Origin of the sequence: Arthrobacter liuii (genome assembly GCF_014639275.1) — a bacterium.
Taxonomy (GTDB): domain Bacteria; phylum Actinomycetota; class Actinomycetes; order Actinomycetales; family Micrococcaceae; genus Arthrobacter; species Arthrobacter liuii.
The window spans coordinates 1-54,738 of the sequence record NZ_BMFW01000025.1 but is presented as its reverse complement, the minus strand read 5'-3'; the positions used below and the strand labels follow the sequence as shown (position 1 = coordinate 54,738).

Sequence of the window (54,738 nt, the reverse complement as noted above, 5' to 3'; positions counted from 1 at the left end):
GCCGACGCCCTCCCCCAGGTCATCGACCGCATCACGGCAGCGGGGTACGGTTTCACCACCCTCGATGCCCTGCTGGGCCAGTGACCTGGAGCCGGGGCCCCACGGCGAAGAACAGGCCTTCCCCGCGCAGGCGGGGAAAGACCACTCAGCCCGAATCCTCCGTCGGGCGCCCCCAGCCTGTAAAGGGTAGTGATCCGGCCCATCATGGGCTGCCGGTCCACGAGGTGGTGCTGCTGCTGGAAACGGATGCTGCCAGGGGCCTGGGCCAGGAAGAGGTAGCGCGCCGGCGCAGGCAATTCGGCGCGAACGAGCTCCCGCGCTCACAGGGCGGGAGCATTGCCCGCAAACTCGGACGCCAATTCAACAACCCGCTGGTCCATGTCCTGCTGGCCGCCGCGGCGGTGACCCTGTTCCTTGGCGAATTCCTGGACGCAGGCGTGATCCTTGCGGTGGTCCTGGTCAACACGCTGATCGGATTCATCCAGCAGCTACGGGCAGAAGCAGCCCTTGACGCCCTCCACTCGCTCATCCGCACGCACGCCGCGGTGATGCGCGGCGGCTAACGGAAGCAGGTGCCCTCCGAGGACCTGGTCCCCGGTGACCTGGTGCTGCTGGAGGCGGGTGACAAAGTACCGGCGGACCTCCGCCTGGTGCGCCTGTCCACTTTGCGGGTGGACGAATCCGCGCTGACCGGAGAATCCGACCCCGTGTCCAAGGACGAGGTGGTGCTGCCCCAGGTCACGCCCGTGGCCGACCGGAGGAACATGCTGTACAGCGGAACCCTGGTGACCGCCGGCAGCGGAGCAGGAATCGTCGTCGCCATCGGCGGCGAAACCGAACTCGGCGAAATCCACCGCCTCATGGGCGATGTCCAGCCAGTGGCCACGCCCCTGACCCTGAAACTGGCGCGGTTCAGCACCACGCTCACCATCGCCATCCTTGCCCTCGCCGCCGTGGCCTTCCTTGCCGGCCTGGCACATGGCGAACGCCCGGGCAGATGTTAACGGCCGCCGTCGCCCTTGCAGTGAGAGCCATCCCCGAAGGACTCCCCGCCGCCGTCACGGTGACGCTTGCCATCGGCGTCCGCCGCATGGCCCGCCGCCGGACCGTCCCCTCCTGACGTGGGCGCTCACCGTACGGATCCTGCTCGTTTCGGCACTCCTGGTTGCCGGGGCCTGGTGGCTCTTCGAACACGAGGTCGCCATCGGCGCATCCGTTGCCCAGGCCCGCACTTCGGCCGTTAACCTGTTCGTGGCCGTGGAAGTGTTCTACCTTTTCAGTTGCCGGTCCCTGACCCGGCCGGCCTGGCGGATGGGGCCCTTCGGCAACCGCTGGCTCCTCCTCGGCGTCGTGGTCCAGGCGGCCGGCCAGCTGGCCCTCACCTACTCGCCGCTGATGAACGAGCTCTTCCACACCGCCCCCATCAGCGCCGAAGCGTGGCTGCGGATCTTTGGCCTCGCCCTGCTGGCGTCCCTTGCTATCGCCGTGGACAAACGGCTTCGGCGCCGGGGCTTCTGATGCGTGTCACCGCCAGAGGCGGCGCCGAAACAGGACCAATGGCTCTCCCACCGGCTCCCCCGGCGCCCAATACTGAAAGGGAAAGCGGACGGTTGGCGTCGGCCTTCAGTGGACCGGAGGTCGTGGAAGTGTACCGCTGGATCGACGTTGCGGAATACCAAACAGGTTGGCCGTCCGCTGCGGCAACCCTGGTACCTGAGTTCGTGGCTCCCGCAGGCAACGGACGGTGGGGTGAAACGATGCCACTCTCTGAATTTGAAAAACGCGAACTCGAAGTGATCAGCCACGGCCTGGAAGAGGAAGACCCCAGGCTGGCGGTCCTGCTTGGCCGGGATGCCTTCGCGGTTTCACTCCGCACCCGGTTCCGGCGTGGACTCATGCTGGTCGCGGCGGGTGCCTGCGTCCTGCTCCTTGGCCTGGTGGCCAGGGCTACATTCCTGGGCATAGCGGGTTTTGCTGCCATGATCGGCGCGGCCTACTGGGCAATCAAGGACCTCCGCTGGTCCCTGCGGAACAGGAAACGGCACGTCACCCAAGTGGAAGGCAACATTGAATGAACGCGGAAACAAGGACGGGCAAGGACGCCTCCACCGAGATGCAGGCGATGCATGCGGTGGAAGCGCACCATGCGGACATGCTGAGGCAACTGAACGGGCTGGTGGGGCTCCTGACGGAGGCCGCGGAGGCGCGGGATGCTGACGCTGTGCAAACAACCCAGGCGGCCCTTCTGGACTGGTGCGATAAAGAACTGGTGCCGCACGCCCTGGCAGAAGAAGGACCCCTTTACAGCGGACCCCACGGCATGCCGGAGGCCAAGCTGCTGGTGGACGGCATGTTGGCCGAGCACCAGGTGATCGTGGGGCTCGTTGACGAACTCAGGACGGCCGACGGGGTTGCTGCCGCGGTGGCTGCCGGTTCCATCCAGCGCATCTTCGCCCTGCACCTGGACAAGGAGAACCGGCTCCTGATGCCGTTCGTCGTCGAATCCCCCGGCCTGTCACTCGCGCAGGCAGTTGAAGGACTCCACGAACTGGTGGGAGAAGGCGCCGCGCACCATCACGGGCAGGGGCACCACGGGCACTAGGACCACGACGGCGGGGGGCAGGTACCAGAGCGGCATGGGTACGACGGCGGCGGGCCGGGTCAATGGGCCAGGGTCAATGGGTCAGGGGACCACCGCTGAACGGGGCGCGGCAACATCACCCGCTGCCGCCTCCTCCGGGGCATGGACTACCAGCACCGGGCAGTGTGCATGGCTGACGCATGCTGTACTGACTGAACCGGGGACGAAGTTACCGTGCCCCCGCCTGCCGACGATCAACATAGATGCGTTGCGGCTCGCGTCAATCAGCACCGGGCTGGGCTTGCCGCGCACCAGCCGGGGGTGCACAAAGGCCGGCAGTTCCTCGAAGGCGTCCGACAGCGCCCGCTGGAGCACTTGATCGGCAGCATATTTAAAACCCTCGATCCCTACGGCCAGATACACCCCGTAGCCCGATGGTACGTCCCAGCATGCCCACGCCTCGACGGGCGCTGAAAGGGGCTCCGCCAATGCCCGGGCCACCCGCAGCGCCGCGATTGATGCCTCCGATCCGTCCACCCCCACGATGATCCTGGGACGCCGTTCGGAGGCAGGCACCGCTGCTCCGTTTCCTGCTGCTGCCACGTGCCCTCCTGTTGCTGTCGACCCCAGAGTGGACCAGAACCGCTGCGGGGAACAGGGCCAAAGGTCATTCCGGGAGAAACAGTGCCATGGTTCAGGCCGCCCCGCCAGGGGCGGCGTGCCGTGCACCGCGGACTTTGGTCCCTTCCGGGACATCCCCCGGCAGGTAACAATAGGACCAGGCCCTTCCCGGGGGCCGGCCGCACACACGCGGGATTGGTCGTGAAGAATTTTGGAGCGTTCGGTGCACATGCATGAAGCTGGGTCTGATGAAGCGACAGGATCTTCCGGGCAGGTCCGCGTGTTCATCCTTGATGACCACGAGCTCGTCCGGCAGGGGCTCAAGGACCTGCTGGAAGGCGAAGGGTTCCTTGTGGTGGGCGAAAGCGGGTCCGCGGCGGAGGCCACGCGCCGCATCCCGGCCCTGCACCCCGATATCGCCATTCTCGACGGGCGGCTTCCCGATGGAACGGGTATTGAGGTGTGCCGGGATGTGCGCTCCCTCGATCCCCGGCTGCGGTGCCTGATCCTCACCAGCTACGACGACGAACAGGCCCTCCGCGGGGCAGTCCTGGCAGGTGCATCCGGGTACATCCTGAAACAGATCAGGAGCGATGACCTCCTGGCCGGGATCCGACGGGCTGCGGCAGGTGAGTCGCTGTTCGAACCGGGAGTCGAGCAGCGGATCATCGCCGGACTTTCCACCACACCCACGGACCCCCGGTTGGACGGCCTGAGCGCCCAGGAGAAAAAAGTACTGGCGCTGATTGGCCAGGGGCTGACCAACCGGCAGATCGGCGATGACCTCTTCCTGGCAGAGAAGACTGTCAAGAATTACGTTTCGTCCATCCTGGCCAAACTGGGCTTCGAGCGCCGGACGCAGGCTGCCGTGTATGTCACCAAGGGCTCAACGGACCCCGCCTGACCTCAACCACACCCGGCCGTGACGCAGGCCGTGCCTGGCGGACAGGCTAGGCCAGCTTGGCGGACCATTCCACGGACGTGCCCTCGCCGGGCGCGCTCTCGATGATGCAGCTGCCCTTCAGCAGCTCGGCGCGGTGGCGCATGTTCGCCAGGCCGCTTACCTGGGCGGGCTCCGTGAAGCCCCGGCCGTTATCGCTGATAAGAAGCTTGACCTGGTCCCGGGCTACGGCAACAGTGACCTGGATTTCGTCCGCGCCGGAATGTCTCAGCGCGTTGCTCAGCCCCTCCGAAAGCACCGACAACAGGTGGACAGCCACGTCTTCCCTTACCGAATCCACCGCTCCGTCCATGGACACGTTGGGGGTCACGGCGTAGCTGCGCGAGTTCTCCCGGACCACGCGCAGGATCCGGCCCGTCAGGGGTTCCTGCTCCTCTTCGCCGGTGCGAAGCGAGTAGATGGTGTCCCGCAGCTTACGGATGGTGTCATCAAGTTCCGTGGTCACGGCCGCGATACGCTCATGGGCCACCGGATCCAATGTGAAGCGGCGCAGGCTCTGGACACTCAGGCCGGCAGCGAACAACCGCTGGATGACGAGGTCATGCAGGTCCCGGGCAATCCGTTCCCGATCGGTGAAAAGCAGGTTTTGTTCGCGCAGTGCGTTCACGCGCGCCAAGTCCAGCGCCAGCCCGATCCGGCTCCCAAAGATGGCACTGGACTCCGCCTCTGCCTGGTTGAAGACGGGGGCTCCGTGTGCACGGGCCAGCAGGAGAACCCCGTTGTCGCTGGAGCTGTGCCCCAGCGAACACACCAGTACGGAACCGAGCTTGTCCGCCACCTCGTCCTCGAAGACCTGCCGCGGGTCCTTGGCTACGAAAGACCCTCCGCCCTCGATCACGCCCGAGACCGCACTCGAGACCATCAGCTCCTGGCCGGCCTGGAGACCCTGCACACCAAGGCATGACCGGCATCGAAGCGAGCGGTCACCGGCTGGCACGGCTATGACGGCAAGCGCCGAGCCGGAAACGTTCAGGGCGGTGTCGGCAACAATGTCCAGGTTGTCCACATCTTCCGAAGGGGACGTCATGATCAACCGGCTGCTCAGCTCCATGCCTGCCTCCAGCCATTTCTGGCGGCGGTTGCTGTCTTCAAAGAGGCGGGCGTTCTGGATTGCCACTCCGGCCGCGGCGGCCAGTGCAACCGCAAGATCTTCATCTTCCGCGGTGAAATCCTCCCCGCCCTGCTTCTCGGTCAGGTAGAGATTCCCGAATACTACGTCCCGGACCCGGACAGGTACGCCCAGGAAGGTCCTCATGGGCGGGTGGTTCGGGGGGAAACCGGAAGTGATGGGGTGCTGGCCCAGGTCATGGAGGCGCAAAGGCTTCGGCTCCCGGATAAGCAGTCCCAGGACGCCGTGGCCCGTGGGCAGGTCGCCAATGGAACGGATGCCTTGTTCGTCGATACCCACAGTGATGAAGTGGCTCAATGTGCGGTCTTCTCCGATGACCCCCAAGGCACCGTACCTGGCGCCGAGCAGGGCGCAGGCCGACCGCACAAGACGGTCCAGGACGGCTTCGAGGCTCAGGTCCTCGGCGAGGGCCACCACTGCGGCCAACAGGCCATTGATCCGTTCCTGGGTATCCAGCAGTTCGTCTCCCCGGGAGGTGAAGTCCCTTAGCAACTCTTCCACCCTGCCCCGCATCGGAGAGCGCCAATGATGCTCAGTGCTCACGTCCCACCTCCTGCGGCAAAAACCTGCGGCGCTGCGGGTCCCTGCGCGATCCAAGCGTTCGAAACGGAAGTGCCGGCTTCCGCCCCCAATTCCGCCTTCACCTGAGCATGAAGACGCCTCTGGTGCAATTCTAGGAGAGCATCGTGGAAAATACCCCCTGTGGTCCCGGATTGGGGGGCGGTACGGGGGGCGCAGGACCTTCTTCCCTATCGGCGGCGGGTTGCCGGCCCTAGGCTACGGCCATGAATACCGCAGCCACAGAACCGGAAATCAAGGAACTCGGCGTCCACGATTGCTGGCGATACCTCCGTTCAACTTCCGTCTGCAGGGTCGCCTTCACCGACGGCGAGGCCGTAAAAAACTACCCGGTGAATTTTGTCCCCACCAACGGCACATTACTCATCCGCACCGGTGAAGGAACGAAGCTTTCATCCCTGGCGGACCGGAAGGTGGTAGCCGTGGAGGCGGACGGCATGAACCAGTACGGCACCATCGCCTGGAGCGTCATCCTCAAGGGCCGTGCCATGGTGGTGTCCGATGCAGAGGAAACCCGGGACGCCATGGAAGCCGGGCTGTCCCCTTGGCAGCCCGGCCAGAAAAACATCCTGATCCGGATCACGCCGCAGGACATCAGCGGCCGGCGGTTCGTCATCGCGGCACCAACCCACTGGTGGCCGCCCCGGGAACCGACAGCCGGGTAATCCCCGCCTGAGGCACCGCTCCACGCCGCACCATACCCCTTCGCCAGAACCAACAAAGGATGGTCCCCCATGGCACCTGCCAAACCAATCGCCGTCGGCGTCACCGACACTTCGGCGTCCAACGCCGCCCTCTTGTGGGCAGCAGCCCGGGCCAACAGGCTCAAGTGCCCGCTCGCCGTCGTGAACGTCGTGGACGACCGGTGGATGGCAGCCGAAGTCCTCCCCTACCTTGAAGTCATACGTGAATCTGGCCTGGGCCTGTTGAAGGAAGCGGGCGAAAAGGCCACAGCCGCCGAGCCCGGCCTGGAAGTTTCGCTGCAGCTGCTCGAGGGGGGCGTTGGCGCAGCGCTGGGCGCCTATTCCAAGAATGCCGCCATGCTCGTCCTGGGCACCAGCGGCCGCAACCGCGGCGCACTGACAGACCGGGCGCTGCAGGCCGCTGCCACGGCCGAGTGCCCCGTTGCCGTCATCGGCGACGGCCAGGCAGACGGGCGCGGCATCCTGGTGGGCGTGGATGGATCACGGGAATCAACGCAGGCAGTGGCCTTTGCGGCCGCCGAAGCTGACGCACTCGGAGAGGAACTGACGGTCCTCTACGCGTTCACCGGCCCCAACCGCTGGATCGCCGCCGGGCTCCCCCAGAGCAGCTTCGCCACGCATGTGGTCGAGGAGGAGCAGATCGTGCTGTCCGAAACCGAAGCAGGCCTTCGGCAGGACTACCCGGACCTTGTGGTGCACACGGTGATGGAAACCGTCCTGGAGCCGGCGGACGCCCTGCTCCGGGCCGCCTCAGGCGCCCGGCTGCTGGTCTTGGGCAGCCGGGGAAAGGGTGGCTTCGAAAGACTCTTCCTGGGGTCCACGGCACACGCGGTACTGACCCAGCCGCCGTGCCCCACGGTCATCACCCGCATGCACAAGCAGCAGCACAGCGGCTGACCGGGGCTGCTGCCTGGCCATGCCATGCCGATAGCTGGGGAAAACGGGGCACCGCTTCCGGGCCTGGACCTACGCCATGCCCGGGACGGGCTTTCGACTGCGGAAGTTCGGGAGCGGACCGATGCCGGCCGCATCAACAGCGCGCCCACGGCAACCAGCCGGAGCGTCGCGGAGATTGTCCGGACCAACGTGTTCACCCTTTTCAACGGTGTTGTGGGAGGGTGCTTCGTCCTGCTGTTGGTCCTTGGCGAATGGCGTGATGCGCTGTTTGGCCTGTCCGCCGTCAGCAATTCTCTGATCGGCATCATCCAGGAGTACCGGGCCAAGCGCTCGCTCGACCGGCTCGCCATTTTGCAGGCCGCCACGAACACTGTGATCAGGAACGGTGCCAGGGAAACCATCCCTGCGGGAGAACTGGTTCCCGGCGACCTGGTGGTGCTCACCGCCGGAGACCAGGTCACGGCAGACCTGGTGCTTCTCGGCGAAGGCCCGCTGGAGGTGGACGAATCCCTGCTGACCGGTGAATCCGAGCCGGTTCCCAAACCGGGCGGCTCCGTGCTGCTGTCCGGTTCACTGATCCTGGCCGACAGCGGCCGGGCCACCGTGCTCCGGGTGGGGCCTGACACGTTCGCTTACCGGCTAGCAGCGGATGCGCGGCGGTTCTCCCTGGTCACGTCGGAGATCCGCAGGGGGCTGGAAAAAGTCTTCGCCGTCATCACCTGGCTGCTGCTTCCCACCGCATTGCTGCTCACGAATGCGCAGATGCAGAACCAGGGCGGGTGGGCTGGAGCCCTGGAATCGGGGCGGTGGATACCGGCCACGGTGGGGGCGATTGCGGGCATCATGGCCATGATCCCGCTGGGCCTGCTCCTGATGACCAGCGTTGCATTTGCCGTGGGCGGGCTCCGGCTTGCCGGCCAAAAAGTCCTGATCCAGGAGCTTGCCGCCGTGGAGGTCCTGGCCCGGGTGGATGTGCTCTGCCTTGATAAAACCGGCACGTTGTCGGACGGTTCGGTCGTGTTCGACGCCGTCCACGACGTGGGGAGCGTTCCTGCCAGCGGGTGGCGGCCGGCGCTGGAATGGTTTGGAGCCAACGCGGACGCAAGCAGCACCGCCGCGGCCATCGGGGCCGCCTTCCCCGTGGCAGTTCCGCTTCAGGAGCAGGGAGCAGTTCCATTTTCGTCCGCGCGAAAGTGGAGTTCGGTGACCTTCGGCCCGGAGTCCGGCGCGTCCGGTACCTGGATCCTGGGAGCACCGGATACTGTGCTGGGCTTCCCTGGATGCGCCAATGCGCAGGGTATGGCCGCCGCCCTTGCCTCTACGGGCCTCCGGACGCTGGCACTGGCACACCTGGCGGCCCGGTTGCCGTCGGACGCCGCAAGGACGGGCCTGCCCCCGGAGCTGGTGCCCGTCATGCTGCTGACCTTCCGGGAGAGCATCCGCCCGGACGCGGCCCGGACGCTCGACTATTTCCGGCAGCAAGGGGTAACCGTCAAGATCATTTCCGGTGATGATCCCCGGACCGTGGCAGCGCTGGCCCGCAGGGTGGGTTTTGGAGCCGGTGTTGCCTATGACGCACGCCACCTGCCCGGCCAACCGCACCAACTGGAGGAAACGGTGGAGGCCCAGAGCCTCTTCGGAAGTGTGACCCCGTCCCAGAAACGGGATCTGGTCCGGGCCCTGAGACGGCGGGGGCACACGGTGGCCATGACCGGGGACGGGGTCAACGATGTCCTTGCACTCAAGGAGGCGGACCTGGGCATCGCGATGGACACCGCTTCGCCGGCAACCAAGGCCGTGGCCCGCCTGGTGCTCCTGGACGGGCGCTTCGAAAGGCTGCCGGCAGTTGTGGGTGAAGGACGCCGGGCCATTAGCAATATCGAGCGCGTCTCCCTGGTCTTCCTGAGTAAGACCGTGTACGCTACGGTCCTCTCCGTGGTCACCGGCATCCTGTTGCTGGCTTTTCCGTTCCTGCCCCGGCAACTGTCCGCCCTGGACGGACTGACCATTGGGCTGCCGTCGTTCTTCCTGGCGCTGCAGCCCGGTGGCCAACGCTACGCGCCCGGATTCCTCCGGCGTTCCCTCGCGTTCGCAGTGCCGGCAGGCTTCTGCGCCGCAGTCTGCGTCCTGGCGGTCAGCGCCTACGCGCAGTCGTCGGGTGACCACAGCCTGGACGCGTCGCAGTCCGCCGCCACGCTCACCCTGGGCCTCGTGGCGGCCTGGATCCTGGTGATGGCATCACGACCCCTGACCGGACCCAAGTTCGCGATCCTGGCGGGAATGTACACCGGCCTGGTGCTCTTGTTCAGCCTTCCGCTGACACAGGACTTCTTCCGGGTTGGGTGGCCGCCAGCGGACCTGCTGGCCTTCACAGTCGGCGTCGCCATCGCAGGATGCGCGGCAATCGAGGTTATCGGCCGTTTCACGGGCCGCCCGCCGCATGGGGCTGGTCGCGGGGAAACCGGGCTGGGACCTTTGACTCTGGAACCAGCGTCGAGGGAAGCGGATGGTGGAAATGCCGGGCACCGCGATGGTCCGGCTTCCACATGAGCAGGAGGCAAGAATGACTGACCTGATGAAATGGTTCGATACCCGCCGCTCCCCCATGGATGTCATCGAAAGGCTTTTCGAGGGCGACCTGGGGACCTCGGCCATCCGCGTTGAAGAGATGGTCGAGGGAAACACGCTCGTGGTGCGGGCTGAACTGCCCGGCATAGATCCGGAGAGGGACGTTGACGTGACCGTGGCCGACGGCGTGCTGTCGATCAGGGCGGAGCGGCAGGAGAAGACGGAGCAGAAGGACAAGGACGGCTACCGGTCCGAATTCCGGTATGGGTCTTTTGTCCGGCGCATTCCCCTCCCCAGCGGCGTCCAGGAGGGCGATGTCACCGCCTCCTACAAGGACGGCCTCCTCGAAGTCCGTGCTCCGATACCGGCCGAGGAACAAGGATCCGGCGGCTCGAAGATCCCCGTCACCAGGGGCTGAAGACAGCCGGGGCACGACGACGGTGCCTGGCTCCCCGGGGGACCAACCCTTGGGTGCCGGGCACTTTCAGGTGGCCGCCCGGCGCACATGGCCAGCTGCGTGCGCGTCGGCGGCAGCCTCTGCCGCCGAGATCACCGGGAGCGTCCGCACGTAGGTGTCCGGGTTCAGCGACACCGAATCGATTCCCTGGTTCACAAGGAACTCCGCGAGGTCGGGATGGTTGCTTGGCCCCTGCCCGCAGATGCCGATTTTGATGCCGGCTGCATGGGCCTTGCTGATGGCCTGGGCAATCATGGACATCACAGCCGGGTCCCGTTCATCGAACAACCCCGCAAGCTCCTCCGAGTCGCGGTCCACCCCGAGGACCAGTTGGGTGAGGTCGTTGGACCCGATGGAGAAGCCATCGAAGCGCTTGGCGAATTCCTCTGCCAGGACCACGTTGGACGGGATTTCGCACATCATGTAGACCTGAAGCCCTTCCGCACCGCGGACCAGTCCGTGCTCTTCCATCGCCTTGATGACCTGGTCCGCTTCGCGCACCGTGCGGCAGAAGGGGACCATGACGATGACGTTGCCGAACCCCAGCTGTTCCCTTACGCGCTTGAGGGCCCTGCATTCCAGGGCGAACCCTTCCCGGTATTGGCTGCTGTAGTAGCGGGAGGCGCCGCGGAACCCCAGCATGGGGTTTTCCTCCGGTCGCTCGAAGGCGCTGCCGCCGATCAGGTGGCTGTACTCGTTGCTCTTGAAGTCGCTGAGCCGGACGATCACCGGCTTGGGATGGAATGGAGCGGCGATCTTGGCGATCCCGGTGGCCAGTACGTCGATGAAGTACTCCTGGGGGTCCCGGTAGCCGCTGGTCAGCTGCCGGATGAGCGCCGCCTCTTCCGGGTCAGCCACTCTTTCCGGGTGGACCAGGGCCATGGGGTGGATTCGGATGAGGTTGTTGATGATGAACTCCATCCGTGCCAGGCCCACGCCGGCCGCCGGCAACCGCCACCACTTGAAGGCGGCGGCCGGACTCGCAATGTTGATCATTATGCCCGTGCGGGTGGCCGGGAGGGTCTCCATGTCCACTTCTTCCACGGAGAACTCCAGCAGCCCCTCGTAGACGCGGCCCTCCTCGCCTTCTGCGCAGGACAAGGTGACCTGGACGCCGTCGGAAAGCGCCTCGGTGGCGTTGCGCGTTCCCACGACGGCGGGCACTCCCAGTTCGCGGCTGACGATCGCGGCGTGGCTGGTGGGGCCGCCGTGGTCAGTGATGATGCCCGCGGCCTTCTTCATGACGGGCACCCAGTCCGGGTCCGTCATCCGCGTGACCAGCACGGAGCCGTCAACGAAGGACTCGATGTCCTTCGCATCCCGGATTACGCACGCCTGCCCCCGGGCAATGGAGTCACCGATGGCAGCGCCGGTGGCCAGGACCCGGCCGGGCTGTTCAAGGTGGTAGGCCTTGAAGGTGGACGTGCTCCGGCGCGCCTGGACCGTTTCCGGCCGTGCCTGCACCATGAAGAGTTCACCGGTTAACCCGTCCCTGGCCCACTCCATGTCCATCGGCCGCCCGTAGTGATCCTCCACGGCTGTGGCCCAGCGTGCCAGCTGGAGGATTTCCTGGTCGTCCAGGACCAGCGAGCGCTGCTCCCGTTCGCTGGTCTCCACCATCCTGGTCCGCGCATCCCCGCCCTGGCCGTAGACCATCTTGCGTTCCTTGGCGCCCACTTCCCGTTCGATCACGGGGCTGAAGCGCTGATCTGCAAGGAGCGGCTTGAACACCTGGTATTTGTCCGGGTTGATGGTCCCCTGCACCACCGTCTCCCCCAGCCCCCAGGCCGCGCTGATGACCACCACACCGGGGAAGCCGGACTCGGTGTCGATGGAGAACATCACCCCTGAAGCGCCAAGGTCCGAGCGGACCATCCGCTGCACGCCGACGGAGAGGGCAACGTCCAGGTGGTCGTAGCCCTTCATTTCGCGGTAGCTGATGGCGCGGTCCGTAAACAGGGAGGCATAACAGCGTCGGCAGGCGTCAAGGACCGCGCGCTCTCCGGCCACGTTCAGGAAGGTCTCCTGCTGGCCGGCGAAGCTGGCGTCCGGAAGGTCTTCGGCTGTGGCGCTGCTGCGGACCGCCACCGCGGTCTGGGCCTGCCCGGCACGGTGGCACAGGGTCCGGTAGTGCTCCTGGACATCGTCCGCGATGTCCCCGGGGAACGTGGCCTGAAGGAACAGCTCGCGGATCGATGCCCCGGCTTCGCGAAGTGTTGACCGGCCGGCGCGCTGATCCTCTATGTGCTTCCTGATCCGGGGTTCGAGGTTGTTGGCGGCAAGGAAAGCACGGTAGGCCGCGGCCGTGGTGGCAAATCCTTCAGGAACCCTGACTCCTGCTGATTGCAGCGCACGGCTCAGTTCCCCCAGGGAGGCGTTCTTTCCGCCCACCGAGGGAATGTCCGCGATCCCGGTGTCTTCGATCCACTTGACGTTGATGTCAGGAGCAAGGGTCTCTGCGGCGGCACTCATGGCTCGATTCTGGCCTCCGGCCCCCTGGGCAGGCAGAGGCTTTGGTCCTAGCTGCGTTTTTGGTCCCAGCTGTACCGCAGGCGGGCACGGACAGCCTTGTGGATCCAGTCCGCCAGCAGGACAGCAGGCATGGCAAGCAGCGCCAGCAGCAGGCACGTCGCCGGCGGCGGCGCCTGCCCCAGCAACGCTGAAACGTAGGGCACATATAGGCAGACAGCCAGGATGGCCAGTTCAGCCAGCACGGCCCACAGCAGCAGCCGGTTGGTTCCCCAGCCCAGCACCCACGGCGGCACCGTTGCGCTCCGGCAGGCAAAAGCGTTGGCAACCTGTGCCAGCACGACGGTGGCAAAGGCGGCGCCGGAGGCAGCCATCAGAAGCCCCGTCTCGGGAACGTTGCCGCGGGTCCAGCCGCCCGCTGCCAGGACAGCGGAGAACACCGCCATCTCCATAACGGCCTCCACCGGGCCCAGGATGCAGAAGACCCGGATGATCAGCTGCCGGTCCATCAGGTGCCTGCGCTCGGGTGGGCTGGCAAGGACGCGACTGCCGGGCGGCTCGGCGCCAAGGGCCAGCGCCGGCAGCAGGTCGGTGCCGATGTCCAGGGCAAGTATTTGAAGGACACCCAGGGCAAGCGGGAACTGGCCGCCGGAGAGTGCCCAGATGACGAAGGGGGTCAGTTCGGCCACATTGTCGGTGAGGTGGTAGGTGAGGAACCGGTGGATGTTGGCGTAGGTGGCCCTGCCCTGCTCGATGGCCGCCACGATGGTGCCGAAATGGTCATCGAGGAGGACCAGGTCCGAGGCTTCGCGCGCCACGTCGGTGCCGCTGCGTCCCATGGCCACGCCAATGTCCGCTTCTCGCAGGGCGGGGCCATCGTTGACGCCGTCTCCGGTCATGGCCACCACATGCCCCCTGGACTGCAGCGCCTTGGCGACGCGCAGCTTCTGCTCGGGCGAGACCCTGCTGACCACCACGCCATCTCGGTCCAGGAGCGCCCCGAGCATCTGCTCGTCCTCCGGCAGGTCCGTGCCTTCCACGACGCACTCCGGGGATCCGATCAGGCCGATCTGCCTGGCAATGGCCGCCGCCGTGGCCGGATGGTCTCCGGTGATCATTGCAACCTTAACGCCGGCCTGCCGTGCCTTGCCGATCACCTCGCTGACATCCGGCCTGGGCGGATCCTGCAGTCCGATCAAGCCCAGCAACTCCATTGCCGTTTCGAGTTCCCCGGCGGGACTGGACTGCCAGGAAGATGCTTCCCCAAGGCGCCGCCGGGCCACGGCAATGACCCGCAGGCCCCGGGACGCCATGGCCTCCACCTGGTCCCTCACCGCCCCGGGCACGGATGCACAGGCCGGCAGCACGGTTTCGGGGGCACCTTTGCACAGCAGGTCCCGTCCCACGATGGCGGACTCCCTCCGCCGCACCGGGTCGAACGGCAGGCGGCGGGAAGGGACGGGCCCGGATTCAGTGCCTGTCAGCCTGCGGGCAAGGACATCCATCGCCGCTTCCATCGGATCGCCCTGGGCGCGCCATTGCCCCCCGTGCAGTTCCGCCCGGCCCTGGGATGCGGCGCGCGCCGCGAGCGCAGCTTCAGCGGCCCTTTCCACTCCGCGCCCGTGGATTTCCGCTTCGGGCGCATAGCCTTCGCCCGCTATCTGGACAGACCCGGCCGCAGTGAAGACCTCGACGGCGTTCATGCGGTTCTGGGTCAGGGTGCCTGTTTTGTCGGTGCAAATGAAGGTGGTGGACCCGAGGGTTTCCACTGCTTCAAGGTTGCGGACCAGCGCATCGCGGGAGGCCATTCGTTGTGCACCCATGGCCAGGGACAGTGTCACGATGGGCAGGAGCCCTTCCGGGACCAGCGCCACGGCAACCCCGATGGCGAAGAGGAATGAATCGCGCCATTGGAACCCCACCAGCAGCGATGCCAGGTAGAAAAGGGCTGCGATGCCCAACGCCATGAACGCGGTGACCCGGACGATCCGGCGCAGTTCCATGGACAACGGCGTGGGGGGAGAAACCGCTTTGCTGGTCAGGGCTGCTATGTCGGCCAGCCTGGTCCTGGCGCCGGTTGCCGAGACGGCTGCTTCGGCGTAGCCGTTCACCAGGAAGGTGCCGCCCCAGGCTGCGTCGCCTGCAGCCTTGGGCACGGCTTCGCTTTCGCCCGTCAGCATCGATTCGTCCACCTCGCAGGCCGCGGCCGAGAGAAGCAGGATGTCGGCGGGGACGCGGTCCCCGGCGGTGAGCAGAACGACGTCGTCAACCACCAGTTCGCTGCTGTGGACCTTGCGTGTCTTCCCGTCCCGCCGGACCACTACATCGGCAGGCAGCAGGCCGCGCAACTTTGCGGCGGCATGCTGGGCGCGTTCCTGCTGGATGTGGGCGAACACACCGTTGACCACGACGACGACGACAATGGCCACCGCCAGCTGCGGCATCCCGGCAATGAACGCGAGCCCGGCGGCGCACCACAGCATGAGGGCAAAGAAGTGCGTCATCTCGCCCCAGAGCTTCCGCCATTGCGGGACGGGTTTTTCCGCCGGCAGCAGGTTGGGCCCTGCCTGCCTCAGGAGTTGCGCAGCCTGTTCAGAGCTGAGGCCCTCAGCGGTCCTCACACAGCGTCCGCCTCCTGCCCCACCAGGAGCACCGGGCAGTTGGAGTGGGCCGCGCATGCCTTGCTGACCGAGCCCATGGACGACTTGAGCAGCCCGCCCTCCCCATGCCTTCCAACCACCAGCATCTGGCCCCGCCGGCTCTCCTCCACCAGCACCTTTGCCGGCGGCCCGAACTTAACGGTCACGTCGATGTTTTCCGGCCGGTCCGCGGAAAAGGCCCGGCCAAGGGCATCCTCGACCAGGCGCCCGGCGGCATCCTCCAGCCTGGCGGTGAACTGCCGGTCGGCACCTTCCAGGCGCGATGTCACCAGGTAGTCCGGCATCCCGACGCATGAGATGACCTCAAGCCGGGCGCCAAGGCGCGCTGCCAGCGTGCCGGCGTAACGGAGGGCTGCGGAGGAGTACTCAGAGCCGTCAACACCCACGATGACGGGCTTTGTACCTGTTTCTGCGTTCATGGGCACCACGATCCCGGCTGGGGGGTGCGGTGGGAAGGGCCAAAAGTCATGCAGGCGCGGTGCCTGGATTGCCCGGGCTGTGGGGCTCAGCCGGACGTGGCCGGCCGGGGCGGCGGTGCCGGTTTCAGGTCAGTCCCGGGTTTCCAGTCGGCGCCGTGCAGCGCCCGCAAACCGTTCAGGATGGTGGCCAGGTCCACCAGCTCCTGCAGGAGGGCGCCGGCGACGGCGGGAATGAATCCCGTCATGGCTATGGCCATCAATACAAGGCTGAGGCCTATTCCGGTCCAGATACTCACCAAGGCCACTGCCACGGTCCGTTTTCCGATCGCCACGGCCTGGGCCACTTTGGACACGTCATCGAGCATGACCACCACGTCAGCCGATTCGCTGGCCGCGGTGGCGCCCTTGGCACCCATCGCGATTCCCACGTCCGCCGCTGCAAGGACGGGCGCGTCGTTGACGCCGTCGCCTACCATCAGGACCGGCCGTTCCTGGATCGCTGCCACCGTGTTGACCTTGTCCTCAGGAAGGCATTCAGCCTGGACGCGGCCGATCCCCGCTTCCTCGGCAATGTGGGCAGCCGTAGCGTGGGCATCCCCCGTTAGCAGCATGGTGTTCCGGACGCCGAGGCTGCGCAAACGCGCGAGGGTGTCCACTGCATTGCGGCGCAATGGATCCTTCATGACCAGCGCACCGGCGTACTGGCCGTCCACCGCTACGTGGACGGCCAGTTGCCCGCCGTGTACTGCCGCCTCGCGGAATCCGGTCGACAAACTCCGGACCAGGGCGGCTTTGCCCACCACCACCCCCTGGCCGTCGCACACAGCTTCCACCCCGTGGGTGGCGCTTTCCGTCGCCTGCTGCACCGGCAGGAGGCTCAGGTTGGCTGCCTTGGCGGCGTCGATCACGGAGGCTGCCAGCACATGCGAGGAGTACTGCTCCGCGGAGGCAGCCAACTGCAGGATCCTTTGGTTGCCCAGGGCTTCCCCTTGGCCGGGTGCCACCCGGATCTCGTCCAGGACGGGGCGCCCGGATGTCAGCGTTCCGGTCTTGTCAAAGACGGCAGTCTGCGCCTTCGCCAGCTGCTCGAGAGTCCGGGTGTTCTTGATGATGATGCCCTTATGGGCCGCCTGGCTGGTACCGGCCAGGAACGCCACGGGCGCGGCGATGAGGAGCGGGCAGGGCGTGGCCACCACCAGGACCTGGGCAAAGCGGAGCGGCTCACCGGACAGGAACCAGGCCGTTCCGGCCATGGCCAAGGCCAGGAGGGTGAAGGGCACGGCGTAGCGGTCAGCGAGCCGGACCACGGGAGCGCGGCTGTTGGACGCCTCCTCAACCAGGGCGATGATGCGGCTGTACTGGGAGTCGGCCGCGGTGGCCGCAGCCCGCATGCGGATGGCTGCCTCACCGTTAACCGAGCCGCTGAGCAGCAGTTGCCCCCTGCTGCGCTCCACCGGCAGGCTTTCGCCTGTCAGCGATGACTCGTCAAGGCTCGCTGAATCGGACAGGAGTTCGCCGTCAACGGGTACCAGCTCTGAGGGCCGGACCACCAGCACGTCCCCCGGCGCTACTTCACCGATCGGGGTGTCCTCGAGGACTGCGCCGGCTCCTTCGCGGTGGGCGAAGCGGGGAGCCCGGTCCAGCAGGGACCGCAGTTCACGGGCTGCACATCCCTGGGCAAAGTTCTCCAGTGACTCACCGCCCGTGAGCATCAGGATGACCACCAGCGCGGCGAGGTACTCGCCCACCGCCACCGTGCTGCCAATCGCCATCAGGGCCAAAAGATCGATTCCCCAGCGTCCCTCCCGCAGGGACCGGACCATGCCTGCCGAACGCACCACCACGATGACGGCGGCATAGGCGGACGCAAGGACGCGGACCTGCAGTTCCAGGCCGAGCTGCAGCAGCACCAGCGTGGCAAGGAGGACCAGGCAGGTCACTGCGACGACGGGATACCGCCTGACGAAGGCCCACGCCTTCTCCACGGGCGATTTGGCCGGTCCCTCAGCGTCCAGGCTGCCGGGGCTTCCGCCGGTTGCCGTGGGCGGGGCGGCCTGCCTCCTCATTCAGGGCACTTCCTCATGCAGGGCACTTCGGCACGGGGCGGTAACGGTCATCGCACATAAGGCCGAACCTACCCTGATGCCGGCGGCCGGGCTAGGGCATTTGGGCCCCGGCCCGTTAGCCGGCCATTCCCATCGCACGACCTTTGGCCCTGCCCCCGTTCCGGGCCCGGCGGCACGGTTGAGGGCCCAACATGCCCACGCGGACCGGGAGCTCCTCATGAAAGCCGTCGTCCTCTACGACACCGCGTATGGGAACACCAGGACCATAGCCGAGTCCGCGGCATCGAAGCTGGGGCGCGGCGCGGCTGCTGTTCCGGTTGACGGTTTCGATGCCGGCGCCCTGCACCCGGGTGACCTGCTCGTCGACGGCGAGGCAGAGCGGGCAGCGGAGTGGGCTGCCGGTCTTGTGGCCTCGAGGGGCAGCGGCACGGAATAGGCGGGGCCGCCTGACTCTGGCGGCCCGGGGTCTACGTCAAATCCTCCGTTCCGCTCGTCCTCTCCCTCGCGCTGCCGCGGATGCTGGATTCGCCGCGGTTCAAGGAGATCGCCCATCCCTCCGCTGGAATCTGGATGCGCCATCTGGAGCTCACGGACAGCTCCCAACTCGACGCCGAGGTTCGTGCCTGGATGCTGGAGGCGTATGGCGCTGCGGGCTGACCACGGGGCCCCTTAGAGTCCTATGGCCCTTTCATCCAGATGGCGGAATGGCGAGGCTGATGCCATGAATGAAAATGGGCAGCAGCCACGAAAGATCCACCTTTCCGAACAACCCGTCGCCGTGGTCCGCGAGCGCGTACCCATGGACGCGCTGACAAGCTTCTTCGGCCGCGCCTTCGGCGCCGTCATGGCAGCGGTCCAGCTGCAGGGCGCCAGCCCGGCCGGGCCGCCCTTCGCGCGTTACTTTGGCATGCCGGGCGAAACGGTGGACGTCGAAGCCGGGTTCCCCATCGTCGGGAACTTCCAGGGAACAGGCGAAGTGGCCGGCGGCGCGCTTCCTGACACGGATGCCTTCGAAGCGATCCACACCGGCCCTTATGACACCCTGGGCACCACCTACAACGCCATCAGGGAAAGCATGGAAGCGGAGGGCGCCGCCCCCGCGGACACCATGTGGGAGTACTACCTGAGCGATCCGGAAAAGCAGCCGGATCCGGCAACGTGGCAGACCAGGGTCATCTGGCCGGTGGCCTGAGGCGGCCGTCTGAAGCCGGCATATGAAGCCCGGAATTGCCGACCAGGGCGGCTGGAAGCTCCTCTATCTCGTCGCCGGGTTGTCGTCGATCCTGTTTGTGCTCCTGTTGGTGGCTGCCTTGGTACTCGACTTCATCGCTCCTCCGCCGGTGCACGGCGGAGCCGCGACCCTCGAGTTCATTGCCGCCAACAAGCCGAACTATGTGGCCGAGCAGGTCCTGTGGATCCTGCCGAATGTCCTGCCGGTGCTTGTTTTTGCAGCCCTGTTCGTGGCTCTCTCGGAATTTCGGAGGAGCCTGCCCCTGATAGCGCTGGTCTTCGGGGCCCTTCCATGGGCACTGCTGCTTGCGGTGCCTGTCAGCAGCAGGGGCTCGCTTAACCTGGTGTACCTGAGCGACCGCTTCATGGCTGCCGGGACCGACGAAGAACGCAGTGCCTACGCCGCCGCCGCTGAAGCCATCATTGCCGAGAACAACACTCCTGCCGTCGTCGGCGCCTTGTCAGCGCTCGGAATCCTGCTCATGGGATTGGCCATGCTGAAAGCCCGGACAGCTCCTCACCCGCGGTACCTGGCGTGGCTTGGCATTGGCACGGGAGCCTTGGGGGTGGTCAGCGAGGTCCTCCGCCACGTGGCCCCCGACTTCTATTGGGGCTACGGGATCCTGCTGTGGGTGTGGTTCATCGCCACGGGAATCGCGCTGATCCGTTTGTCCCGCATGGTCACTTAGCCTGCCCGGGCCATGTGATCAGGGTCTTTGGTCCCTAAAAGCCGGGCGGGGTCCTTTGAGAGGGTGGTTAAGGCCGGAAGATGCACCGTGGCTGGGGTTGTGCGTCCCCGGATTGCTGGCCCGGAAGTGGGCCAGCCAACCGCCCTCGTCAACGTCGACGGAGGCAGGACCTTTGAGGAGAACAAGGCTTATGTCAGGTACGTTCGAACTGTTTGTTGATGAAGAATCGCAGATCCGGTTCCGGCTTGTAATGCCCGACGGGCACGTACTGGCGGTTTCCGGACAGTTCACCGACAAACAGGCGGCGGCCGCGGCGATCGAAGAGGTACGCGAATGCGCGGGAACCGGTCTGATCCGGGACGTGGCACCGCCGCCGCCAAGCATTCACCTTGCCTCCACGCCGCACCCGCGCTACGCCATTCGGCGCGGAGCGCGCAGGCTCGGTTCCCTCGGCGTCGCCTGACTGCTTGTCCCACGATGGTGCCTTTGAGAGGCAATGGGCACTAGAAACCTGAGGAACTGCCGGAGCCGGAGAAGCTTCCGCCGCTGCTCCCATAGCCGGTGGTGCTCCCGCCACCCCTTGCGGAGTTGACGCTGCTGACACCGGTGTTGAAACCGGAGCTGAAGGTGGCGACGGAGAAGAACTGGTACGACGGATACACCGTGCCCAGGATGCTCGGTTCGTAGGTCCGCTGCCTGCGATGGTCCATGCCCCCGTGTGCCGTCTCCATCTGCTCGCGCATCAGGCGCGCCTCGCGGTCATTCCTGGCAAACCCCTGGATGACGGTTTCCGCGTGGTTCTCCAGGAGCTCCGAAAGCCGCGAGCGCGACTCATAGAGCCTGTCCAGCGCCTGTTCCGGCGTGATGCGTCCCTCGCCCAATTCTGCCGTCCACCGCTCGATCCCGCGCAGGCTTTCATCCCGGAAGGACCGCAGTGCCGTGGCGGTGGCGGAGTCCCCCTGCCCGTGGCGTTTGCTCAGAAGCTGCTCCAGCCCGGCCAGATCCTGGCGGAAGGGCGCGAGCTGCCGGTCCCAGGCCGTGGGCCAGGTGTCCGCGCGGTTCAGTAAAGCGTTGCTGTCGGCGATGACGTCGTCGAGGGCGTCCAACTCGGCCGCACTGTCCGCGTACTGCCGCGCGAGCTTGAGGTTCTTCCTGCTGCTCAGTGCCCGTTTGCCCAACGCGTGCACCCGGTTGGACAGCTCTGTGGCAGCGGCGTAGCGGCTCAGGAACGTGCGGTGTTTCTCCAGGACCTGGCTGCCATAGCGGGATGATTCGGGGATGGTGCCGGCGTTCAGTTCCATGACGTCCAACTCCATGCTGACGTTGGAGTAGCTGCGGTCCCCGCGTTGGATCTGCTTGCGGCATGCGTTCGTGGTCACGGCACGGGCAATGAGCCATGCGGCCGCGCCCGCAGCCGCGATTGCCCCGCCGACCCAGGCCGTGATCAGGAAAGCAGCGGACCTGTACCAGGGCTGGTTGATGAGCTCTGCGGCCCGGTGAATGCCGGCCACCGTGCCGTCGGTCCACTGTGCGTCACGGAAGAGTTCCTTGGAGGCGTCCTGAATGTCGCTGCGTTGCTCCAGGGACACCTTCCGGTCCTCGCCCATATACGTGCCCGCGTGGCGTCCCACCGGGTCTAGCGCGAAAATGAACAACCCGTCGGCCCACTTTTGCCCATCTGCACTGATCCACTCGGGGTGCTTGGACCGGGCGAACTTCAGGACCTCCTCATTGAGGTTGTCCTCAGCCTTTCCGTTGTACGTGAAAAGGGCAACGCGGGTGGGCTCATAGAACTGGATGCGTTCGACGGCGGGTATCAGCGTGTTTTGGTCAAGCACACCTGCGGTGTCCTCCACGATGACGGCAGCCGGCGGCACAGCAGTGCCTGGTGCTGCGACCCCCAGTAGAAGGGCAACCAGGGCGAGCACGATCACGGCACTCCGACTCAGCACGCTGCCCATATCCCTCCCCACTGCCTAGAATCAGGATGGAACCAGGAAGCGGGCCCGCCAAGGGGCCGAAGGTCCCGCTGGTGAAGGTCGGTCCGGTCAAGGAGCGCGTTCACGTGGCACAGGATTTAAGGTCCATTGTTGTCGGCTACGACGGTTCGGATGAGGCCGCGGCCGCCGTCCGCTGGGCAGCGCGGCATGCCCGGGCCACGGCCTGCCCCCTGCTTGTGGTGCATTGTTCGCTGTGGCCACTGCTGACCAGGCACCTGGGTCCGGTTCCCGGCGTGTCAGGCAGCGGGCTGGAGCAGTCGGCGCAGTCCATCCTTGATGAGGGCGTGGCGCACGCGGCAGCGGAGGTACAGGGGCTGGAGGTGGGGAGTACGCTGCTCCACGGACTGCCGGCACAGCATCTGGCCGGGATCTCCGCCGGTGAAAAGATGCTGGTTGTCGGCAGCCGCGGCCTGGGCGGCTTCCTTGGCCTCCTGGTGGGATCCGTGAGCCTGGAACTGGCGGCGACTGCCAGCTGCCCTGTCGCCGTGATCCGGCACAACCTCCACCCGGACGGGCCCATCGTCGCCGCCGTCGACGCCTCAGGTTCTCCCTCGGCGCTGGGAGATGCGTGCGTCCTGGCAACGGCGTCGAACGCGCGCCTCACGGTGGTCCACGTCCGCCACCAGCCGCCGGGCTACCGGCAGCCGGCAGGGCAGGACGCCGCGGCCGGCGCCCAAAAAGTCCTCACGGAAGCCGTGCGCCGCGCGGGCGCACTGGCTCCTGCACTTTCCGTTGACGGCAGGCTGCTCACGGACAGTTCCATCCCGCACGCCATCCTCCAAGCCGCCGAAAACGCCCGGATAGTGGTGATGGGTTCCCAAGGCCGCGGCATCCTCAGGGAAACCATCGGTTCCACAGCCCATGCGGTCCTGCACCATGCCCACGGGCCCGTCCTCATTTCCCGGCACGGCAGGTGAAGCGGTGCAAGCAGCGATGCCATCTGCGGCGCTGAAGCCGGCACCGGGGAGGAGATGGCCTTCGTGGACGACGGCGGCAACTTGGGCGAGAATGGAACCTCGGATGAGGACAGTACCCTGCACGGGTTTGGGGTCGACGGCGAATGGTGGGGTTTGGTCTGCAGTGGCTGCGGTAATTCTCCGGTGTGATGCAAACACCTTGCGCCGCTGGGACTACCGTGCCGCCGTCGAGCACGTTGCGGAGTCGGGCACGGTCTTTGAGCGCTGGCGCCTTGGTTTCTGCGCTGACATCCGGCCGGGGACGGAGGCCTGGGTTTTGCTGCAGGGCGGCAACGACATAGGCAGCGGCCTGATCGGGCACGGGTTCGTGGCGTCGGAGCCCTACCAGGCTGCCGCAGAAGCAGATCCCGACGCCACCGATTGGTTCATCGCGGTAGCTTTCGACGCCCTTCTCCCGTTGGGTGAACACCTGCGTCCCAGCACCCTTGGCCACGCCATCCCGGGCATCCGTTGGGCAGGGGCCACCGGCCCGTCACTGGTGGCCATGCCGCCGTCGTCCGAGCCTGTCCTGCGCCGGCTGTGGCGGGATTACGGGCCCACGACGGCGGATCCCGCCGAGGTGGCCGCCGGAACCTTGCCGCCGGGCGCGGTCAGCAATGTCCAGGTGAACCGCTACGAGCGGGACCCTGACGCGCGGCGCGCCTGCCTGGCCTTCCATGGCACGTCGTGCGCCGCCTGCGGCTTCTCCTTCGAGTCCACCTATGGCGGTAGTGGCGCAGGAGCGGTGGCTGTGCACCACGTAGTGCCGCCGGCGATGCTTGACAGCGCATATCAGCTCGACCCCATAGCCGACCTCATTCCGCTGTGCCACAACTGCCATGCTGTGGCCCACGGGGTGACGCAGCCGCGCAGCGTATCGGAACTCCGGAGCATCATCTCCGCCTTCGGCCATATGAGGGGTGAGGTTCTCAGCGATCTGGCACTTCAGGCCCAAGATGATGCGCGGCGGATACTCGAGGGCGGCCAGGCGTAGGATCCCTGGACTATCTTGGGACCATGGCAGAGACGGGCCGGAAAGAGTACGGGGTTGACCCTGAGGACTTTGGTTCTGCCCGGATGGATGCGGCCGCCCTGCTGGATGCGGAGTTGGGGGACGTTGACTGGTCGGTCCCGCCGCCGGGTGCGGTGCACTTCACCATCGATGCTCCCAGCGGCAAGCTCGCAGCCATGGCGTTGGGCAATCCCAATGATCCCTGCGTCCTGTTGGTACCCGGCGCCACGGGGTCCAAAGAGGATTTTTCCCTCATGATGCCCGATCTCGCCGACGCCGGCTACCTCGCGCTCACGTACGACCTGGCCGGCCAGTACCAGTCAGCAGGTGCGGGCCCGGAAAACCTGGTGCCACCCAGGAAGCACTATGACTACCGGCTTTTCGTGGATGACTTCCTGGCGGTCATGGAAACCGCACCCACCCCTGTCCACGTGGTGGCGTATTCCTTCGCCGGCATCGTCGCCCAGCTTGCCTACGTGGAGCGGCCCGGGACCTTCAGGTCCCTCACCCTGTTGGGTTGCCCGCCGGAGCCCGGCCAGGGTTTCAGGGGCGTGAACCGCATTGGCCGCTTCAGCACGTGGGTGAACGGCAGGGCCGGCGCTGCCCTCCTGATTTGGGGAATCCGCAGTGGCAGGGTGGTGCATGTACCGCCGGGCAGGCAGCGGTTCGTCAATTACCGTTTCCGTTTCACCCGCCGGGCTTCCGTCCGGGATATCTACACCCTCATGCAGAACGTTCCCGATCTTCGGCAAAAGCTCGCCGAGGCCCCGCTTCCCAAGTTCGTGGCCGTTGGGGAGCATGACCTGTGGCCGCTCCAGTTGCACCGGCTGTTCGCCCAGGCCATCCGTGCCCGGATCGGGGTCTACAGGGGTGGCCACAGTCCCTGCGAAACATCCCCGCACGAGTTCAGCCGCGACCTCATGGTCCTTTACGCGAAAGGCGAAGAGGCATAGCGCAGCCAGCGGCTCACCGCAATCCTCATTGGGAGTTCCATTCCCCTAACTTCCCAAGAGGGGTGCCATTAGGGAGTTACATTCACCGGAAATTGCGGAGGTGTATTGACTCGTGATGCCTCAACTCTCTTTCATCTTGAACGGCCGGTGATTATCGTTTAACCAAGCGCATCATGGTCATGAATAAGGCCGCAAATGATCCGCTTTCTTAGCCGGTACCAGCCAGTCCGGACAGGTACCGGGACCAAGGGACAATGCTGGGCCCCACTGAAAACCAGGCAACACAGACTCCTGGTCGGGCAGCGCTTCAGGGAAGGCGTCCGCAAGAAGCCAACCGGCGGCCACCATTGGTGCCCGGAGAGGCACGGACGGACCCCAATCTGCACAGGTTAATTACGGCGAGGACATTCGCGCGACGTCAATTCCGTTCGCGGATTTTCCCCCTTTGCCCGCGCCTGTACAACAAAGATCCAAAGTCACCCAGTTGGAATCACTCATGAACAAAATACCTCGCAAATTCGGATTGTCCCTGCTTGTCAGTACTTTGGCGCTGGGCGGTACCGCACTCACGGCAGGAGCGGCATCGGCCGACGACGGTCAAAGCAAAGTCCTTCACAGCAGCAACAGCAGCCACTCCGACCACGACCACGGCAGCTGGGAGCACGATTCACGCAACGGATATTGGGATGGATACGGCCGCTTCCACAACAAGCACGACCACCATGGATGGCGAGACGACAACAACAACTGGCGCGGAGACGATGACTACAACGGCAGGTGGCACGGCGGGGATGGTTGCGACCACGACCGCCATGGCCACTGGGACCATGACGGCCACTACCACCACGACAGGTAGCGGGTGACGGCCGGGCACAAACCGACCCGCACAGACCGGTGAGGCAGCGGCTCCTTCTCCGCTGCCTCACCATGCCGGCGGCCGGCCAGGCCCCGGCTGCAGGGGGACCGTTTCGGCACGCTCGCGGATATTGAAAAGCATCCTGCGCATCATCCAGATGTCACCGAATTCCACGAGCACAGAGGAGGCAAGTGCCGGCGGGCTCCACCGGTAACGGAAGCGGACGCGGCTGATGAGCCGCGTTGAATTCCCCGCAACCGGGTCGAGTTGCCACGTCCAGCTGGTATCCCCCGGTGTGCCCCAGACCATGGACGTGGGCGGTTCCATCGCGTGGACCGGGAGTCCGTGTTTGCCGTCCGGACTCATCGGCACGATGTCGCCCACCCCCAGGTTCTGCAGTTCCGGAATGATGCGCCGTGCGCTTGGCCGCCCGAGGTTATCGAGGATGTCGTAGCTGTACCAGCCGCCGCGGGTAAGTCCTGCCTGGACCAGCCAAGGCCAGATCCTCTCCGGCGGTGCGGCGATGGTGATCGCCCTCGTGGCATTGAAGGTGGGGTTGGGCACAAGGTCGTCGCCGGGAAGCCGCCGGGAGACCTCTTCGGGCAGCGCACCCCAGGTCAGCTGCCACGGGCGGACATAGCGGATGTACGTGAGAGCCGCGGCCGCGGTTAGGGTCACCATGATCACGCGTCCGGTGGATCGCATCAGCCCAGTCTTGGGGTCGCGTCTGGCCAGCACCAGAGCCGAATGTCCCGCCACGGGCAGCTTCAGCGGCCACCGAGCCCGTGCAGGATGGCGGCTGCCCAGTGTGCCCCGTTCGTCAGGCTCACGAGGACCACGGCCGGAACGCCCAGCGCCCACGCCGCGCGCCGCCGTCGTGCCTGGCTTTTATGGTCAGGCACTTCGGTTCAACAATGACGACGACGCCAGCCACCGTCACCGGGAAGCCCACCCCCGGCAGTGAGCAGCTTTGAGGCGCGTGCCTCTTCACGCGCCGCCTTAGAGAGGTGCCGGGTCTTTCTCCCGGCAACCATGAGCGTCCGGCCAGCCACCCGGACAGGCTGGGCCGAGTGGTTTTTCGTGTTGACGGGGAAGACCCCGCCAGGCTGGATCAGCACATGGTCGATGTCCGACGAGCCTGTCCCGACGGGGACGGCGTGGAGCGCCGCCGTAGACAATGACGGATCAGGGACCTGCAGATCCGGCGGCGTCCTGGATCTTCCGCAGTGTGGCGGGGCTGGCCGCTATCTCGATGGCTCCACCGTCCGAGTCGAGGTTCATGATCCGGAAACCCGGTGGCAGTCCCTGCTGGGTGTCTTTGTGTTGCGGCCGCCGCGGAGGGGACACGACGCGCAGACCCGTGAGGGCCTTGCTCCGGCCGGTGGGCGCCAGGGTGTCGTGTACGGCGGGCTGGAAGTTGATCCACCCTGCGGCAGTGCTGGCGATGCCCGTCTCCCACGTCCACCTCAAGGAACCGGGCGGGGCTCCCGGATACCGCAGGAACATGAGTGCCTGGCCGTTCCCCTCGAGCGGGGCAGCGGTCTCACGGAACCCCTGTGACACGAAGAAGAGGCCGCCACCGAGGAGGAGGCCGTAAAAGATTGCGTTCGCCAGGGCGTCGTCGAGCCCGCCTCCAGTGATCAGACTGGCAACCAGGATTATGGCACCAACGGCCGCGCCCACCAGCGTGGCCTTGAGGCCGGGATGCTTGGCGCCCCACTCCCTCATGCTGGTCATAGTAGGCGGCCTCCCGGAACGGGCATAGAGTCTGCGCCTCACTATCACCCGGCCCGCGCTTGCACGGCGTGCAGAACCGGTTTTCAGGGGAGAATAGTCAGCGGCTTCATCCTTGCTGCGCATGAAGTTCTGGTAACAGTTGCGGTTGGATGTGCCGCCCTGTTGTTCCGTCCCGTGTCATCGCACCAATCCAAAGCGTACGGGACAGCCTTGACGGAGGCTTCCCCAGGAGCGGCCTGCGTCGGGACCTCGAACCGGAAGGTGAAGCCGCCCGCGTCAGTCATGGGGGCAGTTTCGGTCATGACTATCGACCCGGTTGCGTCGGTAAGTGTGACCTGGACGAGGGCGTTTTCGCCGTAGCGGGGGTTGCAGTGGGCATCCCCGGCCTGTACAAGGACGACCTCGCCGGCTTTCGCCTGCGAAGGGCTCACCGCATAGTCAGGTGGGAAACAAGGAGGCTCCGCCGTCGAGGGCGGCCCCGCGCAGGCGGACGAAGCCAAGGACAGAATGCAGCCCAGGGCTGCCTGCAACCTGACCAGTCGGGGTTGTGCCCTGGAATTTCCCGCTGCAAGGAGCACCATTGGGCCATTATGCAGGCGCTGGGATGGTGCCGTTGCGCGCCGGCATATTTGTCGCCATACCGTTGCCGCAGCCGGTAGGCCACCGGGTTCGCCGTCCACCTAGAATTCCCTCATGCACATGGGTCGGGTGATCGCGGGGAGTGCGCTGTTGCTGGCATGCGGGCTGCCAACCACCGGCTGCAGCGTGGTATGCCCGGCCTCCGGATACGCCGCCATCATTACCGTCAATGTCGAGGGAAACGCCGCCGCTGTTGACGAGGTGCAACTGTGCAGCGACCAAGGCTGCTCGGAGCGGCAACCCGACCACGGGCCGGCCGTGCCCGTGAAGTCGGTGCAGCCAACTTATCCAGGCACCACGGCCCCAAACCATGCCGCTTCCACCACTCCCGCGGCTGCCTTCCTTGGGACAAGGACCGACGCCGATACTTGGGCATTCAGCATCTCCCAGCGCGGGCTGCCGGCGCACGTTACGGTCCGTGCCCTGGCAGTTGGGGGGCTGTGCTTACCGAACAGGAAAAAGACCTTACCTGGACCAGGGTCGGCGGGTCTGAACAATGTGGCGGCCCAGTCACCACTCCCCCGATCCCGCTCCGAGTTGGTTAAGGGATGTTCGCGGGTCCCATTGTCACCACTCTTGCGCGAAACCTGTGGATTAACGTGGGCTAGCGTTCAGGAAACAGCCCTACCGTGGTGGGTAAGGCCGGCGGCGCCGGTATCCGTCTGAGACCGCGGATGCCGAACAGTCCGCCGCCGGCCACCGGCCTGCCGGCCCGCTGGGCCATGTCAGGGCGTCGCCGTACCGCCGCAGGGCAAGCGGCTGCAGAATGACGAAAAGCGCGCTCAGCGAACGGGGCGCGCCTCTTCCGTGCCCCCAGGCATTTGCCCCTCCTGCTGATTCCTGCCTGTGCGAAATTCCGGCTCCGGTGCGGAGTTGCGCCTGGGTCTTCCAGCTCCACCGTCCTAGACTTTCGCCATGCATCCCTTAGTGGCGATCGGCTTGGTGTTCCTCACCGGGCTTGCCTGGATGGGCACTGTCCTGACGTTGTTGGTGTCCCTCTCCAAAGCCCAACGGCAGGCCCCGGCTGAAGCCCACTCTGGCGATGTGCCGCTGCGTTGCGGTGCGTCGCCGGCAGAGCCGTGAACCTCATGTCGCCTAAGATACTGGCATGCCTACACGTGTTCATGAGTTTTCCTGGCCCGATCGGGTCGTCATCGGCACCATTGGCGTTCCGGGGGCGCGTACGTTCTACCTGCAGGTACGCGCAGGTAGCCAAATCGTGAGTATCGCCCTTGAGAAGCAACAGTCGGCCCTGCTCGCCGAGAAAATTGACGACATCCTGGACCAACTCCTCGCCCTCGAGGGCAACCCCTTCAGCGTTCCCACGGGTACTCCCATTGAATTGGTCGACAACGATCAGCTCGAGGCCGTTCAGGAGCAGTTTCGAACCGGTGCCGTGAGCTTGGGTTGGGACCCAACGACGGCGCAGGTGGTCATAGAGGCATACCCGGTCACCGACGTCGAAGATGGAAACGACGACGAATCACTTGACCAGGACGGCGTCGAAGTGCCCGAAATGCTGCTTGTGCGGATGCCAGTGGGTACCGCCCGCGCATTCACCAAGCGCACACGTGAGGTGGTGGGCGCAGGGCGTCCCATATGCCCGCTCTGCGGATCCCCAATGGACGCCGACGGGCATACCTGCACTCCTCCCGAAGCCTGATGCCGGCACGCGACCTGCTGAATCTCGGTGCAGGGCCTCGTGTTTACGCATAGACGGTGTTTTCAACTTTCCACTGCATCAGCCTTGGGTAGACCCAGAAGGTGTAGATGCCTAGTGTGATGATGCTCAGGAGCAGCCATTTGATCCAGAGGCCAAAGATCCCCCATCCCGTTCCAATGAAACGGAGCTGTCGGCCGCTGAGATAGGTGTTCTCGGCCCTCCACCGCTCCACCAGCACAACGGCGAATGGATAGCAGATGCCAAGGGTACAGATTACGATGACGGCACCCAGCAGCTGAGTGCCTAACCACGAGGCGGCACCGCCGCGAAACTGGTAAATCTGGTTCCCAGCACCGCTGCGTGCGTAACCGGTCGAAGAAGGAACTTGCCCAAAAGCGGGCTGGCTGTTAATCGTCAAAGGATCCCCCAAAAGAATTCGCTCGAGTGTGAACGTTCAAACTGTAAACGGATGGGCGGACAATCAACGCACTGTGACGTCTACTCCGGATTCTGGATCCGAGCTGCTTCCAGCATTCCGGGCGGAGACAAGCCGTCAGGGCTGGGGGCAAAAGTCATCGATCGGTTGTCCGCGGATCTGAAGGCCCGGTTCCACGCAGCCACCGGATTCTCGCCCCGCAATCTCAAGTACATGCGCGCCTTCGCTGAGGCTTGGCCAGCCGAGGCAATTGTGCAAGCGCCGCTTGCACAATTGCCCTGGTACCACCGGCTCGCGCTGCTTCAGAAGCTCAGCGATAAGGAAAGCCGCCTCTGGTACGCGGCGGCCGCCGTCGAACACGGCTGGTCCCGGAACGTCCTGGTCCATCACATCGACACTAAGCGCGCACGCATCAGTCGCCGAGCTACCACGTAGCGACGTTTGCCTGCGGTTGACGGCCCTCACTTCTGGTAAATGTCCCGGCGATGCCCTAGGTTGACGACCACTACCAAGAGAACGTCGTCCTGGATGGTGTAGATGATCCGGTAGTCACCCACACGGACCCGATAACCTGGACGGCCGCTCAAGGCAATTGCTTTGGGCGGCCGTGGGTCTTGGCCCAGGAGCGCAATAGCACCTTGAATGCGCTCTTTGTCCTCGGGATGAATTTTCTTGAGTGCGCGGATGGCCGCAGGTCTTAGCTCAATCCGGTATGGACTCATGCCCAGCCCAGGTCCGCCTTCACTTGTACCCAGGGAATGTTATCGCCTTCTTCCGCCATTGCTGCATCGAACGCCGCAATGTCCTCGACTTCTTCCAGGGCTTCAACCATCTGCTCGTAGCGCTCTGGCGATACGAGCACGGCTGCCCTATGCCCGCGGCGTTCAATGAATACCGGCTCAGAGCCAGCTTTCTCGATGAGCTCCGGTAGGTGTGAGCGCGCGTCAGTGATGTTGATGGTCGCCATGAAATAAATGTACATCTGCTAGCAACAGATGTACATCTACTGCATGCGAGACGAGGAGGAGAAGAAGGGTGTGAGACCGCGACCTGGTTGGCGGTAACCGCCAAGCTGCCGACCGCGAGATTCCGCGAGCAATGCTCTCAATCATTCTTCAGACCTGCCCGTGCTAGTTGGCGAAATCGTAGTGCCTTGCCCCCCTTTATGCCTGTCACCGAAGCGGACGTTACCTGAAATCGATGGAGATCACTAGGCGCGATGTGAGCTTCCGCGCAACTTGAGCCTATTCCAGACAAAGAGAACCCCACCGCAGACGATTTGATCTGAAGCGGGTTCCAGGGAAACATTCGGCTTTTCAGTCCGGCTCGTTCCAGCAGACCTCCTCAACATGAGGAACTGGCGGTGCAGATAGTCGCTCCCTTCAGAATGAACGACGGCGTCTACCGCTTCGCCAGCCACGTCCATCCCCAAAATTGAGCCGGAAGGATGCAATCGACGCCTCAAGCTTGTCCTGCCTGCTGGAAGGGCAATCATGATCTTGTCCCGAACGGCGACAGCCAGAGGCCATCCCTTAGGAGGAATCGCAATATTCCAAAGCCGGTCTGCGGCGATCGACATTTCCGGATTCGCTCCAAAAGACGGACTAGGTAAGGAATCAGAGAATTCAAGGCCCTTGCTTGAGTCGAACGGTATGACAGCGGAGCCGTTTTTCTTCCGAAAATCCCGTGGGCTCAGACAGGATAATTCGGTTTTCAAGAAGGACGGCGAAAGCTGTTCGATTGAAATTACGGTACTGGAGGAATGCTAGGAACGCGAGGTCAGGCTGCTCCTGCGGCAGAACAAGAGGTAAGAGCACCGCCTCGTTCTCAGTGTAGACACCCTTAGCACCTAACGGCAGCACGGATCATACTCAACCCCAAATCCACCAGTGCGACTGCCTGATTGGACTCCAACCAGGCTGCCATCGCCTCCGCAGCCTAGTTAAAGGTGGGTCCCGACCAAGCTACGATTTTCCACGAAAGTGGGCTCAAGTCAGATTGACAAAATCAGCTTAGACTCTTCGTGAACTGACACGAAAGACGAAAGCAAAGTAAAAGACAAGTAGGCTCGGGCCTCCAATAGGCCTGTCCCCGCAGAGCTGCGGGGCAGATCAAAAGTGCCTCCGAAGGAGTATTGAATGAGCTCGCAGCAAATATATGCTCTGGTCGATGCATTTGAGCGTGATGTGAGGGAGCTGCTCACACGTTACGTGGTGCCCGATCTTGAAGAGAGCGAAATATTTGGCACATCCCTCGCCGATCTTGTGGCAAGACGCGATGCAGACCCCGCAGGACACGACAACGAACTCGTCGAATATCTCGATCTTCGCCCAGCCTATGACCTCCTCAACTCCCATCGGGGACTCCTCCCGTCCGACGTGGCCCGGGATACCCGCGAGTTAACGAATGAGCTGGAAGTCGTCGTTCCCATTCGGCATAGGGTCATGCACAGTAGGCCGCTGGCTCCAGGCGACCGCGAGCAAATACTTTCCTCATTGGTTAAGTTCAGCCATCGATACTGGAAGCGAACCGCCCGCATCATTGATGCGATAAAGGCAGATGCATCATGGCTTCCGGCAGACGCACTCAAGCCGCTTGAGGACAAGATTCGTCACAATCTTCCTCAGTCTGAGTACGACGAGACGGGCCTCCTCGGTAGGGACGCTGAAGTAACCAAAATTTGCAGCGACCTGAAGCGCAAACGGGATTCAGTAATTACTCTTTGTGGCGAGGGGGGAATCGGGAAGACCGCGCTTGCAGTCGAGGTGGCGTACAGTCTACTCGACGATCCCGACGAGCCCTTTGATCTCATCCTTTGGGCATCGCTCAAAACCGAGCGGCTAACAGGGGCCGGAGTGCAGACCCTAAACAACGCCGCTGCCTCGCTGGTGGGTATCACGGAGCAGCTGGGCTTGGCAGTCAAGAACGACTTCGCCGGCGGGATTGCGGAGCTGAGCGCGACTCTTGAGGGCTTCACACCGCTAATCGTCATCGACAACTTAGAAACGATAAGCGGCGATGATTTCATCAAACTCTACGAAGGACTACCGGACCAAGTTTCATACTTGGTTACCAGCCGAGAAGGCATAGGGCAACTGGAGCGAAGGGTTCCAGTCGGGCCGCTTTCTGAACAAGCGGCTCTGCGCCTGCTCAACCAACTCATCAAATTCCGTAGTGTCGGTTCCTTGTCTCACATCAGTTCTGAGGCTCGGGTCAACATCGTCCGTCAACTTCGATGCTCTCCTTTGGCCATAAGGTGGTTCATTTTGGCAACGGAGGCCGGAAATCAGCCGTTGGATACGATACGACACCAAGACCAGTTGCTGGACTACTGCGTTCGCTCCGTGTACGACAACCTGTCGGACGGTGCGGTCAACGCGTTCATTGCGATGGAGGCCCTCAAACGTCCCGTGACCCCGGACGACCTCGTACTACTGCTAGAGCTCAGTGTCGACGGAGTAAATACAGCTCTCAAGGAGCTTTCTCGAGGTTCCTTGGTCAAGTCCCAAGTTGTCGGCGACAGCTCCATGGTGACGCTAATCGAACTTACTGAAACGGCCCGAAGGTTCGCCGGCTCGATGGTCCCGCGCGACCACCCTGTAAGGGGGCTGGTACAACAAAATGAGTCGAAATTCCTACGAGACGAAGAAGTCCGGGTAAATGACGAGACGACCAGGAAACTCGGCCCGAATACGGTCCGAGTCCGCGTGGAAACCGATGCTCCGTCTGCTCACTTCCTACGACGTGCCCTCAGCGAATCCCGGAAGGGATCATTCGATGAATCGTTCAGATTGATCGAAGAAGCGAAGAGGCTCAATCCGGAATTTTGGGAAGTTCATCGAGTCGAAGGCTTCGTTCATGCTAAGACGGGCAACAAATTAGCCGCACGTGAAAGTTACGTCGCCGCCTACGACCTCACGTCATTGCCGGAACACCGGGCGATCGTCTCACACTTTCTCGCAGGGCATCTCGCGAGGAATATGAAGGACAGTGACGCCGCGCTGCCGTACGCGCGACACGCACACGATGTCCTGCATATTCCGGACACCGCTGCCAGCCTAGGCTCCACCTTGGTCTGGCAGAAGCAATATGACGAGGGCATCGACTTTCTGGAACATGCCGTGAAATCGGCTGAAGGCCAAATCCGCCTGATCGCTGTCACCGCCCTCACGGACGCTTATTGCCGGCGCGCGGAAGCGGCCTTGGCCGAGGACCGCAATCCTGTCCAAGCAGCGTTTGACGCCATCTGCGCTTATGGGCTCGCCTCCGATGAAATCAACCGAGGAATCGCCGATACCAAGATTCGCGATGCCGCGTGTGACGCCGCATCGGCCGCAGTTAGGTATCTCGCAACGGCCGAAAGGCTAGGCAATGAAGTGGATGCCGCTGCTGAGTTTTACGACAAACTTGCAGATCGCATGGGGCAATTAAAAGCCTCTGACCGTTGGCAGTACCTCAGGAACGCAGTCCTCAAACAACTGGTTGCACACGACTCGTACGCTCTACGCAGGCTGGTTAGATCCATCAATGCAGTCGATGCCGAGAGTTCCGCCCGCGCAGACTCTGATTCTGCGGACAGGCGACGAGGGGTCATTCGGCGGCTGAAGGGTGGCTTCGGGTTTATTGAAGACGAAAGCTCAAAAGAGAGCATCTATTTTCACAAGACGGGTCTTGTCGGAGGAATCTACTTCTCGAGCTTAGTCGAGGGAATGCAGGTCCAGTTTCGGCACAGTACGGAAGAGAACGGGAAATCGCGCGCAGAAGACGTCGAACTGCTCGTATGACGCTGTCCAGCTGGTAGTCCGGCAAAGTCCCGCTCTAACACCGGCTACAACAACTAAGCCGTGGCCGACGGCGACATATGTCCCCAGGACGAGCTGGAGCTGGTCCGGAAGGACTCGGCTCCTTCGTCCGCGCCTTCGACTTCCTCTCCCAGATTTACGACTACACCGACACGCATCTGGAGAAGCGCTCGGTCGACAAGCTCCTGCTTCCGGTTCTCAGCGTGAACGACTTGAAGGTGGCCCTGGGCCTCCCGGGCTGTGCTGGCCAAGTATGCGCTCAAGGACGGGGGTGAAACCCGGCTGCAGCCCTCCGGCGATGATGCGCTGCTGAATCCAGCCGCCGAGGTCGGCCCCGGGCAGGAGGTGAAGGAGCCTGTCCTGGCTACTTGGGAAGAGATCATCCAGCAGGCTAACTGCCGTTTGGAGGCGAGGAGCTGGACGCCAAGGGACACTTGGTTGAAGGTGCGCGGCGAGCTGGTGAACGAGACGCCGCAGAAGCAGGCGCAGAACAGCTCCCGGGGCTACTTTGGCAGCAGCCCGCTCCTGCGGGCCTTCAGGCTCTGGGCGAGGTCCAGGAGTGTCTGGGTTATCAGTTAAGGTGCGGTGGCGGCCGCCTTATAGTTCTGGAGGAGCCCAGGATCTTCGGGCATCAGTCGCTTTTGGCGCGCCAAGTGTCCGACTCCGCTATTCTGTGTTTGCAAGCCGCGACTTTTGAGCAGCGATGCGCTTGTCCCACCCTTGACGCCCGCGGGTATTCTTTCTTTGCCCTGCGGCTACACGGTCGGCCGGCGAACACTCGGTGCAGCCTCCTGCCCTCCGTCGGTTGACCACACTACGGAGCTGTGTGTAGCCGTATTTGCACGTCCATGCCCACTTGCCCGCGCCAGGGACCAGAGTTTCGGGACCGCACCCATTTTTTTCATGGTCCCAGTCCTTGATGAGTTCAGGTTCTTTGGTAGCGAGGTCACTCACGCCCTGAACCAAGCGTCGTCCTGATTCCACAGGGCAGCTTATTTTCTCTTGGCTGCACATGTATGCAGGAGTGCTCGGAAATGCGTGTCCGCGGGGGCAGACCCACCACACCGTGTTCTCGGACCCAGGCTTTATCTTGTCCGGCGTCAATGGTTCATTCTTTGCCCAGTCCCACCAGGCGGCAACATCGGGGCGGACAGTTGAGAGGTCATTGGTCCCGGGAATTAGATTCTTGCCGTTGCATTCCTGGCAGCTTCCGCCGGCTTGGATCAGTTTCGCCGGTTTCCGGCTAAATCTGTGTCCATTTGGACATCGAAGGTGTATGACGGTGGTGGCATTTCCTGCAGAAACAGCGGTCGGTTTCAGGTTGCCGTTGGCCTCGTAGTCCCACATGGCCGCCAGCTCGGGGTGAGTCGTGGCCAGGTCGTTGTAGCCAGCCAGAACGCCCCTGGCCGCGCAGAATCGGCACCCGGTCCCATGGATGGTCCGGTTGGTCACGTAGGCTTGGTAGTGGTGTCCGAGTTGATCTTTCCATCCCACTTTGCCGTTGTAGCCGGGTCCGATCATGTACGGGGTCATATCTCCGTTGGCGTCCTGGTCCCATTCGAGGGCAAACTGTGGCATGACGTCTCCGAGAGAGTTGTATCCCGGAACGATCCTTTGGCCGCTGCAGATGGAACAGTGGAATCCATCGTCGCCTGCGCGGCGTGCCTTGGCCTTGCGCCAGCTTTGCACATGGCCGCGTGTGCAGATTAGCAGTTTTTCTGCTTTTGGATCAGCAAGCGGTACGGCAAAGCGGTCATTCCACCACTGGTCGTCGCTTCTATTGCTGGTCCTCAGGCAGTCCAGATACCGCCACATAGGCTCCAGCGGATAATTCGCCGTCCTCCCCTCCAGGCCCGTTCCTAGAAGCGGCTCGAAGCTTCCGGTTCCCTTGTCCCCGAGTTGGGTGGTCCGATACCAAACGAAGGCCGGACGTAGCAACAGCCATGCCTGGTCAATAACCGCCCAACTTACCCGGGGTACTTTACGGGCAATGACCTCAGCGAGTATCTGGTACCCCTGACGGAAGGTGACCTCGCTATCTACCAGTTGTTGGTGCAGGCCGTCGTCAGTCAGGACCTCGACCAACGCCACTGCCAACGGAAGGTCGCTGGGTGCGGGTGCGCCGCGGTACCGGCACCGCTTCGCAGATGAGATGCGGGAGAAAACTTCGTTCACAATGCGCCAGATGGTTCGGCCCGAAGCGATGAGTTCTTCAAGGCGGACAGCAGCGTCAAGCACAGCATGGCAAACAAATTGGCTATGATACGAGGCCGGCAACGCCGGGCGGCCGGGTAGCTGTCTTTTGGGTGCGGCGCTGGGCCCGATCCACGATTGGTGTTTCCGGCAGACTAGTGGTCGTTCCGCCGGTTCGAGTTCCACGATGTCTCCCGCAGCGCATTTCTGACAGGCATGCCAGGAAAGGGGTGCGACGGCTCCGCGGGTGCGCGTGGAGCTCTTCAATGTGAGCTCTTGGGGGCCAAGCGCGGCCATTCGCCGGCACAGACCGTAGAGTTCCTGTGCGGTCTCTTCATAGGTCGCTTTGCCTGAATTGGTACGCCGGACTCCTGCGGCAGCCACACCCCAGAGGTACTGTGTTTCCATTCCAAGGCGTCTTCCTGTTCTCCCGGCGAAGCTGATGAGGGTCTCTCCGGCAATGTGGCGGGGTGCCAGTCCTGGTGCTAAAGGCCCTCTAGTTTTCGTCAGCACGTGGGCCCGGCTTTTTGGTTCTGTAGGCTCTCGTGCTTGCGCTCTTGTCTGCCTTCGTCTTAGTTCTGCCCAACTGCGCCCTAATATGAGCTTCAGTTGCCATATTCACTCGGGCCGCCCGGAGGTGCTCGAGTGTGACGGTCTCGCGGCGCGGATCCGCCATCTCAATCAATTCACGGGCGACCTGGGTCAACATGAGGTTGAGCGCTTGGACGCTTCCTCCCGTCATGCTATGCAGCGGTCCTGCGAAAGGCTTCAAGGTTTCGGGCCGCGTGGCGTAAAGCGGCAGGGCGTTCGCCATCTCCGTGACGAGTCCTTGCCACCTTGACATCCAATTCTCGGATTCAGGGCTGTATTCGGCCACATCGGCCCTGATGAATCGGTTGGAGATTTGCATCCCCCTCGCGCCACGCGTGAGGTTGGTGACTTCCAGGTTGATGCCGGCTAAAAGAAACGTGGCTGTCGTGTCGTCGGCCAGTCGTCGGATGGCATCGGCGGCCCTTCTGGAATAGGATCCGCCGTTTTCCAGATTCTGAACTTCGTCGATAGCGAAGACCTCGATGCCGGATCCGGCGATACCGGCGAGCACTACGGTCCGTAGGATTGGGTCGCTGTCGTGCGGTTTGTAGGCGATGCCCAGGTAGTCGGCGATTTCCATGTAAATGCTTTTGGGGGTCCCGCTGTCCGGGACACAGATGTACGCGACCGGACAGCTGCGGATGTTGTCAAGGGAACTCGGATTCACGTCGCGGTAGGCCGCGAGTACCTCGCCTAATACGAGGTGAACGGCGGTCGTTTTCCCACGGCCTGACGGGGCCGAGACGAAGACGCCATAACCGCCCCTGGGCTTTCCATGGTTGAGGTGCATGACGGTTTCGAGTGTCGTCCTGATGTTGACTACTGTCTCGTTTTCGACGGTCACCCTGTCCGACAGAAAGTCCAACCGTGCGAGGTCATATGCTGTCCTTTCCGACGGAGTCATGTTCAGCAGTTCCGCCATGGGGACGAGCCGGAACTTCTCCCCGCGCTGGAGCAGAAACTGCAGGTAGCCGGACCAGTGGGTGACCACCAGGCCTTGGTTGCCGCGAAAATCAAATCTCTCCATCTAGGTCGCTTTCCGGTGAGGGGCGTTCCACGCCAGGTGCCGTCATGGGATAGTCAGGAACGTTGTCCCAGTCCTCGCCAACCGCTGACCCTTCGGACAGGGTGGTGCGGGTTGCCGGGCCGCCCATGCCCTGCAGTTCCGCCAAGTGTTCCGCCAACTCCGCGGCCTTTTTGCGCTTTTCCGCAAGCCTGATCCTCGCCACTTCCCTCTTGATGAAAGAGGCAGATACCTCAGCCGCTTCCTCGCTGGGGATGACGTAGCCGTTTTCGACGAATTCATGGGCAATCGTCCATACGCCGGATAGGTGCGGATTGTCGAACCGGGTTTCTTTCATGTAGCAGGGGATGTAGCGGTCCTCGTGCGGAACGTAGACCCATATTGTGCGGGGATCTGTAGGCCGGTAGTGGATTTCCCATTCACCGCCATTCTTGCCAAGCTTCGAGTCCCCTGACGTGTGCATCCTTAACAGATGGAGTTCGTCGGAGTCGTACTGGCGGCGATGGAATTCGATGCCGTCACTCTGCAGAGTGCGGTGCTCGACCGGCATGAGAGAGATATAGTCGGCCTCGGCCAAAGCGAGCGGTACATATCCAACGAATGGGAACATGCTCGCGTACATCACGTTGGGGCTGACCGGTTTGGCCGACGGTGCAAGGGGGTCCCGTAAGGCGTCCAAAGGCTGGTTCTGCCAATACTGGACGATCCACCTGTCGAGCAGGATGACCAGGTCCTCGATGTCCAGCAACTCCTCTGCATCCGGGTTTTTGCCGCGCCTATCGACGCCACCGCCGGTGTTGCCCGGCAGGTAGGCGATGAACTGGTCCAGGAGGGTGTCGAAGAACCGTTCGATCATCGCCTTGTCGGTGGGTGAGCGCGTGGATGAGCGGGTGATGATGATGCCGAGTTGCCGGCAGGCGGAATCGAAGACTTTGCTGGTGAAATCCTTTCCGTTATCGGTGACGATGCGGAAGATGCGTATGACCGGCCGACGGGTTTCCCATTTCGCTACTTCCTGGAGGTCCAGCAGCGACGCCCACGGGAGCTGCTTGCCCTTCAGGACCCAGGGGTTGAACAGTTCGTCACTGCCTGGCCGCCTTTCGGCTGGTGACAGGGCCTGCGCAAGGAGGTACGCGTGCGCCGCACCCTGCCCGGAGTCCTGGACGCTCAGTGCCATGGCCGTGTGCGTGCATTTGTCCATCATGACGGTGAGGGTGAATGAGCCCGGCTTACCGTCGGGCTTGCGTGCGCGCACGTCGTACCTTGAACTGTCGATCTGCACTTCACTGCCGGGCATGATGGCTGACATCCCGTGGAACGTCCAGTCGGGAGCGTTACTTGCGGTCCTGCGGCGTTTGGCTGGGCCGTTGGGTTCGCTGCCTTTCGTTTTCTCCTTGATGGCAGCGATCAGTCTGTCACGTCCCGGGATGGGGAATTCCCTGTCAGGAAATTGTTCCTTGATCATCAGGATCACGTTGGTCGCCTGGACTTTCCAGGGGATGCTCGCCTTGTACAGCCGGTCCTCGATCATGGCATCGATGCAGCCGAGCACTGCTGAGTGGATGCCGTCCAGCGGATGGTGGTTTCGCGTGGTGCGCATATCGACGAGGCCGGCCGGGCCCGAGTCCTTGTACGCTGCCACGTAACGCTCGAGAGTACGTTTTCCGATGCCGATCCCTGCATCCTTAAGTTGCCTAACCATCAGGTCAACCCTCTGGCCCTGGGTTGTCAGTTCAGGGTTATAGCCGGGCCGGTAACCCTCGGCGCCCCCTGGTTTCCCATCGATTATTTCCTCGACCCTGGGGATCCATTCCTCCAGCCTTTGCCGTTCAGACTTGCTGGCCACGTCAAGCTTCCCAGTCTCGGGAATACGACGATCGAAGGTGGGAGGTGTATCCAATTCCCGGCAAATCTCGGAGTACGACATGACTGTCACTTCGCCGGTTTTGACGTCCCTCATGGAAAAGACGTTGTCATGGAACGCGACAATTTCCCACCGCGTCCCGGCAACGGTGACGACGTCACCCGGCCCGATTGCAGATTGCATGTGTGCCTCCCGTCCAAATAGTTGAGTCCAGACTCAGAGGTCCGGAGTGGTCGTAGCTCAAGGCCTGGCGAAACATCATGTGATAAATGGCCGGCATCCGAAACGAAGGCTGGCCGCCATCAAGCCGTCTGGCTGTCTCGGCCACTGTGTGCGGGGTCCGTAAGTATTCGAGAAGGCTTTTCTCCTCAATTTGCGTCGGATGCATGTCTTCCGCGCGGAAGCCAGCAAGCCATTCAAGATTCGTCCAGTGCCATCCGGCTATTGCATGGAGGACAACGTGCCGCCAACCCTGCCGCTCACACTCATCACTCGTCTTCGCGAATACGTGCCGTGTGTCTGTGTCGATAGCATCCATCGGCTTGACGTCATACACGGTCCTGCGCCCGTCAGCTCCTAGAACGAAGAGGTCAGGATAGTGCCGCGTGTTGTCCTTGAACGACAAACAGAAGGGTTGAGAGGTGATGAAGAGCAGTTTCTCTGTGTGTTCCAGGAGCACGAGACATCTCAACTCCTCCAATGACTCGTACCAAACGAAGTCCCCAGCGGAGATGAACGGGTAAAACCCTTCATAGTTGCGCCGGTGCGGGAAGTTATATCCTCTTCGGCTCAAAGGGAAGCCAGAAGGGTCGAAGTCGCGGATTTTCCGGTCGAGAACAACACCCCGACCGCTCTTCGCATTTTCCCGCCACAGAAGAACGTTATAACCAGTTTTATTGTTGAAATCCCTAAATGGATCACTCTTATTGCGGCTCAAAACCACTCGAAATGCACCGGCGAGCATGACCGCCTCCTCATTTTCTGAACCTCTTCTCCAGTTCAGGGCCGCTGGAGGTGTGCTGCGCCACCAACGCCCCCGTAGGGACCGCCTCAACCTTCTGCTGCTCACGTGGAGAAGTCACTGCTTTTCCTAGTAATCTCCCCGGACGTACGGCCATATCTGGACAACCCAGCGGTCAAAAACAACTGCTAGATCATCCATCAGGATGAGGTCCTCTTCACCGGCGCCCGCGCCTCTGTGACCGCTCCGAGACTGCCCTGGTAACTTGTCGATGAATTGTTTTCGGATGGTGACGAAGACGCGTTCGACCATCGCATTGGCCAACAGTGTCGTCGGGGTGTTGACGAGGGAGACACCGAGTTCTCGGCAAGCGGACTCGACCGCAGGAGAGGGGTCATCGTCTTCGATCAGGACCCTCAACGGCCGGATGGGGGGACGCCGGGAAGCAGCAGCGGCGTGCGCCGCGTCATTGAGGAGTGCGGGCCAGGAAAAGTTCATCCGCTGCAATTCCCTGAGCCGTAACAGTTTCCCAACGGGTCTGGTCCCTGGTGGCGCCAAGGCCTGGGCGATGAGGTTCGGGATGTCCGGTCTCGCATCCCCTGCTTGCACGCTCGTTGCCGCTATCGATCGATTAGATTTATCGATCATGACCGTCAAGCTCGCCATCCCGGGCTGTCCGCTGACGTTTTGACCCTCACGGCAGAGGTCAGCGAGCTGATCTGCGCTTCACTTCCAGGCAGGAAGGCACGCAACTTGCAGATCCTCTGTGGCAGGGGAGGAAGCATCGAGAGCGGCATCCGTTTGCGGGGGACAAACTTGCCCACCACGAGCAGTGGCACTGGGGATGGCCCCGACGAAGACTGGTCACTCAAATGCATGCAGTCCAACAAGTCCCGTTTCCGGTTGCCCAGGTTCCCGCTCAAAACCACGCTTAGAGTCTCATCTGGCATGTGCAACTTCGGCGTCTCGCCGCTGCCCTTGATCTCGATCCACCCAGAATATCGGCATCGACTTGGCTTGGGCGGAGATTACCCAGCCGACGCGGCCCCACGTCCTGTCCCCAGAACGCCTGGACTCCAGCGACGCTTCCAAGCACGGCTTTGCGAAACTGCCAGAAACTCGTCGTCTCGTCGGGCCCACTTTTCAATTTGCGTCTCAATTAAAATCTACGCCGACCTAAGGGCCTGTCAAGGGCCCTAAGGGCTGACTCTCGACGCTCAGAGGGGCAAAATCACCCACAAAGTTCCGGACAAGGCGTGGCATAAAACTAGAGGACCGCGACCACGCTTATGTCCGGGGTGTGGGCCTAAAATCAGGCCATGAGTGCACCCCGTTTCCAGCCCCGACTTATGGCAGTCCCTCCGGACCGGCCCTACTTCGGCAAGGTAGCGCGGATTTCTTGGCTCGAAGGCAGAACGGAAACGGAAAAAAAGAGGATCGCGACCGCCCGTCTGCAACACGCCCTTGCTGTGAAAATTACAGGCACGCTGCGGGGCATGAGATACAACGTCCGCAGCTATGCAAAGCTCGCCGGAGTCAGCTATGACCGGATGGCCAAGGTCCTTCGGGGCGAAGCCCTGATGCGACTCGAGGACATTGCGGACGCCGAACGACTTCTCGGCCTGGTCATTCCGGCGCTACTAGAAGTCAACGAAACCCGCTCGCCCGAACAAATCGCGGCAGACCAAAAAATCGAAGCCGCACTGAAGCGCCGCGAGGCGCTAAACCTCATGAGGGAGGCGATTGCCGCGGAACTCGAATTGGCGAAAGCTGGGGAGATCGAATACAACGACAAGAGCAACCCATCGCCACCCGATCCTCCCTCAAGCACGAAACCGAAGGCAGCTACCAAGACCGCCACCAGGGCGCGCAATCCGATTACTTGACCCCGCACGCCCACGCCAAATGGGTGCGGCTACCCTGGCAGGCTCATCGAACTGGCGGTCTCATCGCCCCACGCCGATGCTGTCCTTAATATGCCTTCCTCGCTGCATATAGCTGCTAGGTGTGATGTGAAGGGAGCCACTACTGAAGCGCCAAAATCCGCTCAGAGAAGCAGCTGTCAACACCCCTGCGGTTGTCCGGAAGTGTTGCGATCGAAACTGTAGACCCCGCCGGCGATAGCATTAACTGGGCCTCCTGCTTCTGCTGCGTCACTCCGGCTTTTCCACCGGAGCGCGACTTTCCTCTTCAAAGGGCGGGGGAAGCAGGGAGGATGCTGCCGCTATTATCGCGCGATCATCGCTTTTCAATGGCAGTTGGGCCAGAGCAGCAAGTGCCTGACGGCCCATCTTGGCTCGCTGAGGATCTTCTGACACAGACGCATCGAGAGCCCACCTTATTTGGTCCCAGTCAGCTCCACTGCGTAATCCCGTCTGATCCCTCCCCCGTATGAAGAAGGCAGTGACTACGAATACGGCGACCGAGATGAGTACCAATGGCGCGCACACTGCAACAATCTGCCACCAGGGAGCCTGCTCCGGGCCCATCGCTATGTTTATCGTCTGAGCCCCACCAGGATTCATAGCATAAGAATAGGCTCAACCTGAAGGCTGAGTGAGGTTCGAGAAAAGGGGGAATGCCCAGAGGCCTAGTGGATTTCGTCAAACGCACCCGTCAAAGGAGGACGCCGTCCAATGGGCCGAGACACTGCACATTAGGCACGGCCTCCGACGAGCACACAGAAGCACGCGGTTACGCATCCAAGTTCTGACTCGGGGGCGCCGACGAGCACTGGGAATCCTGTCACACCCCGCGGCTACAGTCTCATTATGTTGCAGGAGCTACGCAATGACGACGAAGGCCGCTACGTCGTGACCACGGCGACAGGAAGCCAGTATGAGTTGGACCTGACCGCCAGGACAGTGAAGCGAATCATGGCCGCTACCGCGCCCGTCATTGAGTATCTGGACGTCGGGTTTGCACAACTGCGTCGCGACGGGGAGCCTCTGGAGCTACTCATGTTGGAGTCGTGCTCAGTCGGAGCACGCGCCCGCTACTGGATCCAAGTCCGAGACGACCACATCGTCACCCTCAGACAAACCTCGCCGGTGGTCCGTATCGCTGCCCTGGACCCTTGGGAACCTTGAATTGGCAGACCCCCGGCGCACAAGAGCCTTGGAGGCGGATCTTCACCGCCGCAAGTTTCGTCCCGACAAACTGGCCCGCGTCACAAAAGACCCGGCTAAGAGCTAAACAAGAAACTTGCACGTCCGTACCAACATTGGGCATTGCTGGCGTTATCGCCGCGGATGCGGAATGCAGCCGCCTTCAACGGCCTGCATCTTCGGCCGCACACCCAAGGCAGCTATGCGGCTCTGACGGGCCAGTAGCCATGGACCTATTCCCGCGATGTATCAACTCTGACATTTCAGACCGGCCGCCATATGGACAACCGCGTCAACGGGCATTCCCGCCTCAAGCCATTCCTTCGCAGAGACGGCGATCCCTCGTAAGATCAGGTCCGGTTGTCTTGTCACGAAGAAGCCGGTCACCGACTGCGGGTGAAGATCCACTGGCAGTGCAGTAAGGACAGAGTCCAGTGAAGGAATCACGGACTGGCCAGTCGCGGTGAACTGCCATTCAGGAAAGTTTCTCCCGCCTTCGTCGGAGTAGGAATACAGCTTCCCCTCTGCAGTGTCTAGCAGAACCGTCGAAACGGGTACGTTCAAATGCTCGGCGACCTGCTCAGCCGTCCAGACTGAAGCAACCATGTCTGCCCGCGCGGCCGTGTCGGAGTCGCGCGCTTTGGCTACGTCCTGTTGTGTCGCATTGATCCCTGAGTGGCGTTCCCAGAAGTTTTGTTCAGCCACAGACAAACCCTCGGGGGTACTTCGACTGCCGTCGACGTCCATACTTTGAGTCTACAGAGTGAGATTCTGCTTGGGGCGGGTGAAGGGTCCGCCGCTGCCCAATGCCGGCCCATTCGCAACCGGGTATATAGAGCAACTAGGGTCGCTCATCCGCCTGATCAGGCAGCCACCGCACCCGTCTTTTCTATCTTCCTGCCAAAGGACCAGTCCTGCTACAGAGAACCAGGTCCCCGCACCGTGGACCAGGCCATGGATGAGATGATGTACATCGGTCCCTACCCCATTGGCAGATGCCCTCAGCGTCGCTGAACGGGGGTAGTCACGCCATCATCGACCTGGACGTGATTCGAAAGCTACGGCCCGCGCCCAGTTCGGATCGGTTCAACCACGAACTGGAACTGGGCATCCGCCAGTACCGCCAGCAGCTCAGGCCCGCAGCTAAGGAGAGGCATGACCCGCACGTTTCTTCTTCTCGACGTCGACGGCACCGTCTTCCCGCTGCCGCACCGCAAAGTCACCCCGGCGCACGACCAGCTCACGACAGCCATCGCTGTTCCACCGCGGGTTCCGGCAAAAGTGGCGTTCAGGCCAGCAGTGGTCGAGGCGGTCAAGCGGTGGGCTGCATCCGAAGCCGACGTGCAATGGTTGTCCTCCTGGGGCTGGAAGACGAAGTGGCTCGACCAGGTCGGCCTGCCTCAGCTCCCTGTCCTGTACTCCCCCGAACCCGGTGAGATCTTCTTCTGGAACCGCTCCCGACTTTCATGGAAGAAGCCCGTGCTCGGCGAACTCCTCGAGCAGCAGACGTCTCCCTTCCGGGTTGCCTGGATCGATGACGATTCTTTCTCCGTGGCCTACGGGGAAGAACTGAGGGCGGCCTATCCACTGCTGAAGGATCTCCTGTTAATTCAGCCCGACTGCTACGAAGGTCTCACCGACGAGGAAATCCGGCGGGTTGAACAATTCCTCGCTGCCCAGTGAACCTGTTGGCAGCTACCAAATCGTCTCGAACTCGTACCGCGCAGCAGTTAGCAGCTCGTCGGGGTCGTCCAAGTGGTCCATCGGGCGGTCCTGGGCGGCAAAGAGACTGCTGGGCGAAATCATCCAGTAGGCCACATCCCATGGTGGGATCCCACCGCGCTTAGCCAGTGCCATAAGCTGGGGGATAGCTTCACGGATGTCGGCCCCGCTGAACTGGTACTTGGGGAATTTGAGGACGCCTTCATGCAGGACGCCGAGCAGCTCCCCAGCTTCAGCGAGTTGAGCGACGCGGGCCGGGTCAGGCTGTCCCGGGTCCAGGAGCGCCGCCACTTCCTGGATGCTGAGTGTCCCCTTCGCGACCTCGGCCTGCCACCGTCTTTGGGCAGCGACCGACCGCTCGTAAGCCTCGTTTCCTGGCCCCACCGACACTCCCTGCTCAGTCCATATCCTTCACAACATCACGTTACGCGGTCCAAACCTCTGGCGAGTCTGCAAGAATTTCCTATGGCAACCCCTTCAGGGATGGAAAGCTACGACTCCAGCTCCGAGACCGCTGCGGTGCTTTCGGACAGCGAACTTCTCGGGGCTATCAGCGAGGGGCTTGAAGACCTGAGCCGAGGTGCCGCTTTCTCCGCAGAAGAAGTTCGCACATCAGTGCGTGAAGGTCGTCATGGGTGACGACTCTTCTCCCCAGTACGCCCGCGCGCTAAAGGCAACTGAGAATGCTTGGCGGGAGATGGCGGCGGAGTTCGGGCTACTCACGGAGGCCGAACTCTCTGCAGCTGCAGCCGAGCCATCCGCGGGCCCACAGTTCGCTTTAGACGAGATGGCTGCCGGCAGACTCCTAGCCGTCGAACGACCCGAAGGCCTCAGGTACCCAGGCTTCCAGGTAGACCGACAGAGGCACGCAATCCGTCCCGTGATGCACGACCTGATGAAGGTTGCTCGAGGCGCCGGCCGCAGTGGAACCAGCCTGGCTCTCTGGATGGTCTCCGCCACCGGCTATCTGGACGGTGCCCGGCCAGTTGATCTGCTTGAGAGCCCTGCCGCCGTGATTAACGCTGCCATTCAGTCCTTCAACGTCGAGTGGTGAAGCAGTAGCTCGACAGAACTACCGCCTTGCCAACAATAGCTTTTTGAGACGTACGCGCAGGCTCGATCAAAAAGCCCACCAGAGGCCGGGGACTGTAGCGCATCAAGACCTTTCGGATACCCCGGTACTGATCATGGGCGGGATCATGCTGTGGGCCAGGCGCTCCTTCGGCTACACGGCAGCTCCCGGCGTGCTCCTGGTCTCCGCACTCGGCGGGGTGGTTTTCGCTGTCGCAGCCGTCGCCGACAACCTCTCCGGGGGCATTCGGACCGACCTCTCGGTGGTCGTCGTCCATCTGGTCATCAGCGCTGCCAGCCTCGCAGTCTTGGCATGGTTTCTCAGCGCCCCGCAGCGCGCTGCGGCCAAAGTTCGAAAGCCCCGGCTGCGCCCAGGTGCGGCGTCGGGAGCAACCTGACCCCGCCCCTCGCAGGAGAGCGGACATCACCACAAGGACATCTTGTGGCGTTAGAGTTCGCTCCATGATCGTTTGACTCAATGGCACCCATGGAGTGGGAAAGACCACGACGAGTGCACTCGTGCAGCAACTTCTGCCCAATTCGCAGGTCCTCGACGCCGAGAAGGTCGGCGAGGTGCTCATGGACATCAAACCGGGGCTCCCCGTAACGGACAACTTTCAGCACTGGGACCCGTGGCGCCCGCTTGTCATAGAAACTGCCCGGCGCGTGCATGAATTCACCGGAGGAACACTTGTGATGCCGATGACAGTCCTGGTCGAGAGCTTCTGGCGGGAAATCAGCGACGGTCTCACTAAGCACGGCATACCGATCCGGCATTTCGTGCTCCACGCTGACCAAGAGACGCTGCGCGACCGCATACAGAACGACAAAGTTCTCGGCCCCTCGACGTTCCGCTTCGCTTATCTGGAGCCTTACGCCGAGGCAGCCCGTACCTGGCTGCACAATGACGCGGAGGTCATTGACACCACCGGAATCACACCAGAGCAAGCCGCGCAGCGGATCGCGGACTCCGCGCGTGGTCGCTGAAGGGGTGCAGGACGATCTATCGCTTCAAGTCACTCGTTAGCTTTCGGATTGAGGTCGGTAAACAAGACCCCTGAGGCAAGCCAGGAATCAGGGGATTTATAGGGGGCCTGTCCCCCTCGACAGGCCCGCGGCCCGGGCCTAATCTTTCCTCGCGAGATCCCGACGAGGATGACAGAGGTGTGGGAAATGGGATCACAGGAAGATGCGGCACTGGTGCGCCGCGGCTACGAAGCATTCATTGCAGGCGACATGGATACGCTCAGGGAACTGTTCGCCGACGACATCGTGTGGCATGCGGCCGGAACGGGAGAACTAGCAGGCGACAAGAAGGGCCCGGACGCCGTCCTGGCGTACTTCGGTGAACTCGCCTCGCGGGCGACCGGCTCCCTCAAGGTCACCCTGGAGGACGTGGCCCCGGGTGACAGGTACACGGTCGGAATCCAGTCCAACCACGCCGAGCGCAACGGCAGGACCCTGGACCAACGGCAGGTCGTCGTCTTCAGCATCTCGGACGGGAAGGTCACCGAGGCCAGGGAAATGCTGGAGGACACCGCCCTGGGCGCCGACTTCTGGTCCTGACAGGCTCCCCCGCGTGGTAACTTTTTTTCGGGCGCACCCTCGGGTTCTGGCTGCACACCCTGCGAATCGACGACGGTGCGCCCGGCCACGCTTCAAGGGAACTGGGCGTCCCAGCGGTGACGGGAATCGGCGGCCCAGGGGTGTTACTCAACGTCGATTGATGCTGGACGACGGCGTTTTACCGGTGTAGCGTCGGCCCGACCACCGTCGTGGACTATTGGGGGAATCATGCGCGACCGCCGTAAACGGCTCATCTTTCTTGCGGTCAGTGCCGCCCTTTACACCCTCTCCCTGGTCTTCAGAATTAGTCGTTCGCTAGCCAGCGGCGGCACTCTCAGCGATGCCCTCGGAGCCATAGGGCTGGGCGTGCTGATCGTCCTAGTGATCACCGGCTCCGTCCTGGCGATCTCCAGGTCCACGCAATACGCCGCCGTGGCCCGCCTGCGTGCTGAACACCCGGATGCGTTGATCGTCAAGACCTTCTGGAACGACACCCTCGCGAATCCGTTCCTGCCGGTGCGTCCGAAGCAGAGCTCCGACCGCGTTACCGGTTACTACGTCGGGCTCGTCGTCGATGACCAAGGCATCGGAATTTCCCGCATGACCCGGACCCCTGTGGAGTTCGGGTTCATTTCGTGGGAGCGTGTCCGCTCGGTTCAGACCGGTCAGGCGCAGGTTGCCCTGATCGGCCGAAGGGCACGCCCGACGATTATGATCACGTATGAAGACGATCCGGGTCCGTTCCTGAACAGGATCGAGCTTCTCGTTGTCGGCAAGGCGGCCGCGGCTGCCGCTGCGGCCCTGCCAGGAACAATTCTCAGCCGCCGGCCAGCCGAGATGGATTCCGGCCCAAGCACATGGCTGCGGCCGACGTTCCGTACCGCCCCCGCGGAGCCGCCAGGGCAAGTCGGCCCCTGACGTGGCTTCACGTGAACAGGGCGTGCCGGACTCTGTCGATCAAGGCCCGTAACTTCCGGCGCGGTTCGGCTCGGGTGGTGGATCCGCTATCGACATAACCGCCTGCCGGGTGGCAAGTACAAGGCGTGACAAGCAAAGGGAGCTGTGACTTGTTCACCGAAGTCTGGGGACCAAGGATCGGTCCGGCCGGCAGGCCTGGGAACTTCATAGCGGCCGATGATCCAACTCTGACGACGGGAGAACAGTATGGCTGGAATCAACGCGAAGTTCCACAAGGAATACCTCGGGACGTGAGGGAGCCGGTGCCGCTTCAGGCCACGCTGGGCGCGCTGGCGACAATGTAATCCCTTGCCGCCGGTCCGGTCATCGCCACGGTGTTCCTGCCCGGGGTGATGCCCCTGTCGCGCAGGGCAAGCCAAAGAATCGTCTCCGGCTGCGGAGCGCGCCCTGTGAGAAGGCACCAGCTCGTATACAGCCCGAACAACTCTTCCCGGTCCAGGCCCCTATCGCTGCCTGGGTCCATGCTGACGGCTTCGCTAAGGAACGCATCGAAATGCAAGCGATAGGCACGATGCTCTCGTCGGCCGAAAACCCTCACGGTGCGCTCCAAGGGACAGGCCACAGGGCAGCTAATCTTGCTGGTCTGAAGATATGTGCAGCCTACCCGCCTGTCCAGACCCCCGCGGGCACCCCGTCAGCTGTACGGGGAATCAGACCGTGCCGCGCCGTCCTTGCGGATCTCGAACTCGGTGGCGTCCAGGAGCCGCCGGCTGCCGGTGAGGACATCCTGGATCCAGAAGAGCTCGTCACGGGGCGCGATGTCTGTGACCTTGCCGTAGTGGACGAGGCTTCCCTGGTAGTAGGCCTCCACCCAGTCACCGCATGAGAGTTGGCTACTGGAGATGACGGCGTCGGGGGAATCGATTAGGTCGGAATTATCCATGCCGCCAGCGTCCCATCCGAAGGTTGCCCCCGGGTGTCCGCGGGGTGTTCTGCCGGCGCTTGGGGCAATCACTCTTGTCCCTCGCGTAGCCTAGGGGCAAAGACTATGGGGGTAGCAATGATTTTGAGTCCGGCCTTCGGCATCATGGGCATCCTGTACGCGATCGTCATGATCGCCGTGGCCGTCCTGGCGGTCTACGCCCTGGTCCTGGCCATCATCTACCTGCGGCTGCGGATTGCGGAGCTGAAGCGGACGGCGCCCCCAAGGAACAACCCACCGGTTCGATGACGCAGGCCAAACGCCCAACCCCGTACCCGGAGTGGGTGCTGATGTACCGGAAAGGCATCCCGGCCACAAAGATTGCCGCGATGTCCGGAACCGCCCAGTCGGTGATCCGCTACCACCTGGCCACCGCCGCAAAGCAGGACCCTGGGTTGCGGGCCGCCCACCGCGCCGCGGCCACACCGGTCCCCAAACGCGCCACCGGGCCCGGCCAGCGGAACCTGCAGAAGGTCCTGGCCTTCTACACAGCCGAGGGCCGGCTTCCGGTGCACCGCCGCTCCCAACGGGAGTCTGCCCTGGCCGGGTGGCTGGTCCGGCGCCGTCAGGAAGCCGACAACGGCAGACTCTCCCCCGCCTACGCCGACGCCCTGGATGCCATCCCGGGCTGGCGGACATACCCGACCAAGCGGGACGCTGACGCCGCCCGGTGGAAGCAGCGCCTTGCAGAGGTTTCCGCCTACCTGGCGGCCGGGAACGAATTCCCCCGGCACAACAAGACCGACGACCGGGAGGAGCGCACCCTCGGGGTGTGGCTGCATACCCAGCGCATCGACTACCGGGCCGGGAAGCTCACCCAAGCCAAGGAAGCACAGCTGAACGAGATCATTCCCGGGTGGCGGCAAGGCCGGCCGCGGCGGGGCGTGAACAGCCGGCAGTGACCTCCCGGCACTACTGGAGCGCGCTGCGCAGCCGTTCCGTGAGCCCGTCGACGGATTCCCGCCATTCGGGTTCGTCGGCGTCATCCCACATCTCGGCCAGCTCTGATTTCTCCCCCGCGACCCGTTCGACGGCTTCCACTGCCATTTCGACGTCTTCGGCGGTGATCTCCGGCCCGTGGGCGGTCACCCAGTCAGTGACGTTTTCGGGCAGGTCACCGAGCGGGTTGCCCTGGCTCGCGGCGGTCACCTCCGCGGCGGCGAGGGCAATGGCCCCATCCGGCGCCTCCACGTACCGGTCCCCGGCCTTCGCCAGAGCCTTGCGGACGACGGCGGCCCCGCGGGCTTCGAGTTCCTCCAGCCAGTCCAGTGCGTCGTCGTTCTCAAACGGCAGGTAACCCCATGCGCCCATCAATCGTCCCTCCCGGTTGGCTGGCCTTCAATGTCTGCCCTGAGCGCTGCGAGCTGGCTACGGACCCGTGGAAGATCCCGTTTCGCGGTGTTCCACAGAATGTCATATCGAGTGGAGGTGTAATCGTGGGCAAGAATGTTGCGCAGTCCCCGCAACGCCCGCCACGGTATGTCCGGATATTGCTCGCGCACCCGCTCGGGGAAACGGTCGGCCGCCGTATTCAGGTCCATGGAAATTGACTTCAAGCTCTCCCGGGACCGCCAGTTCGCCGGCCGGTTAAAGGCCTCCTCCCCTTCCGCCACGATCTCCCGGGCCCAGTCCAGGCGCTGTTCCATGGCCTCAAGCAGCGTCAGGATCCGTTCCGGCGGCGCCTCGGCCAGGGAAAACGTGGACTCCTGTCGCTTCCGGTGAGCGAAATGGCCGCCGGCAGCGCCATCGGGCGTGTGGTTCACAGGGGCACCGCCTCGGACAGTATTCGATCCATCACCGGCCCGGTGGCCCCGGACGGGATGATGTCCACCTCCACGCCGAGCAACTCGACCATGTCGAGCCGGAGCTCGGACAGGTCGAAAAGTGTCGCTCCGGGCTCAAGGTCGACCAGCAGGTCCAGGTCCGAAGCTGGCGTGTCCTCGCCGCGGACGGCCGAGCCGAAGACGCGAACATTGTGGGCCCGGTGCCGTTCGGCGATCTCAAGGGCCTCCTGGCGATGCTCCGCGAGCATCTCGGACGGTCGTCTCCTGAGGGCAGCCATGATCCGCCCGATCGTCTCCGGCTGGGGTGTCCGCTTCCCGGACTCATACGCCGACAGGTTCGGCTGGCTGACCCGGGCCAGCTCGGCGAGCTGCTTCTGACTCAGCCCCGCCCTCAATCGCATGGACCTTATGCTTGCCATCAACGGAGTATATCGCCGCGATATATCCGGCGGCCAGCCTGCCAGCCCGCCGAAGCGGGGCCACGTACTCGACGGACCCTCGCCTGAACCGGTGGACGGCCACACAGATGAGGACCGCCACGNCGCCCTAGCCCGCCGCCGCATCAACGTCCTCTGGGCCATGCTCCGCGACCACACCACCTACCAGGAACCAATACCAAGAGTCCGCGCTCAAGCTGCTTGACAGAAACATTGAGATTCCCAATGGCCGGCTTCCTCCCTGGTGGCGATGTGGGCTGGGCGGTCCCCGATTTTCAGAGCATCAGTAATGGACTGGCGTGGCTTCACCTTGGTCCTGGACCTTGTGGAAGGGGACGGCGTCCACCGGCCGGGTGTCGAGGAAGAGCACTGCCACAAGGCGGGAGTGAACGACGGTGTAGCGGGTGGGCCGGTCCAGCCAGGAGTGGATCCCCGTGTACTCCTCGACGAACAACCCATCACCGAGCAGTCGCCGCTCCCGGAGCAGGTCGTAGACAACACGAGGCGCTGCTAGATCCAGTCGCGTTTCTTGAAGGCCATATAAAGGACGGCTGATCCGGCGACGATCAGGGACAGCGAGAGCCAAAGCCCCGAGTCGCTCTGGAAGCCGAAGAACGGCACGTTTTGCCCGAAGAAGCCGGTCACGGCGGTCGGCACGGCAATGATCGCAGCCCAGCTGGTGACCTTCTTCATGACCAGGTTCATCTGGTTTCCCTGGATACTGATGTGGGTCTCCAGAATGGTCGTTACCAGGTCGCGAAGGGACTCGGTCCATTCCGTTGCTCGCAGCACGTGATCGTAGACGTCCTGGAGGAACGGCTGCATGGCCGCGCTGCAGCCGACCAGATCATCGCGGCGGAGCAGGGTGTTCAGGACCTCACGCATCGGTAGGACGATGCGGCGGAGCTTGACCAGGCTCTTGCGCATCTCAAAGGTCTTCCGTTGCAGATCGTGATCCGGTGAATGGTCATCGAACAGACCATCTTCGAGGGCTTCGATATACCCGTCCAGCTCCTGGACGGCGTCGAAGTGGCCGTCCACGATCAGGTCCAGCAGGCCCCAGAACAGGAACGGTACCCCGTGTACTGTCAGGTCCGTTTCGGCGTCCCAGTGCGCCGTCAGCTTGTCGGTATCGAACTCGGGGCCGTGGACGGTCACCAGCGCATTCCGGGTGACGAAGGCCGATATTTCGGCCACGGCGAGCTCCCCGCTCCCGGGGACCAGATGGGCTTCATAGGCGGAAAGGAACAAATGGTTCGGATAGCGGTCCAACTTGGGCCGCTGAAAATCATGCACCGCGTCCTCAACGGCGAGCCGGTGCAGGCCGTACACAGTCTCCACCCCAAGGAGGTCATCAGCGGTCGGGTCCGTGAAATCGATCCACAACACCACATCATGCTGGTGGGCCATGGCCTCAATCTCGTGGGCGCCAAC

General features: G+C 63.3%; 61 protein-coding genes and 1 pseudogene (1 of these 62 only partly in view). 35 read left to right on the top strand and 27 right to left on the bottom strand.

Annotation, left to right across the window (positions count from 1 at the left end):
• The 6 genes from IEW19_RS18290 to IEW19_RS18275 form a co-directional block, all read left to right on the top strand.
• Positions 1-84: the end of a polysaccharide deacetylase family protein gene (locus IEW19_RS18290; RefSeq protein WP_229748575.1), read on the top strand. Its footprint begins 915 nt before the window's first position; 84 of the gene's 999 nt are visible here — the last part of the coding sequence; the start codon falls outside the window, past its left edge; the stop codon is at positions 82-84.
• Positions 81-563 carry a cation-transporting P-type ATPase gene (locus IEW19_RS23670; protein WP_229748574.1) on the top strand — a complete coding sequence of 161 codons (483 nt, stop codon included), beginning with the start codon at positions 81-83 and terminating at the stop codon, positions 561-563. The genes IEW19_RS18290 and IEW19_RS23670 overlap by 4 nt, the downstream gene beginning before the upstream one ends.
• A gap of 9 nt (positions 564-572) precedes the next feature.
• Positions 573-1,004, top strand: coding sequence for a P-type ATPase actuator domain-containing protein (locus IEW19_RS23665; protein WP_268236290.1), 432 nt, complete (start codon positions 573-575; stop codon positions 1,002-1,004).
• Entirely contained in the window at positions 979-1,518 is a 540-nt protein-coding gene (locus IEW19_RS23660; protein WP_268236289.1) for a cation transporting ATPase C-terminal domain-containing protein, read from the top strand. The genes IEW19_RS23665 and IEW19_RS23660 overlap by 26 nt, the downstream gene beginning before the upstream one ends.
• A 122-nt stretch (positions 1,519-1,640) precedes the next feature.
• Complete coding sequence (locus IEW19_RS18280) at positions 1,641-2,075, top strand: DUF3040 domain-containing protein (protein ID WP_229748573.1); 435 nt, start codon at positions 1,641-1,643, stop codon at positions 2,073-2,075.
• The gene (locus tag IEW19_RS18275; RefSeq protein WP_188573009.1) at positions 2,072-2,602 is read left to right on the top strand and encodes a hemerythrin domain-containing protein; all 531 of its coding nucleotides are present in this window, start codon (positions 2,072-2,074) and stop codon (positions 2,600-2,602) included. Before IEW19_RS18280 ends, IEW19_RS18275 begins: the two co-directional genes overlap by 4 nt.
• An 81-nt stretch (positions 2,603-2,683) precedes the next feature.
• On the opposite strand, the gene IEW19_RS18270 is transcribed toward IEW19_RS18275, so the two are convergent.
• Positions 2,684-3,184, bottom strand: a complete 501-nt coding sequence (locus tag IEW19_RS18270; RefSeq protein ID WP_229748572.1) for a universal stress protein — start codon at positions 3,182-3,184, stop codon at positions 2,684-2,686.
• A 247-nt stretch (positions 3,185-3,431) separates the two neighbouring features.
• On the opposite strand from IEW19_RS18270, the gene IEW19_RS18265 reads away from it, so the two are divergent.
• Complete coding sequence (locus IEW19_RS18265) at positions 3,432-4,106, top strand: response regulator (protein ID WP_188573008.1); 675 nt, start codon at positions 3,432-3,434, stop codon at positions 4,104-4,106.
• Positions 4,107-4,152: 46 nt separating this feature from the next.
• On the opposite strand, the gene IEW19_RS18260 is transcribed toward IEW19_RS18265, so the two are convergent.
• Positions 4,153-5,805, bottom strand: coding sequence for a GAF domain-containing sensor histidine kinase (locus IEW19_RS18260; RefSeq protein ID WP_188573013.1), 1,653 nt, complete (start codon positions 5,803-5,805; stop codon positions 4,153-4,155).
• A 272-nt stretch (positions 5,806-6,077) separates the two neighbouring features.
• Here IEW19_RS18260 and IEW19_RS18255 point away from each other — a divergent pair, with 272 nt between their 5' ends.
• The 4 genes from IEW19_RS18255 (at position 6,078) to IEW19_RS18240 (ending at position 10,458) form a co-directional block, all read left to right on the top strand.
• Entirely contained in the window at positions 6,078-6,536 is a 459-nt protein-coding gene (locus IEW19_RS18255) for a pyridoxamine 5'-phosphate oxidase family protein (RefSeq protein WP_188573007.1), read from the top strand.
• A gap of 69 nt (positions 6,537-6,605) precedes the next feature.
• On the top strand, positions 6,606-7,472 hold the full coding sequence (locus tag IEW19_RS18250) for a universal stress protein (protein WP_188573006.1): 867 nt from the start codon (positions 6,606-6,608) through the stop codon (positions 7,470-7,472).
• Between the two features lie 24 nt (positions 7,473-7,496).
• A complete protein-coding gene (locus IEW19_RS18245; RefSeq protein ID WP_188573005.1) occupies positions 7,497-10,022 on the top strand; it encodes an HAD-IC family P-type ATPase in 2,526 nt (841 codons plus the stop codon).
• Positions 10,023-10,035: 13 nt separating this feature from the next.
• On the top strand, positions 10,036-10,458 hold the full coding sequence (locus IEW19_RS18240; RefSeq protein WP_188573004.1) for an Hsp20/alpha crystallin family protein: 423 nt from the start codon (positions 10,036-10,038) through the stop codon (positions 10,456-10,458).
• A 66-nt stretch (positions 10,459-10,524) separates the two neighbouring features.
• Here the strand turns inward: IEW19_RS18240 and ppsA are convergent, their stop codons facing one another.
• From ppsA to IEW19_RS18220, 4 genes are all read right to left on the bottom strand, one after another.
• Positions 10,525-12,969 (bottom strand): phosphoenolpyruvate synthase, encoded by a 2,445-nt coding sequence (gene ppsA / locus IEW19_RS18235; protein WP_188573003.1) that lies wholly within the window; start codon positions 12,967-12,969, stop codon positions 10,525-10,527.
• Between the two features lie 47 nt (positions 12,970-13,016).
• Positions 13,017-15,587, bottom strand: coding sequence for a cation-translocating P-type ATPase (locus tag IEW19_RS18230; RefSeq protein WP_229748571.1), 2,571 nt, complete (start codon positions 15,585-15,587; stop codon positions 13,017-13,019).
• On the bottom strand, positions 15,584-16,045 hold the full coding sequence (locus tag IEW19_RS18225; RefSeq protein WP_188573001.1) for a universal stress protein: 462 nt from the start codon (positions 16,043-16,045) through the stop codon (positions 15,584-15,586). Before IEW19_RS18225 ends, IEW19_RS18230 begins: the two co-directional genes overlap by 4 nt.
• A gap of 86 nt (positions 16,046-16,131) precedes the next feature.
• On the bottom strand, positions 16,132-18,111 hold the full coding sequence (locus tag IEW19_RS18220; protein WP_188573000.1) for a heavy metal translocating P-type ATPase: 1,980 nt from the start codon (positions 18,109-18,111) through the stop codon (positions 16,132-16,134).
• A 217-nt stretch (positions 18,112-18,328) separates the two neighbouring features.
• Between IEW19_RS18220 and IEW19_RS18215 the strand changes: the two genes are divergently transcribed.
• From IEW19_RS18215 to IEW19_RS18195, 5 genes and pseudogenes are all read left to right on the top strand, one after another.
• Entirely contained in the window at positions 18,329-18,547 is a 219-nt protein-coding gene (locus tag IEW19_RS18215; RefSeq protein ID WP_188572999.1) for a flavodoxin family protein, read from the top strand.
• 65 nt (positions 18,548-18,612) lie between these two features.
• Positions 18,613-18,768, top strand: a pseudogene (locus tag IEW19_RS23655) (DUF5655 domain-containing protein); the annotation flags it as partial.
• 64 nt (positions 18,769-18,832) lie between these two features.
• Complete coding sequence (locus IEW19_RS18205; protein WP_188572998.1) at positions 18,833-19,303, top strand: GyrI-like domain-containing protein; 471 nt, start codon at positions 18,833-18,835, stop codon at positions 19,301-19,303.
• A gap of 22 nt (positions 19,304-19,325) precedes the next feature.
• Positions 19,326-20,030 (top strand): DUF4386 family protein, encoded by a 705-nt coding sequence (locus IEW19_RS18200; RefSeq protein ID WP_188572997.1) that lies wholly within the window; start codon positions 19,326-19,328, stop codon positions 20,028-20,030.
• Between the two features lie 190 nt (positions 20,031-20,220).
• Positions 20,221-20,493, top strand: a complete 273-nt coding sequence (locus IEW19_RS18195; protein WP_188572996.1) for a YegP family protein — start codon at positions 20,221-20,223, stop codon at positions 20,491-20,493.
• 40 nt (positions 20,494-20,533) lie between these two features.
• On the opposite strand, the gene IEW19_RS18190 is transcribed toward IEW19_RS18195, so the two are convergent.
• On the bottom strand, positions 20,534-21,991 hold the full coding sequence (locus IEW19_RS18190; protein WP_188572995.1) for a DUF5129 domain-containing protein: 1,458 nt from the start codon (positions 21,989-21,991) through the stop codon (positions 20,534-20,536).
• Between the two features lie 26 nt (positions 21,992-22,017).
• On the opposite strand from IEW19_RS18190, the gene IEW19_RS18185 reads away from it, so the two are divergent.
• From IEW19_RS18185 to IEW19_RS18170, 4 genes are all read left to right on the top strand, one after another.
• Positions 22,018-22,947, top strand: coding sequence for a universal stress protein (locus IEW19_RS18185; RefSeq protein WP_188572994.1), 930 nt, complete (start codon positions 22,018-22,020; stop codon positions 22,945-22,947).
• 199 nt (positions 22,948-23,146) lie between these two features.
• A complete protein-coding gene (locus IEW19_RS18180) occupies positions 23,147-23,980 on the top strand; it encodes an HNH endonuclease (protein ID WP_229748569.1) in 834 nt (277 codons plus the stop codon).
• Positions 23,981-24,003: 23 nt separating this feature from the next.
• Positions 24,004-24,951, top strand: coding sequence for an alpha/beta fold hydrolase (locus tag IEW19_RS18175; protein WP_188572992.1), 948 nt, complete (start codon positions 24,004-24,006; stop codon positions 24,949-24,951).
• A gap of 496 nt (positions 24,952-25,447) precedes the next feature.
• Entirely contained in the window at positions 25,448-25,807 is a 360-nt protein-coding gene (locus tag IEW19_RS18170; protein WP_188572991.1) for a hypothetical protein, read from the top strand.
• Positions 25,808-25,873: 66 nt separating this feature from the next.
• Here IEW19_RS18170 and IEW19_RS18165 read toward each other — a convergent pair whose 3' ends face one another.
• The 4 genes from IEW19_RS18165 to IEW19_RS18155 all read right to left on the bottom strand — a co-directional run bounded on the left by IEW19_RS18165 (position 25,874) and on the right by IEW19_RS18155 (position 27,544).
• Positions 25,874-26,512: an SRPBCC family protein gene (locus tag IEW19_RS18165; protein ID WP_188572990.1), complete on the bottom strand. Its 639-nt coding sequence runs from the start codon at positions 26,510-26,512 to the stop codon at positions 25,874-25,876.
• A 62-nt stretch (positions 26,513-26,574) separates the two neighbouring features.
• Positions 26,575-26,709 (bottom strand): hypothetical protein, encoded by a 135-nt coding sequence (locus IEW19_RS23965; RefSeq protein WP_268236288.1) that lies wholly within the window; start codon positions 26,707-26,709, stop codon positions 26,575-26,577.
• A 6-nt stretch (positions 26,710-26,715) separates the two neighbouring features.
• Positions 26,716-26,925: a hypothetical protein gene (locus IEW19_RS24270; RefSeq protein ID WP_373283622.1), complete on the bottom strand. Its 210-nt coding sequence runs from the start codon at positions 26,923-26,925 to the stop codon at positions 26,716-26,718.
• Between the two features lie 67 nt (positions 26,926-26,992).
• The gene (locus IEW19_RS18155) at positions 26,993-27,544 is read right to left on the bottom strand and encodes a hypothetical protein (protein WP_188572988.1); all 552 of its coding nucleotides are present in this window, start codon (positions 27,542-27,544) and stop codon (positions 26,993-26,995) included.
• Positions 27,545-29,098: 1,554 nt separating this feature from the next.
• Here IEW19_RS18155 and IEW19_RS18150 point away from each other — a divergent pair.
• Positions 29,099-29,266: a hypothetical protein gene (locus IEW19_RS18150; RefSeq protein ID WP_188572987.1), complete on the top strand. Its 168-nt coding sequence runs from the start codon at positions 29,099-29,101 to the stop codon at positions 29,264-29,266.
• A gap of 25 nt (positions 29,267-29,291) precedes the next feature.
• On the top strand, positions 29,292-29,846 hold the full coding sequence (locus IEW19_RS18145) for a DUF3090 domain-containing protein (protein WP_188572986.1): 555 nt from the start codon (positions 29,292-29,294) through the stop codon (positions 29,844-29,846).
• Between the two features lie 43 nt (positions 29,847-29,889).
• Here the strand turns inward: IEW19_RS18145 and IEW19_RS18140 are convergent, their stop codons facing one another.
• Positions 29,890-30,264 carry a YjgN family protein gene (locus IEW19_RS18140; RefSeq protein WP_229748568.1) on the bottom strand — a complete coding sequence of 125 codons (375 nt, stop codon included), beginning with the start codon at positions 30,262-30,264 and terminating at the stop codon, positions 29,890-29,892.
• A 51-nt stretch (positions 30,265-30,315) separates the two neighbouring features.
• Here IEW19_RS18140 and IEW19_RS18135 point away from each other — a divergent pair, with 51 nt between their 5' ends.
• Positions 30,316-30,717, top strand: coding sequence for a DUF1016 N-terminal domain-containing protein (locus tag IEW19_RS18135; RefSeq protein WP_188572985.1), 402 nt, complete (start codon positions 30,316-30,318; stop codon positions 30,715-30,717).
• Between the two features lie 26 nt (positions 30,718-30,743).
• Here the strand turns inward: IEW19_RS18135 and IEW19_RS18130 are convergent, their stop codons facing one another.
• Both IEW19_RS18130 and IEW19_RS18125 read right to left on the bottom strand, forming a co-directional pair.
• A complete protein-coding gene (locus IEW19_RS18130; protein ID WP_188572984.1) occupies positions 30,744-31,004 on the bottom strand; it encodes a type II toxin-antitoxin system RelE family toxin in 261 nt (86 codons plus the stop codon).
• Positions 31,001-31,249: a type II toxin-antitoxin system Phd/YefM family antitoxin gene (locus tag IEW19_RS18125; protein WP_188572983.1), complete on the bottom strand. Its 249-nt coding sequence runs from the start codon at positions 31,247-31,249 to the stop codon at positions 31,001-31,003. Before IEW19_RS18125 ends, IEW19_RS18130 begins: the two co-directional genes overlap by 4 nt.
• Positions 31,250-32,420: 1,171 nt before the next feature.
• On the opposite strand from IEW19_RS18125, the gene IEW19_RS18120 reads away from it, so the two are divergent.
• Positions 32,421-35,066: a cold shock domain-containing protein gene (locus IEW19_RS18120; RefSeq protein WP_188572982.1), complete on the top strand. Its 2,646-nt coding sequence runs from the start codon at positions 32,421-32,423 to the stop codon at positions 35,064-35,066.
• Positions 35,067-35,324: 258 nt separating this feature from the next.
• The gene (locus tag IEW19_RS18115; protein ID WP_188572981.1) at positions 35,325-35,663 is read left to right on the top strand and encodes a hypothetical protein; all 339 of its coding nucleotides are present in this window, start codon (positions 35,325-35,327) and stop codon (positions 35,661-35,663) included.
• An 87-nt stretch (positions 35,664-35,750) separates the two neighbouring features.
• On the opposite strand, the gene IEW19_RS18110 is transcribed toward IEW19_RS18115, so the two are convergent.
• The 5 genes from IEW19_RS18110 to IEW19_RS18090 all read right to left on the bottom strand — a co-directional run bounded on the left by IEW19_RS18110 (position 35,751) and on the right by IEW19_RS18090 (position 42,374).
• Positions 35,751-37,685, bottom strand: coding sequence for a zinc-ribbon domain-containing protein (locus IEW19_RS18110; protein WP_188572980.1), 1,935 nt, complete (start codon positions 37,683-37,685; stop codon positions 35,751-35,753).
• An 88-nt stretch (positions 37,686-37,773) separates the two neighbouring features.
• Positions 37,774-38,859 (bottom strand): TniB family NTP-binding protein, encoded by a 1,086-nt coding sequence (locus tag IEW19_RS18105; protein ID WP_188572979.1) that lies wholly within the window; start codon positions 38,857-38,859, stop codon positions 37,774-37,776.
• A gap of 22 nt (positions 38,860-38,881) precedes the next feature.
• On the bottom strand, positions 38,882-40,939 hold the full coding sequence (locus IEW19_RS18100) for a TnsB C-terminal domain-containing protein (RefSeq protein WP_188572978.1): 2,058 nt from the start codon (positions 40,937-40,939) through the stop codon (positions 38,882-38,884).
• Positions 40,914-41,720: a TnsA-like heteromeric transposase endonuclease subunit gene (locus tag IEW19_RS18095; RefSeq protein ID WP_188572977.1), complete on the bottom strand. Its 807-nt coding sequence runs from the start codon at positions 41,718-41,720 to the stop codon at positions 40,914-40,916. The genes IEW19_RS18100 and IEW19_RS18095 overlap by 26 nt, the downstream gene beginning before the upstream one ends.
• Before the next feature lie 126 nt (positions 41,721-41,846).
• The gene (locus IEW19_RS18090) at positions 41,847-42,374 is read right to left on the bottom strand and encodes a hypothetical protein (protein WP_188572976.1); all 528 of its coding nucleotides are present in this window, start codon (positions 42,372-42,374) and stop codon (positions 41,847-41,849) included.
• Between the two features lie 662 nt (positions 42,375-43,036).
• Here IEW19_RS18090 and IEW19_RS18085 point away from each other — a divergent pair.
• A complete protein-coding gene (locus IEW19_RS18085) occupies positions 43,037-43,603 on the top strand; it encodes a hypothetical protein (protein WP_188572975.1) in 567 nt (188 codons plus the stop codon).
• Between the two features lie 885 nt (positions 43,604-44,488).
• Complete coding sequence (locus IEW19_RS18080; protein ID WP_188572974.1) at positions 44,489-44,806, top strand: hypothetical protein; 318 nt, start codon at positions 44,489-44,491, stop codon at positions 44,804-44,806.
• A 267-nt stretch (positions 44,807-45,073) separates the two neighbouring features.
• Here the strand turns inward: IEW19_RS18080 and IEW19_RS18075 are convergent, their stop codons facing one another.
• Entirely contained in the window at positions 45,074-45,571 is a 498-nt protein-coding gene (locus IEW19_RS18075) for a hypothetical protein (protein WP_188572973.1), read from the bottom strand.
• 408 nt (positions 45,572-45,979) lie between these two features.
• Between IEW19_RS18075 and IEW19_RS18070 the strand changes: the two genes are divergently transcribed.
• Positions 45,980-46,507, top strand: coding sequence for an HAD domain-containing protein (locus IEW19_RS18070; protein WP_188572972.1), 528 nt, complete (start codon positions 45,980-45,982; stop codon positions 46,505-46,507).
• A 12-nt stretch (positions 46,508-46,519) separates the two neighbouring features.
• On the opposite strand, the gene IEW19_RS18065 is transcribed toward IEW19_RS18070, so the two are convergent.
• A complete protein-coding gene (locus IEW19_RS18065) occupies positions 46,520-46,930 on the bottom strand; it encodes a hypothetical protein (RefSeq protein WP_188572971.1) in 411 nt (136 codons plus the stop codon).
• 235 nt (positions 46,931-47,165) lie between these two features.
• Here IEW19_RS18065 and IEW19_RS18060 point away from each other — a divergent pair, with 235 nt between their 5' ends.
• The 5 genes from IEW19_RS18060 to IEW19_RS18040 all read left to right on the top strand — a co-directional run bounded on the left by IEW19_RS18060 (position 47,166) and on the right by IEW19_RS18040 (position 50,101).
• Positions 47,166-47,600: a hypothetical protein gene (locus IEW19_RS18060; protein WP_188572970.1), complete on the top strand. Its 435-nt coding sequence runs from the start codon at positions 47,166-47,168 to the stop codon at positions 47,598-47,600.
• A 133-nt stretch (positions 47,601-47,733) separates the two neighbouring features.
• Positions 47,734-48,015: a hypothetical protein gene (locus IEW19_RS18055; RefSeq protein WP_188572969.1), complete on the top strand. Its 282-nt coding sequence runs from the start codon at positions 47,734-47,736 to the stop codon at positions 48,013-48,015.
• Between the two features lie 121 nt (positions 48,016-48,136).
• Positions 48,137-48,604 (top strand): ATP-binding protein, encoded by a 468-nt coding sequence (locus IEW19_RS18050; protein ID WP_229748567.1) that lies wholly within the window; start codon positions 48,137-48,139, stop codon positions 48,602-48,604.
• A gap of 186 nt (positions 48,605-48,790) precedes the next feature.
• Positions 48,791-49,183, top strand: a complete 393-nt coding sequence (locus IEW19_RS18045; protein WP_188572968.1) for a nuclear transport factor 2 family protein — start codon at positions 48,791-48,793, stop codon at positions 49,181-49,183.
• Positions 49,184-49,411: 228 nt separating this feature from the next.
• The gene (locus IEW19_RS18040) at positions 49,412-50,101 is read left to right on the top strand and encodes a hypothetical protein (RefSeq protein ID WP_188572967.1); all 690 of its coding nucleotides are present in this window, start codon (positions 49,412-49,414) and stop codon (positions 50,099-50,101) included.
• Positions 50,102-50,795: 694 nt separating this feature from the next.
• On the opposite strand, the gene IEW19_RS18035 is transcribed toward IEW19_RS18040, so the two are convergent.
• Positions 50,796-51,044, bottom strand: a complete 249-nt coding sequence (locus IEW19_RS18035) for a hypothetical protein (protein ID WP_188572966.1) — start codon at positions 51,042-51,044, stop codon at positions 50,796-50,798.
• 117 nt (positions 51,045-51,161) lie between these two features.
• Here IEW19_RS18035 and IEW19_RS18030 point away from each other — a divergent pair, with 117 nt between their 5' ends.
• Positions 51,162-51,332 carry a hypothetical protein gene (locus IEW19_RS18030; protein WP_188572965.1) on the top strand — a complete coding sequence of 57 codons (171 nt, stop codon included), beginning with the start codon at positions 51,162-51,164 and terminating at the stop codon, positions 51,330-51,332.
• Positions 51,329-51,985: a helicase associated domain-containing protein gene (locus IEW19_RS18025; protein WP_188572964.1), complete on the top strand. Its 657-nt coding sequence runs from the start codon at positions 51,329-51,331 to the stop codon at positions 51,983-51,985. Before IEW19_RS18030 ends, IEW19_RS18025 begins: the two co-directional genes overlap by 4 nt.
• Before the next feature lie 10 nt (positions 51,986-51,995).
• On the opposite strand, the gene IEW19_RS18020 is transcribed toward IEW19_RS18025, so the two are convergent.
• The 5 genes from IEW19_RS18020 to IEW19_RS17995 all read right to left on the bottom strand — a co-directional run.
• A complete protein-coding gene (locus IEW19_RS18020) occupies positions 51,996-52,394 on the bottom strand; it encodes a DUF4259 domain-containing protein (RefSeq protein WP_188572963.1) in 399 nt (132 codons plus the stop codon).
• Positions 52,394-52,846: a HepT-like ribonuclease domain-containing protein gene (locus tag IEW19_RS18015; RefSeq protein ID WP_188572962.1), complete on the bottom strand. Its 453-nt coding sequence runs from the start codon at positions 52,844-52,846 to the stop codon at positions 52,394-52,396. The genes IEW19_RS18020 and IEW19_RS18015 overlap by 1 nt, the downstream gene beginning before the upstream one ends.
• Positions 52,843-53,268, bottom strand: coding sequence for a helix-turn-helix domain-containing protein (locus IEW19_RS18010; RefSeq protein WP_229748566.1), 426 nt, complete (start codon positions 53,266-53,268; stop codon positions 52,843-52,845). The genes IEW19_RS18015 and IEW19_RS18010 overlap by 4 nt, the downstream gene beginning before the upstream one ends.
• 319 nt (positions 53,269-53,587) lie before the next feature.
• On the bottom strand, positions 53,588-53,758 hold the full coding sequence (locus tag IEW19_RS23650) for a hypothetical protein (protein ID WP_229748565.1): 171 nt from the start codon (positions 53,756-53,758) through the stop codon (positions 53,588-53,590).
• Positions 53,759-53,814: 56 nt separating this feature from the next.
• The coding region (locus IEW19_RS17995; protein WP_188572960.1) for a magnesium transporter CorA family protein at positions 53,815-54,738 on the bottom strand (924 nt) is incomplete at its 5' end.

Coding starts and splice junctions, on each gene's coding strand:
- IEW19_RS23660 (WP_268236289.1), top strand. CDS start 979: ATGGCGAACGCCCGGGCAGATGTTAACGGCCGCCGTCGCCCTTGCAGT.
- IEW19_RS18275 (WP_188573009.1), top strand. CDS start 2,072: ATGAACGCGGAAACAAGGACGGGCAAGGACGCCTCCACCGAGATGCAG.
- IEW19_RS18265 (WP_188573008.1), top strand. CDS start 3,432: ATGCATGAAGCTGGGTCTGATGAAGCGACAGGATCTTCCGGGCAGGTC.
- IEW19_RS18260 (WP_188573013.1), bottom strand. CDS start 5,805: ATGCGGGGCAGGGTGGAAGAGTTGCTAAGGGACTTCACCTCCCGGGGA.
- IEW19_RS18255 (WP_188573007.1), top strand. CDS start 6,078: ATGAATACCGCAGCCACAGAACCGGAAATCAAGGAACTCGGCGTCCAC.
- IEW19_RS18250 (WP_188573006.1), top strand. CDS start 6,606: ATGGCACCTGCCAAACCAATCGCCGTCGGCGTCACCGACACTTCGGCG.
- IEW19_RS18245 (WP_188573005.1), top strand. CDS start 7,497: ATGCCGATAGCTGGGGAAAACGGGGCACCGCTTCCGGGCCTGGACCTA.
- IEW19_RS18240 (WP_188573004.1), top strand. CDS start 10,036: ATGACTGACCTGATGAAATGGTTCGATACCCGCCGCTCCCCCATGGAT.
- ppsA (WP_188573003.1), bottom strand. CDS start 12,969: ATGAGTGCCGCCGCAGAGACCCTTGCTCCTGACATCAACGTCAAGTGG.
- IEW19_RS18225 (WP_188573001.1), bottom strand. CDS start 16,045: ATGAACGCAGAAACAGGTACAAAGCCCGTCATCGTGGGTGTTGACGGC.
- IEW19_RS18220 (WP_188573000.1), bottom strand. CDS start 18,111: ATGAGGAGGCAGGCCGCCCCGCCCACGGCAACCGGCGGAAGCCCCGGC.
- IEW19_RS18215 (WP_188572999.1), top strand. CDS start 18,329: ATGAAAGCCGTCGTCCTCTACGACACCGCGTATGGGAACACCAGGACC.
- IEW19_RS18205 (WP_188572998.1), top strand. CDS start 18,833: ATGAATGAAAATGGGCAGCAGCCACGAAAGATCCACCTTTCCGAACAA.
- IEW19_RS18200 (WP_188572997.1), top strand. CDS start 19,326: ATGAAGCCCGGAATTGCCGACCAGGGCGGCTGGAAGCTCCTCTATCTC.
- IEW19_RS18195 (WP_188572996.1), top strand. CDS start 20,221: ATGTCAGGTACGTTCGAACTGTTTGTTGATGAAGAATCGCAGATCCGG.
- IEW19_RS18190 (WP_188572995.1), bottom strand. CDS start 21,991: ATGGGCAGCGTGCTGAGTCGGAGTGCCGTGATCGTGCTCGCCCTGGTT.
- IEW19_RS18185 (WP_188572994.1), top strand. CDS start 22,018: ATGGAACCAGGAAGCGGGCCCGCCAAGGGGCCGAAGGTCCCGCTGGTG.
- IEW19_RS18175 (WP_188572992.1), top strand. CDS start 24,004: ATGGCAGAGACGGGCCGGAAAGAGTACGGGGTTGACCCTGAGGACTTT.
- IEW19_RS18170 (WP_188572991.1), top strand. CDS start 25,448: ATGAACAAAATACCTCGCAAATTCGGATTGTCCCTGCTTGTCAGTACT.
- IEW19_RS18165 (WP_188572990.1), bottom strand. CDS start 26,512: ATGCGATCCACCGGACGCGTGATCATGGTGACCCTAACCGCGGCCGCG.
- IEW19_RS18155 (WP_188572988.1), bottom strand. CDS start 27,544: ATGACCAGCATGAGGGAGTGGGGCGCCAAGCATCCCGGCCTCAAGGCC.
- IEW19_RS18150 (WP_188572987.1), top strand. CDS start 29,099: ATGCATCCCTTAGTGGCGATCGGCTTGGTGTTCCTCACCGGGCTTGCC.
- IEW19_RS18145 (WP_188572986.1), top strand. CDS start 29,292: ATGCCTACACGTGTTCATGAGTTTTCCTGGCCCGATCGGGTCGTCATC.
- IEW19_RS18135 (WP_188572985.1), top strand. CDS start 30,316: ATGGGCGGACAATCAACGCACTGTGACGTCTACTCCGGATTCTGGATC.
- IEW19_RS18130 (WP_188572984.1), bottom strand. CDS start 31,004: ATGAGTCCATACCGGATTGAGCTAAGACCTGCGGCCATCCGCGCACTC.
- IEW19_RS18125 (WP_188572983.1), bottom strand. CDS start 31,249: ATGGCGACCATCAACATCACTGACGCGCGCTCACACCTACCGGAGCTC.
- IEW19_RS18120 (WP_188572982.1), top strand. CDS start 32,421: ATGAGCTCGCAGCAAATATATGCTCTGGTCGATGCATTTGAGCGTGAT.
- IEW19_RS18110 (WP_188572980.1), bottom strand. CDS start 37,685: ATGGAAACACAGTACCTCTGGGGTGTGGCTGCCGCAGGAGTCCGGCGT.
- IEW19_RS18100 (WP_188572978.1), bottom strand. CDS start 40,939: ATGCAATCTGCAATCGGGCCGGGTGACGTCGTCACCGTTGCCGGGACG.
- IEW19_RS18095 (WP_188572977.1), bottom strand. CDS start 41,720: ATGCTCGCCGGTGCATTTCGAGTGGTTTTGAGCCGCAATAAGAGTGAT.
- IEW19_RS18085 (WP_188572975.1), top strand. CDS start 43,037: ATGAGTGCACCCCGTTTCCAGCCCCGACTTATGGCAGTCCCTCCGGAC.
- IEW19_RS18080 (WP_188572974.1), top strand. CDS start 44,489: ATGTTGCAGGAGCTACGCAATGACGACGAAGGCCGCTACGTCGTGACC.
- IEW19_RS18075 (WP_188572973.1), bottom strand. CDS start 45,571: ATGGACGTCGACGGCAGTCGAAGTACCCCCGAGGGTTTGTCTGTGGCT.
- IEW19_RS18070 (WP_188572972.1), top strand. CDS start 45,980: ATGACCCGCACGTTTCTTCTTCTCGACGTCGACGGCACCGTCTTCCCG.
- IEW19_RS18055 (WP_188572969.1), top strand. CDS start 47,734: ATGGGCGGGATCATGCTGTGGGCCAGGCGCTCCTTCGGCTACACGGCA.
- IEW19_RS18045 (WP_188572968.1), top strand. CDS start 48,791: ATGGGATCACAGGAAGATGCGGCACTGGTGCGCCGCGGCTACGAAGCA.
- IEW19_RS18040 (WP_188572967.1), top strand. CDS start 49,412: ATGCGCGACCGCCGTAAACGGCTCATCTTTCTTGCGGTCAGTGCCGCC.
- IEW19_RS18035 (WP_188572966.1), bottom strand. CDS start 51,044: ATGGATAATTCCGACCTAATCGATTCCCCCGACGCCGTCATCTCCAGT.
- IEW19_RS18030 (WP_188572965.1), top strand. CDS start 51,162: ATGATTTTGAGTCCGGCCTTCGGCATCATGGGCATCCTGTACGCGATC.
- IEW19_RS18025 (WP_188572964.1), top strand. CDS start 51,329: ATGACGCAGGCCAAACGCCCAACCCCGTACCCGGAGTGGGTGCTGATG.
- IEW19_RS18020 (WP_188572963.1), bottom strand. CDS start 52,394: ATGGGCGCATGGGGTTACCTGCCGTTTGAGAACGACGACGCACTGGAC.
- IEW19_RS18010 (WP_229748566.1), bottom strand. CDS start 53,268: ATGCGATTGAGGGCGGGGCTGAGTCAGAAGCAGCTCGCCGAGCTGGCC.